The sequence below is a fragment of the Streptomyces sp. NRRL B-1140 genome, from assembly GCF_001280065.1.
Taxonomy (GTDB): domain Bacteria; phylum Actinomycetota; class Actinomycetes; order Streptomycetales; family Streptomycetaceae; genus Streptomyces.
Genome location: NZ_LGEA01000036.1, coordinates 229108 through 286450, shown reverse-complemented (window position 1 = coordinate 286450; position 57343 = coordinate 229108). Strand labels below are relative to the sequence as shown.

Genomic DNA, 57343 nt, shown 5'->3' with positions numbered 1-57343 from the left:
TCGACGACGAAGCCGCCGCCGACCGAGTAGTACGTCTTCGTCAGCAGCTCCGCGCCCGAGGCGTCATGCGCCCACAGGGTCATGCCGTTGGCGTGGTAGGGCAGGGCCTTGCGGCGGTGCAGGACCATGTCGTCGTCGAAGGAGAACGCGATCTCGTGCTCGCCGAGCAGGTTCAGCCGGCCGCCCGACCTGATCGCCTCCACCCGCTCGTCGGCGCTCTCCACGTCGACCGTGCGCGGCGAGTCGCCCTCCAGGCCGAGCAGCACCGCCTTGGGCGTGCCGTGGCCGTGGCCGGTCGCGCCGAGCGAGCCGTACAGCTCCGCGCGGACTGAGGCGACGGACCCGAGGAGCTCCTCGTTGCGCAGCCGCCGGACGAACAGGCCGGCCGCCCGCATCGGGCCGACGGTGTGGGAGCTGGACGGGCCGATGCCGATCGAGAACAGGTCGAAGACCGAGATGGCCACGGGGGAACTCCTGACTACGGGGGTGGTGCAGAGGGGGTGGGTGCCGCGCCCGCTTGTGGCGGGCGGCGGCACCCGAAAGGTTTCTTCTTTACTTGTCCAGACCCGGGTACAGCGGGTGCTTGTCGGCCAGGGCCTTCACCCGGGCCTTGAGGGCCTCCGCGTCGTAGGACGGCTTCAGCGCCTCGGCGATGACGTCCGCGACCTCGGCGAAGTCCTCGGTCTGGAACCCGCGGGTGGCCAGGGCCGGCGTGCCGATCCGCAGACCGGACGTCACCATCGGCGGACGCGGGTCGTTCGGGATGGCGTTCCGGTTGACGGTGATGCCCACCTCGTGGAGGCGGTCCTCGGCCTGCTGACCGTCCAGCTCCGAGTGGCGCAGGTCGACCAGGACGAGGTGCACGTCCGTGCCGCCGGACAGGACGTCCACGCCCACGGCCCGGACGTCGTCCTTCACCAGACGCTCGGCCAGGATGCGGGCACCGTCCAGCGTACGGCGCTGGCGCTCCTTGAAGTCCTCCGAGGCGGCGACCTTGAAGGCGACCGCCTTGGCGGCGATCACATGCTCCAGCGGGCCGCCCTGCTGACCGGGGAAGACGGCGGAGTTGATCTTCTTGGCCAGCTCGGCCGTGGAGAGGATCACACCGCCGCGCGGGCCGCCGAGGGTCTTGTGGGTCGTGGTGGTGACCACGTGCGCGTGCGGCACCGGGTTGGGATGCAGCCCCGCCGCGACGAGCCCGGCGAAGTGCGCCATGTCGACCATCAGGTACGCGCCGACCTCGTCCGCGATCCGGCGGAACTCCGCGAAGTCCAGCTGCCGCGGGTAGGCCGACCAGCCGGCGACGATCAGCTTCGGCCGGGACTCCTTGGCCAGCCGCTCCACCTCGGCCATGTCGACCCGGCCGTCGTCGCCCACGTGGTAGGCGACGACGTCGTAGAGCTTGCCGGAGAAGTTGATCTTCATGCCGTGGGTCAGGTGCCCGCCGTGCGCGAGGTTCAGACCCATGATGGTGTCGCCGGGCTTGAGCAGCGCGAACATCGCGGCCGCGTTGGCCTGGGCGCCCGAGTGCGGCTGGACGTTGGCGTGCTCGGCGCCGAACAGCTCCTTGATGCGGTCGATCGCGATCTGCTCGACCACGTCGACGTGCTCGCAGCCGCCGTAGTAGCGGCGGCCCGGGTAGCCCTCGGCGTACTTGTTGGTGAGGACCGAGCCCTGCGCCTCCATGACCGCGACCGGGGCGAAGTTCTCCGAGGCGATCATCTCGAGCGTGGACTGCTGGCGGTGCAGCTCGGCGTCGACCGCCGCGGCGACGGCCGGGTCGAGCTCGTGCAGGGGTGTGTTCAGGACGGACATACGACTCCCTCAGCCCGCGGAGAAGGCGGTGTACTCGTCGGCGGAGAGCAGGTCGCCCGGCTCGTCCGTGACCCGCACCTTGAACAGCCAGCCGCCCTCGAAGGGGGCCGAGTTCACCAGCGACGGGTCGTTCACCACGTCCTCGTTGACCTCGGTGACCTCACCGGAGACGGGGGAGTACAGGTCGGACACCGACTTGGTCGACTCCAGCTCGCCGCAGGTCTCGCCGGCGGACACGGAGTCACCGACCTCGGGAAGCTGGACGAACACGACATCGCCGAGCGCGTTGGCCGCGTGCTCCGTGATGCCGACCGTCGACACGCCGCCCTCGGCGGCCGACAGCCACTCGTGCTCCTTGCTGTAGCGCAGCTCGTTGGGGTTGCTCATGGCCTGGATTCTCCTGTACGCGCGGAGGTGCTGTGGAAGGGGGACTGCTGGTGAGCTGGGACGACGGGCACGAGGTCGCTGCCGCGGCCCTTCGGCCAGTGTTACTTCTGGCGCTTGTAGAACGGCAGCGCCACGACCTCGTACGGCTCGTGACTGCCCCGGATGTCCACACCGACACCGGCCGTGCCCGGCGTGGAGTACATGGCGTCGACGTAGGCCATCGCGATCGGCTTGCCCAGCGTGGGGGAGGGTGCCCCGGAAGTGACCTCGCCGATCACCTTGCCGCCGGCGACGACGGCGTACCCGGCGCGGGGGACCCGGCGGCCTTCGGCGATCAGGCCGACCAGGACGCGCGGCGGCTCGTGCTGCGCGTTCTCCGCGGCCTCGCGCAGGGCCTCGCGCCCCACGAAGTCGCCCTCCTTCTCGAACTTCACCACCCGGCCGAGCCCGGCGTCGAAGGGGGTGAGGGAGGTGGTCAGCTCGTGCCCGTACAGCGGCATGCCCGCCTCCAGGCGCAGCGTGTCGCGGCAGGAAAGACCGCACGGGACCAGGCCGACGCCCTCGCCGGCCCTGGTCAGCGCCTGCCACAGCTCGACGGCGTGCCCGGGCTTCACGAACAGCTCGAAGCCGTCCTCGCCGGTGTAACCGGTCCGGGCGATCAGGGCCGGGACACCCGCGACCGTGCCGGGCAGCCCGGCGTAGTACTTCAGTCCGTCGAGGTCGGCGTCGGTCAGGGACTTCAGGATCCCGGACGACTCCGGCCCCTGGACGGCGATCAGGGCGTAGGCGTCCCGGTCGTCGCGCACCTCGGCGTCGAAACCGGCGGCGCGCTCGGTCAGCGCGTCCAGCACCACCTGGGCGTTGGAGGCGTTGGCGACGACCATGTACTCGGTCTCGCCCAGGCGGTAGACGATCAGGTCGTCGAGGATGCCGCCGTCGGCCCGGCAGATCATGGTGTAGCGGGCCCGGCCCGGCTTCACACCGCCGATGTTGCCCACCAGGGCGAAGTCCAGCAGGGCGGCGGCCTGCGGGCCGGTGACGGTGATCTCGCCCATGTGGGAAAGGTCGAAGAGCCCGGCCTTCGTGCGCACGGCGGTGTGCTCGTCGCGCTCGGAGCCGTAGCGCAGAGGCATGTCCCAGCCGGCGAAGTCGGTCATCGTCGCGCCGAGCGAACGATGCAGGGCATCGAGCGCGGTGTGACGGAGTTCTCCTGTACTGCTCACGGTCGGTCGTCTCCCAAGGCAATGACGGGCGAGGTCGTTCCTCCCCATCTGTCATCGGAACCTGAGAGGTTCGCCATGACCACGGGGGCCCTGACTTGCACCTTGGGTGGGGCCACGCCTCCGGTCGCACAGAGGGACGGCCCGCTTTTCAGATGTGCCTCGCCCGCGCGGTAACGGGGCCTGAGAGATTCAAGGGAGGGACTTGCTCCTTCGGCGCCCCAGCGACCACTGCTGCTGAGGACTCTCCCGCGCGGATTCAAACGGCCGGTATGCAGTTGGCGGGCACATCATTGCACGCATCCTTCCGGCGCGGCAGGGGGACCTTTTCCATGGAGTGCACGAGTGACGTCGCGCCGGACGCAGCGACCTGTAGCAGCCCTGTTGCAGGACGGGCACGTAAATGAGAGGCCTGCGGCATTACCTTCTCTTTACACTCGGCGGGGATGGACCTCGTACCTGGCCCCAGGGGAGGACGATCACGGTGAACAGGACCACCGCGTACGCGACGACGGGCATCGCGCTGCCCGAGCAGCCGGCCGCACCGGCCCGGGCGGTCCGCGCTCCGGCACCGGCGCCGGTCGTCCGCGATCTGCGCGACCGGGCCGGCCGGAGCCCGCACGCGCTGTTGTTCGGCCCCCGCGACCTCGTCGTGGTCACGGGTCTGCCGGGCAGCGGCAAGTCCACCCTGATGCGCCGCGCGGTGCCGGGCCGGCGCATCGACTCCCAGGACACCCGCGACCGCTGGGCCCGCCGCATGCCGCGCGCCCTGCCGTACGCGCTCTACCGCCCGCTCGTCCGCCTCGCCCACTACGCCGGGCTGCGGCGCGCCCTGCGCACGGGTGAGGGCGTCGTCGTGCACGACTGCGGCACCCAGGCCTGGGTCCGCCGCTGGCTCGCCCGCGAAGCGCGCCGCCGCGGCGGCGCCCTGCACCTCCTCCTGCTCGACGTCACGCCCGAACAGGCCCTGGCCGGCCAGCGCGACCGCGGCCGCGGCGTCTCGCGCTACGCGTTCCTGCGCCACCGCGCGGCGAGCACCCGCCTGCTGCGCGCGGTGGAGCGCGGCGACCTCCCCGCCGGCTGCGCCTCGGCCGTCCTGGCCGACCGGGACGCGGCGAACAGCCTCCGCAGAATCGGCTTCACGGGCTGAGCCCGCGCGACCGTCCACGAGGGCGGCCTTCCTCCTGCCGCGCGGCGTCCGTCAGCCGTTAGCCTTTTGAGCCTCAGTAGTGGTTCCAGGCAGGCGGTAGGCAGATGGACATCCCGGCGGACTTCTCCGCGGACTTCCCGGCGCAGACGCAGACCCACCCGCACGGCGGCTGGCCCGGCAACGAGCTGGAGGAGGTGCTCTCGGCCTCCCTCGGCGCGGGACCGGCGGCCGGCGGGCGGATCGTCGAGGTGCTCGGCCGGAGTTTCGTGTGGATCCCGCTGCCCAACGGCGGCGGCCCGCACAGCGGCCCCCTCGACCTGCCCGGCATCGAGATCGACGGCCAGGCGTTCGTACCGGTGTTCAGCTCCGAGGAGCAGTTCCGCCAGGTCGCCGGTTCGCACCTGTCGTACACCATCGCGCCCGCGGTGGAGTTCGCCCGCGGCCTGCCCCCGCACGCGGGGATAGCGATCAACCCGGGCGGAGTGGTGGGCATCCCGCTCCCGCCGCCCGCCGTGGCCGAGCTGTGCCGGGCCGGCCGGACCCCGCTGGACGGCCCCGCGAGCGGCGGCCGGGTCCGCCTGTTCGAGCCGGACTGGCAGGACGACCCGGTGGACTTCCTCGCCGCCGCCTCGGCGGAGTTCGAGGCGACCGGCGTCGTGGTCACCGCCCGCCGCTGCCTCGCGGCGATCGAGACCGCCGACCCGGTGATGTTCGTCGGCGTCGAACTCTCCCAGTGGGAAGGCGACCTGCGCGCCCTCCCCTTGGACGCCCTCACCCGCGCCGTCACCACGGCCCCGGCCCCCTGGCCGGTCAACCTGGTGCTGCTGGACGTGACGGACGACCCGGTGGGCACCTGGATGCGGGACCGGGTCCGGCCGTTCTATCAGCGGTAGGGCTGCGCCTCAGGGGCGCGGGGAACTGCGCGACAAGCCAAAAACGGACCCGCACCCGCCAAACGTGGGCAACCCTCCACCCGGTGGGCGGGCTTAAGCTAGGGCACCGTCGAGGCGTTGTACGAAGGGGCGGTAAAGGTGAGCGCGAGCGGCACGGCCGCGGCCGGACAGGTCGAGCACATGCTGCGCCAGGTCACGCCTGGGCGTTACGACGCCTACGAGGCACTCCTGCGCGCGCTCGCGACCCCGCACACCGGCCAGATCTGGATGCTCCTGTGGCACGGCCAGGCAGGCTCCCCCGACGCCCAGTACGGGAACATGGACGTCGACGGCCACGGCTACGCCCCCTGCGTGACCTCCGCCCAGGAGCTCTCCGCCAGCGGCTGGAACCGCTCGTACGAGGTGATCGACGGACTCGACGTGGCCCGCGCCCTCTACCCCGACCACTACGGCCTCTGGCTCAACCCGCACGCCCCCGGCGGCGGCGTCGGCATTCCGTGGCTCGACCTGCGCCGGATCGCCACGGGCCTGGACCGCCAGCCCGCCGGGCCCCTGCGTCTGTCCGAACCCGCCATCGAGGTCCCGCAGTTCTACGCCCTGCTCGCGCAGAACGCCCACCGCACCCCGGCCGTCCGCTCGCTGCGCCGGGCCTGGGTGCAGCCCGCCCTCGGGGCGCCGTACCTCGCCATCGGACTGGACGTGTACGACACCTCGCCCCCGGCCGTGGACTCGGTGCGCGCGATGATGCAGCAGTCCCTCGGCGCCGTACCGGACGGGCTGCCCGTGTCGACCGTCGCGATGTCCGACGAGCACGACCCGGTGGCGATGTGGCTGCGCGAGAACGCGCGCCCGTTCTACGACCGCGAGGCCCACGCCACCGCCCCCGTCCAGGCACCGGCCTCCGGGTACGGCTACCCTCCGGTCCAGGGCCGGTACTGAGCGGCCTGAAGCACCCCCCCGGGAGCCCCTTCCCGCCACCCCTCGAACGCGACAGCCGTTCAGCTCTCCGCGCGTAGATGAGGTCGGAAAGTTCACTGGTGTCCTAAAATGCCCCTGTCCTGGGGTGTCCGACCCCTGTTACCCCGTGTCCGGATAACGGAACCTCGCAGACAGCATCACGTTTACGCATCCTTTCATCGCCAAGTCTGGCAACAGATCGCCAAAGCGTTGAAGACTCCCGGCAAGACACGGACCGGGTCGGTCTCGTGTACGAGACAAACAAAACCGCTACCGCGGCACCAGGGGCTCGGCGATCGCCGGCCCGAGAGGGGTCAATCGCACCGTGACCGCACCGATCGAGACCACCGGGGCGGAAGCCGGAGCACAGCCCGAGGCCGTGCTCTCCGGGGTCAAGAAGAGCCAGATCGAAGGGCGCTCGCTCACTCAGATCGCCTGGATGCGCTTCAAGCGGGACAAGGTGGCGATGGCGGGAGGCGTCGTCGTCATCCTGCTCACGCTGCTGGCGGTGTTCTCCAAGCCGATCCTGTGGATCTTCAACCTCGATCCCAACAAGTTCAACCAGGACCTCATCGACCCCGCACTGCTCGCTCCCAAGGGCGGCTGGGGAGGAATGAGCTGGGACCACCCGCTCGGCGTGGACCCCCAGTACGGCCGGGACATGCTCGCCCGCATCATCGACGGCTCCTGGGTCTCCCTCCTGGTCGCGGGCGGCGCCACGCTGCTGTCCGTGTGCATCGGCACCGTGCTCGGTGTCGTCGCCGGGTACTACGGCGGCTGGATCGACAGCGTGATCAGCAGGCTCATGGACACGTTCCTGGCCTTCCCTCTGCTGCTGTTCGCCATCTCGATCTCCGCCTCCGTGCAGGACGGGTTCTTCGGTCTCGAAGGCCTGCCGCTGCGCATCTGCGTGCTGATCTTCGTGATCGGCTTCTTCAGCTGGCCGTACATCGGCCGCATCGTGCGCGCCCAGACGATGACCCTGCGCAAGCGGGAGTTCATCGAGGCCTCCACGAGCCTCGGGGCGCGCGGCCCGTACATCCTGTTCCGGGAGCTCCTCCCGAACCTCGTCGCACCGATCCTCGTCTACGCGACGCTGATCATCCCGACGAACATCCTGTTCGAGGCCGCGCTGAGCTTCCTCGGCGTCGGTATCGCGCCGCCGCAGGCTTCCTGGGGCGGCATGCTCAGCAACGCTGTGGATCTCTACACGGCTGATCCGCAGTACATGTTCGTGCCCGGACTGGCGATCTTCATCACCGTCCTGGCCTTCAACCTGCTGGGTGACGGGCTGCGTGACGCCCTCGACCCTCGCAGCAAGTGATCCATCGAATGAGGGGGCTTCCTCAGGTGAAGACGAGAAGGGTGACCGCCGGCGTTGCGTCGGTCCTGGCACTGTCGCTGGGTGCTGCCGCGTGCGGCGGAGGCGACGACAACGACGGGGGAGGCAACGGCAAGAAGGACGCCGCGCTGAACTCGATCGTCAACGCGTCGGACAAGAAGGGAGGGACGGTCACGTACGAGCACTCGGACGTGCCGGACTCCCTCGACCCCGGCAACACGTACTACGGCTGGGTCCAGAACTTCTCCCGCCTCTACGGCCGGACGCTCACCACGTTCAAGCCGGCGGCGGGCAAGGCGGGCCTGGAGGTCGTGCCGGACCTCGCCGAGGGGCTCGGCAAGTCCAGCCCGGACGCCAAGACCTGGACGTACAAGCTGCGTGCCGGTGTGAAGTTCCAGGACGGCACCCCGGTGACGTCCAAGGACGTGAAGTACGCCATCGAGCGCTCCAACTTCGCGCCCGAGGCGCTGTCCAACGGCCCGACGTACTTCAAGTCGTACCTGGAGGGCGGCGACAAGTACAAGGGCCCCTACAAGGACAAGTCCGCCGAGGGCATCAAGTCCATCGAGACGCCGGACGACCGGACGATCGTCTTCAAGCTGAAGCAGCCGTTCGCCGACTTCGACTACCTGGCGACGTTCTCGCAGACGGCCCCCGTGCCGCAGGCGAAGGACACCGGTGCGAAGTACGTGCAGGCCATCCAGTCCACCGGCCCGTACCAGTTCCAGTCCTACGAGGAGGGCCGCGGCGCCACCCTCGTGCGCAACAAGCAGTGGGACGCCAAGACGGACCCGGTCCGCAAGGCCCTGCCGGACAAGATCACGATCAAGTTCAAGGTCAACCCGGTGACGGTCGACAACGACCTGCTCTCCGACAAGATCACGGCTGACGCGGCCGGCACCGGTGTGCAGCCGCAGACCCAGCCGAAGGTGCTGCGCGGCAAGTACGCCAACCAGACGGACGGCTCCTACGCGGGCGCCACGCAGTACATCGCGCTCAACGTGAACGTGAAGCCGTTCGACAACGCCGACTGCCGCAAGGCCGTGCAGTGGGGCCTCGACAAGCAGTCGGTGCTCGACGCCATGGGCGGTTCGCCCAAGGGCGACGTGGCGACCACGCTGCTGCCGCCGTCGGTGAACGGCTACACCAAGTTCGACACCTACGCGACCGAAGGTCACAAGGGTGACGTGGCCAAGGCCAAGGAGGCCCTGAAGGCGTGCGGCAAGCCGAACGGCTTCAACACGATCCTGACGGCCCGCTCCGACCGTCCCGCCGAGGTCGCCGCGGCGACCGCCGTCCAGGCGTCGCTGAAGAAGATCGGCATCAACGTCGAGATCAAGCAGTTCCCCTCCGGCAAGTACTTCTCGAACTTCGCCGGTGTCCCGAGCTACGTCCACGACAACAAGCTCGGCATGCTCTCGATGGCGTGGGGTGCCGACTGGCCGACCGGCTACGGCTTCCTCGACCAGATCATCAACGGTGCCGCCATCAAGCCCTCGGGCGGCAACAACCTGATGGAGCTGGACGACCCGAAGATCAACAAGGCCCTGACGGACGCGATCGCCAACACCGACGACGCGGCCCGCACCAAGGCCTGGGGTGACATCGACAAGATGGTGCTCGACAACGCCTCGGTCGTCCCGCTGATCTACCGCAAGAACCTGCTGCTCCGGCCGACGTCCGCGCAGAACGTCACGGTCACGCAGGCCTACCTGGGCATGTACGACTACCTGCTGATGAGCTCCGCGAAGTAATTCAGCAGGCCGGATCCTTTCGAAAGGCAGGTGAAGGCACCGGGTGGCCGCGGCGGACGACCCCGCCGCGGCCACCCGGGGCCGTACCGCTGTGGCTGCGTACATCCTCCGACGCGTCATGGGCGCAGTGCTGTTGCTGCTGGTGGTCAGCGCAGTCACCTTCGCCATCTTCTTCCTGGTCCCCCGCCTCGGGGGGCAGACGGCCGACCAGTTGGCCACCCAGTACGTCGGCAAGGACGCGAACCCCGCGTCCGTCGCCGCGATCAAGCAGAACCTGGGTCTGGACCAGCCGCTCTACGTCCAGTACTGGGACTTCCTCAAGGGCCTCGTGGTGGGCGCCGACTACAAGTTCGGTCCCGACGCGACGCACTGCAGCGCACCCTGCTTCGGGTACTCCTTCAAGAGCCACATCGAGGTGTGGCCGCAGTTGGAGCAGCGGATCCCCGTCTCCTTCTCGCTGGCCGTCGGTGCGGCCGTGATCTGGCTGGTCACGGGCGTGACGACCGGTGTCATCTCGGCGCTGCGCAAGGGCAAGCCGATCGACCGCTTCTCCATGTTCATCGCGCTCGCCGGCGTCTCGCTGCCGATCTTCTTCACCGGCCAGATCCTGCTCGCGCTCTTCGTCTACGAGATCCCCGTCTGGGACAGCATCGACTACGTCCCCTTCACCGACAACCCGGCCGAATGGGCCTGGCACCTGATGCTCCCCTGGATCAGCCTCGCCTTCCTCTTCTCCGCGCTCTACGCCCGGCTCACCCGGGCGGGCATGCTGGAGACGATGAGCGAGGACTACATCAGGACGGCCAGGGCCAAGGGTCTGAAGGAGACCACGGTCGTGGCGAAGCACGGCCTGCGCTCCGCACTCACCCCGATCGTCACCATCTTCGGCATGGACTTCGGCACCCTGGTCGGCACCGCGGTGCTCACCGAGACCGTGTTCTCCCTCCAGGGCATCGGCGCCTACTCGGTGCAGGCCATCAAGGACAACGACCTGCCCATCGTGATGGGCGTGACCCTGGTCGCCGCGTTCTTCATCGTCTTCTGCAATCTGATCGTCGACCTGGTGTACGCCGCCATCGACCCCCGGGTGAGGTACTCGTGAGCAAGCTCGACAAAGCCGCGCTCGGCGAACCGGACACCACCGCCGCGTCCGTCCCGGACGACGTGTTCCTGTCCGTCCGCGATCTGCGCATCCACTTCGACACCGACGACGGCCTGGTCAAGTCCGTCGACGGCGTCAGCTTCGACGTGCGCAAGGGCAAGACCCTGGGCATCGTGGGCGAGTCCGGCTCCGGCAAGTCGGTCACCTCGCTCGGCGTGATGGGCCTGCACCGCTCGGCGCGCGCCAAGGTCTCCGGCGAGGTCTGGCTGGATGGCCAGGAGCTCATCGCGGCCGACCCCGACGACGTACGGCGGCTGCGCGGCCGGAAGATGGCCATGATCTTCCAGGACCCGCTGTCGGCGATGCACCCCTACTACTCGGTGGGGCAGCAGATCGTCGAGGCGTACCGGGTCCACCACGACGTCAGCAAGAAGGTCGCCAAGCAGCGGGCGATCGAGATGCTCGACCGGGTCGGCATCCCCGAGCCCGGCAAGCGCGTCGACGGATTCCCGCACGAGTTCTCCGGCGGTATGCGCCAGCGCGCCATGATCGCCATGTCGCTGGTGAACAACCCCGAGCTGCTCATCGCCGACGAGCCGACCACCGCCCTGGACGTCACCGTGCAGGCGCAGATCCTGGACCTGATCCGGGACCTGCAGAAGGAGTTCGGCTCCGCGGTCATCATGATCACCCACGACCTGGGCGTGGTCGCCGAGATGGCCGACGACCTGCTGGTCATGTACGGCGGCCGGTGCATCGAACGCGGCCCCGCCGAGGACGTGTTCTCCGCGCCCCGCCACCCCTACACCTGGGGCTTGCTCGGCTCGATGCCGCGTCTGGACCGCGAGGAGACCGACCGGCTCATCCCGATCAAGGGGGCGCCGCCCTCCCTCATCAACCTCCCGTCCGGCTGCGCCTTCCACCCGCGCTGCCCGTACGCGGACATCCCGAAGGACAACGTCACCCGCACGGTCCGCCCCGAGCTGACCGAGGTCGGCGGCTCGCACTGGGCCGCCTGCCACATGACGCAGGAGCAGCGGGAGCGTATCTGGACCGAAGAGATTGCGCCGAAGCTGTGAGCGACGACAAAACGGTGAGCACACCGGACACGAGCGGGAGCACCCTCACCAAGGGCACCACCGCCGACGGCGAGGTCCTGCTGAAGGTGACCGGCCTTCAGAAGCACTTCCCGATCCGCAAGGGCCTGCTCCAGCGGCAGACCGGTGCGGTGCGTGCCGTCGACGGCATCGACTTCGAGGTGCGCAAGGGCGAGACGCTGGGCGTCGTCGGCGAGTCGGGCTGCGGCAAGTCGACCATGGGCCGGCTGATCACCCGGCTGCTCGAACCGACCGGCGGCTCGGTCCAGTTCGAGGGCAAGGACATCACGCACCTGAAGACCGGCGAGCTGCGCCCCATGCGCCGCGACGTGCAGATGATCTTCCAGGACCCGTACTCCTCGCTGAACCCCCGCCACACGATCGGCACGATCGTCAGCGCCCCCTTCCGGCTCCAGGGCGTCCAGCCCGAGGGCGGGGTCAAGAAGGAGGTCCAGCGGCTGCTGTCGGTGGTCGGCCTCAACCCCGAGCACTACAACCGCTATCCGCACGAGTTCTCCGGCGGTCAGCGCCAGCGCATCGGCATCGCCCGCGCGCTCGCGCTCAACCCCAAGCTGGTCGTGGCGGACGAGCCGGTCTCCGCGCTGGACGTGTCGATCCAGGCGCAGGTGGTGAACCTGCTGGACGACCTCCAGGAGGAGCTGGGCCTGACGTATGTGATCATCGCGCACGACCTGTCGGTGGTCCGGCACGTCTCGGACCGGATCGCGGTGATGTACCTCGGCAAGATCGTCGAGCTGGCCGAACGCGACCAGCTGTACAAGTCGCCGATGCACCCGTACTCCAAGGCGCTGCTGTCGGCCGTGCCGATCCCGGACCCCAAGCGCCGGGGCGTCAAGAGCGAGCGCATCCTGCTCAAGGGCGACGTGCCCTCGCCCATCGCCCCGCCGAGCGGTTGCCGCTTCCACACCCGGTGCTGGAAGGCGACGCAGATCTGCAAGACGACCGAGCCGCCGCTCAAGGAGCTGCGGGCCGGACAGCAGGTCGCCTGTCACCACCCGGAGAACTTCGAGGACCAGCAGCCGCAGGACACCCAACTGCTGTCGTCGGCCGCCGAGGTGGCCGCCGACAACGGCGTGGACAAGACCGCCGGCAACGGCACCGCACCCGCCGAGAAGTGAGCCCGGCCGAGCCCCCGCCCTCGCACATCAGGGCGGGGGCTCACTCGTAGGGGAAAATGCCCGTGTGCTCCAGCAACTCTTCAGCCCCTCCGTCCAGCACACGCTCGACCTGATCGGCATCTTCGTCTTCGCGATCTCCGGTGCCCTGCTGGCCGTGCGCAAGAACTTCGACGTGTTCGGCATGGCCGTCCTCGCGGAGGTCACCGCGTTGGGCGGCGGGCTGTTCCGCGACCTGGTCATCGGGGCCGTACCGCCGGCCGCCTTCACGGACCTGGGGTACTTCCTCACCCCGCTGCTCGCCACCCTCCTCGTGTTCTTCCTGCACCCCCAGGTGGAGCGCATCCAGATCGCGGTGAACGTCTTCGACGCGGCCGGTCTCGGCCTGTTCTGCGTCGCCGGCACGATCAAGGCCTACGAGTACGGGCTCGGCCTGACCGCGTCCGCCGGCCTGGGGCTGACCACCGCCGTGGGTGGCGGCGTGCTGCGGGACGTCCTCGCCAACGAGGTCCCCTCCCTGCTGCGCTGGGACCGGGACCTGTACGCGGTCCCGGCGATCGTCGGCTCCGCCCTGGCCGCCCTGTGCATCCGCTATGACGCCCTGAACCCGCTCACCAGCGGTGTCGCGGTGATCACCGCCTTCGTACTGCGCCTGCTCGCGATGCGGTACCACTGGCGAGCTCCGCGGGCGTGGCACCGGCGGTCGACGGTGAGCGAGGAGGAACAGCCCGTCCTGCCGTGACCCGGCCGATGCCCATCTGCTGGGTCAGCCAGCGGAACGCCGGGACCACCTGCGGCCGCCACAGCGCCATGTTGTGGCCGCCCGCGCTCTTCGGGATGTACACGACGTGCACGGTCGTCGGGGCCTTCGCGGCCCGCTGCAGGGCCACGGCGTCCTCGTAGCCGTCGTGCGGCTGGCCGGAGAGGTACAGCGCGATCCGCGGCGGGACGGCCGACCTGCGCAGCATCAGGAGCGGGTTGTTGGCGGAGCGCAGGGCCGGGCTCTGCGCGGTGAGCGAGTCGCGCTCGCCGCTCGGGTCGTTGTAGCCGGACATGCTGACGGTGGCCCGGTAGCGGTCGGGATGGGCGACGGCGAGCCTGGTCGCGCAGTGCGCCCCGGCCGAGTAGCCGGCCACGGCCCAGCCCTGCGGCGCGGACTCGGCGCGGAAGTTGTCCATGACCATCTTCGGTACGTCGACGCTCAGCCAGGTGTCCGCGTCGACCGTGCCCGGGACGTTGGCGCAGCCGGTGTCCACCGCGGCCAGCAGGTTGGTACGGGGCGCGACCAGGATGAACGGGGCCACCCGGCCGTCGCGCATCAGCGGCTGAAGCTGCTCGTGCGCGTCCAGCGAGCCGAACCACGCCTTCGCCGAGCCGGGGTAGCCGGGCAGCAGCTCCACGACCGGGAACCGGTGGTGCCGGTAGGCCGGTTCGCCGTACTGCGGCGGCAGCCAGACGTAGACCTCGGCGTTCACCCCCGACACCCGGCCCGCGAGCTGGGTCACCCGCACCCCGCCGGCCGCGCCCATCCCGGGTCCGGTGGCGAGCTCGAAGGTCTGGCGCACCTTGGGCAGCCGCGTGAGCGCGATGCCGCCGGTGCCGTCGGCGCCCAGATCGGCCGCCTGCTCCACGTGGTCGCCGGTGCCGAGCAGGTCGGCCCAGTTGTCGTACAGGTTGTCGGCGTTGTTGACCAGGGTGAAGACCAGGGCCACGGCCGTCCCCTGCGCGAACAGCAGCATCAGCGCCCGGGCCGCGAGACGCAGGGCCCGGTGCCCGCGGACGCGCGACCAGAGGACCAGTGGCAGCACCAGGGCGGCGACGGACAGGACGACCAGCGTGCAGAGGAACGGAGTTCCGGTGAGGCTCATGCCCCTACAGAGGAGGGAAGGCGTACGGGGGTTTACGGATGAGTCCGACACTTACCGAGAAATTGCCCGTGTCTCACCAAGGCGGGACCCAGGCCGGCAGGGGAGCCTGTGACCCGAGCCCCTGGCACAAAGCTACCGCTTAGTAATGAGTTCTTGTACTGTTTCGGTCATGCCAGAAGCAGCCACCGCCCCGGCCGCCCGGGCCACGATCGGCGACAGCGAGTTCGACCGCGACACCGCGCTCACCCGCCGCGCGCCGGGCGTCTACGACATCGACCTCTCCGCCGGCTGGACGATCATCAGCGCCGTCAACGGCGGCTACCTGCTGGCCGTCCTGGGCCGCGCCCTGGCGGACGCCCTGCCGCACGCCGACCCCTTCACGATCTCGGCGCACTACCTGACCGCGTCCCAGCCCGGCCCCGCGGTCGTCCGCACGGACGTCGTCCGCACCGGCCGCACCCTGTCGACCGGCCAGGCCTCCCTCTTCCAGTACGACGACGAGGGCCGCGAGATCGAACGCATCCGGGTCCTCGCCTCCTACGGCGACCTGGACACCCTGCCCGACGACGTGCGCACCACGGCCCGGCCGCCCGCGATCCCGCCGATGGAACACTGCTTCGGCCCGGAGGACGGGCCCGCCCCCGTCGACGGCAGCTCGGCCATCACCGAGCGCCTGATGCTCAAGCTCGACCCGTCCACCCTCGGCTGGGCCCTCGGGCAGCCCTCCGGCAAGGGTGAGATGCGAGCCTGGTTCGGGCTGAAGGACGGGCGTGATCACGACCCGCTCTCGCTGCTGCTCGCGGTCGACGCCCTGCCGCCCACCGCCTTCGAGCTCGGCCTGAAGGGCTGGGTGCCGACCGTCGAGCTGACCGTGCACGTCCGGTGCCGCCCGGCGCCGGGCCCGCTGCGGGTGTCGATCACCACCCGCAACCTCGCCGGCGGCTTCCTCGAGGAGGACGCCGAGGTGTGGGACAGCGCCGACCGGCTGGTCGCGCAGTCCCGGCAGCTGGCGCGGGTCCGGCTGGGCTGAACTCGGCCTCGCCGGCAGGCGGGCGCCGGGGGGAGAGCGGTTGAGGTGCCACTGCTGCAGGAGGACGAGCCCGGCTCACCCGGGCACGGCGGGGGCGGCGCGTCCGGAGGACGGGCGCGGCGCCCCCGTCCGTCGTACGGGTGTCAATCCAGCCAGTGGTGGCGGCCGAGGCCGATCAGCCGCATCTGGCGGGTCGCCAGCTGCGTCACGTGCCGGGTCCGGGCCGGGCGCTCCTCCGCCGGCCCCTCCAGGGCCTCCAGGAACAGCGACGCCGTGCTCAGCATCTGGTCGACGTAGAGATGCGCGAGCATCAGCAGGTCGTCCTCGCTCCAGCCCTCCGAGACCGGATCCTTGGCCAGTTCGTCCTTGACCTCCTGGGCGAAGCGGGCCAGTTGGCCCCTTATCGCCTCCCGAACCGGCTGAACTCCGCCATGTCGTTCACGAGCGATGAAACGGACATGGGCGGGGTACCCGTCGACGTGACGGGCGATCAGGTCGATGGTGCGCACGATGCGTTCCTCGTGGTCGCCCGTCGTGGACACCGTCGTCCGGATCATCGGGTGCAGGCTGCCCAGCGCCTCCTCGACCAGGGCCACGCCCAGATCCGCCGTGGAGCGGAAGTGGCGGTAGAAGGCGGTCGGGGCGACACCGACGGCGCGGGTGACCTCGCGCAGTCCCAGGCTGCTGAGGCTCTGCTCCTCCAGCAGCCCGAGGGCCGCGTCGAGGAGTGCCTGCCGGGTCTTCTGCTTCTGGGCCTGCCGGATGCCGAGGGTGTGACTCATACCATGCAGTTAACAACTGTTCTCTGGAATTGGAAAGTCATGGGAGGCGTTAGACTGGGAAGTCAGTGAACAACTGTAACCACAAACGTTCACCGAAACCCTGGGGGTTGTTTCCCGTGCTGTTCATCGTCGCCGCACTCCTGCTGCTGGGAGTCGTCCTGGGCACCGTGGCCCACGCTCCGCTCACCTTCTCCGTGGCCGTCGGCGCCGTCATCGCCGTCTGGCTCGGCATCTTCGCGCTCCGCGAGCGCGGCCGCCGGCGCCACACGCAGGCCCACTGACACCGCCCATCAGCCCTTCGATCCGACTTCGGGAGTCGTTCACCATGCAGCTCACCGCTCCGGCCTCGCGCCGCACCGGTATCCGCGACACCGACGGCATGGCCGTCGCGTCCTTCATCCTCGGCCTGCTCGGCCTCCTCGTGCTCAACCTCTTCCTCGGCCCGATCGCCATCGTGCTGGCGAGTGTCGCCCTGTGGCGCGGCACCGAGCGCCGCGGCCGCGCGCTGCTGGGTCTGGGCCTGGGCGTCGCCGACCTGCTGGTCCTCGCCGCGTTCATGGAGTTCGACAGCACCATCTCGTGGAGCTTCTGAGCCGCCGTCGGACGACCGTCCGCCGGTACGCCGCGGCCGGGCCCGAGGACGACGGGCCGTCGCCGCGCCGGAAAGCGGTTCACGATCGGCCGGGCTTGCTCTGAGGCCGGTCGGAGGGGAGCCGTAGAATCGGGCTCACCATGGCTTACCTCGACCACGCCGCGACCACCCCGATGCTCCCGGAGGCGGTTGAGGCGTTCACCGCCCAGCTGGGTGCCACCGGCAACGCGTCCTCCCTCCACGCATCCGGCAGGCAGGCCCGCCGCACCGTCGAGGAGGCCCGCGAGACCCTCGCCGAAGCCCTCGGCGCCCGCCCCAGCGAGGTCGTCTTCACCTCGGGCGGCACGGAGGCCGACAACCTCGCCGTCAAGGGCCTCTACTGGTCACGCCGCGACGCCGACCCCGCCCGCACCCGCGTCCTCGCCAGCCCCGTCGAGCACCACGCGGTCCTCGACGCCGTGCACTGGCTCGGCGAACACGAAGGCGCCACCGTCGAGTACCTCCCGGTCGACGCCCACGGCCGCGTCCACCCCGGCGCCCTGCGCGAGGCGATCGTCCGCAACCCCGACGACGTGGCCCTCGCCACCGTCATGTGGGCGAACAACGAGATCGGGACGATCCTGCCCGTCCGTGAACTCGCCGACGTGGCAGCAGAGTTCGGGATCCCGCTGCACGCGGACGCCGTCCAGGCCTTCGGTCAGATCCCGGTCGACTTCGCCGCCTCGGGTCTCGCCGCCATGACCGTCTCGGGCCACAAGATCGGCGGACCCTACGGCATCGGCGCGCTGATCCTCGGCCGCGAGCACACCCCCGTACCCGTCCTGCACGGCGGCGGTCAGGAGCGGCACGTGCGCTCCGGCACCCTCGACGTGCCCGCCGTCGCCTCCTTCGCCGTCGCCGGCCGGCTCGCCGCCGAGCAGCGCGAGTGGTTCGCCCGCGAGATCGGCGCCCTGCGCGACAGCCTCGTCACCGCGGTCCGCTCGGCCGTGCCGGACGCGATCCTCGGCGGCGACCCGGACCCCGCCGGGCGCCTCCCCGCCAACGCGCACTTCACCTTCCCCGGCTGCGAGGGCGACTCCCTGCTGCTCCTGCTCGACGCGCAGGGCATCGAGTGCTCCACCGGCTCCGCCTGCACCGCCGGCGTGGCCCAGCCCAGCCACGTCCTCCTCGCCACCGGCACCGACCCCGACCTGGCCCGCGGCACCCTGCGCTTCTCCCTCGGCCACACCTCCACCGAGGCCGATGTCGAGGCCCTGGCGAAGGCCATCGGCCCGGCGGTGGAACGGGCCAGGGCGGCGGGGCTGACCTAGGGCCTGTCGTTCGGGTCATCTCGGCGCCGCGGGGCACAGGAGCAGCCGGCGCCGACGAGCCCTGAGCTCAGGCCGGGGTCGTACGCGCCCGGCGTATCAGGCGCATGTACTTCTCCCAGTCCCAGTGCCGCCCCGGGTCCGTGTGGTCCGTGCCCGGGACCTCCACGTGGCCGATGATGTGCTCGCGGTCGACGGGTATGTCGTAGCGGGCGCAGATCCGCGCCGTGAGCCGGGCCGACGCCTCGTACATCTCGTCCGTGAAGTCCTGCGGGCGGTCCACGAAACCCTCGTGCTCGATGCCGACACTGCGTTCGTTGTAGTCGCGGTTGCCCGCGTGGTACGCCACGTCCAGCTCACGGATCATCTGCGCCACATGCCCGTCCTGCCCGACGATGTAGTGCGCGGCCGCCCTGTGCCCCGGGTCCTGGAAGGCCTTCACGGCACTGTCGAAGCTGCCTTGGGTGACATGGACGACCACCATGTCGATGCCGTAGTCGTCGGGCCGGTCCGCGCGGCGCCAGTTCGCCTCCGACGCCGCCACCCAGCGCGCGCCCGCGTAGTCGACCTCGCCCTCCTTGCGCGGCTTCTCCACGCCCGGAGTCCGCCACCACAGACGCGCCAGCTCGTCCCGGGCGAGCACGGCGGAGCCCGCCGCGGCCACCGTGCCGCCGATCAGCAGCGCGCGGCGGCCGACCTTCCGGTCGCCGTCCCTCGAAGCCTTCCGCTGTCCCATGTGATCGACAACGGATACCCGGCGGCCCCGGTTCCCGCGCCCCGTACCCTGGAAGGGTTATGACTGAGACCCCGCAGCGCCCCCGTCCCCTCCGCGTCCTGGCCGCCATGTCCGGCGGAGTCGACTCCGCCGTCGCCGCCGCCCGCGCGGCCGAAGCGGGCCACGACGTGACCGGCGTCCACCTCGCGCTCTCCGCCAATCCCCAATCCTTCCGGACCGGCGCGCGGGGCTGCTGCACCATCGAGGACTCCCGCGACGCCCGCCGCGCCGCCGACGTCATCGGCATCCCGTTCTACGTGTGGGACCTCGCCGACCGCTTCCGCGAGGACGTCGTCGAGGACTTCGTCGCCGAGTACGAGGCCGGCCGCACCCCCAACCCCTGCCTGCGCTGCAACGAGAAGATCAAGTTCGCCGCGCTCCTCGACAAGGCGCTCGCGCTCGGCTTCGACGCGGTCTGCACGGGCCACTACGCCCAGGTGATCGTGCGCGAGGACGGCACCCGCGAGCTGCACCGCGCCTCCGACATGGCCAAGGACCAGTCCTACGTCCTCGGCGTGCTGGACGACCGGCAGCTCGCCCACGCGATGTTCCCGCTCGGCGACACCGTCACCACCAAGGACGAGATCCGCGCCGAGGCCGAGCGCAGGGGCCTGGCCGTGGCCAAGAAGCCCGACTCGCACGACATCTGCTTCATCGCCGACGGCGACACCCAGGGCTTCCTCGCGAACCGGCTCGGCCGCTCCGAGGGCGACATCGTCGACGAGTCCGGCACCAAGGTCGGCACCCACGAGGGCGCGTACGGCTTCACCATCGGCCAGCGCAAGGGCCTGCGCATCGGCACCCCGGCCCCCGACGGCAAGCCGCGCTACGTCCTCGACATCTCGCCGGTCGACAACACGGTGACCGTCGGTCCGGCGTCCGCCCTGGACGTCAGCGCCCTCACCGCGATCAAGCCCCGCTGGTGCGGCGCCGCCCCCGCCGGCCCCGGCACCTACACGGCTCAGCTGCGTGCCCACGGCGGCGAGACCGAGGTGAGCGCCGAAGTCGTCGACGGCTCCTTGGAGGTCACCTTCACCGAGCCCGTCCGCGGTGTCGCCCCCGGCCAGGCGATCGTGCTGTACGACGGCACGCGTGTGGTGGGCTCGGCGACGATCGCCTCGACGACCCGGGCGACGGCGGGCGTGGCCTGATCCGGAGCGCGGGGCGTGCGCCCCTCACACCCGCGTGCCTGCGTGAGGCGCGTGTGACCCGTGCCCCTTTTCGTGGCAGGGGCGAGCCCCGTGCCCCCGTGACGCACTGCCGACGGGCCAGTGCCCCGCTCCCGTGACGAGCGGGGGCCCCGCGCCGCCCGGCTCAGTCCCGGCTGAAGAACTCGGTGAGCACCGGCGCCAGGACGTTCGGCTCGACCATGTGCGTCTGCCCCTGGAGCGCGCGGTAGCTGCCCTCGGGGACCGATTCCGCGATCGCCCGGGCCGCCTCGCGCAGCCACTCGGGGCTCGCGTCGCCCGCCACCGCCAGGACGGGGACGCCGACCGAGCCCAGCCGGGAGCGGGGGACGGTGCCGTCGCCCATCACGGCGTCGTCGTAGGCGAGGCTCGGGGCCATCGCCTCCATCCCGGCCCACATGGGGGACTGGCGGGCGCCCTGGATCATGCTCTCGGCGAGACCTGTCAGCCGCAGGAACAGTTCGACCGCTTCCCCGCGCCGTCCCTCGCCGAGCGCCTCCGTCAGCCGCCGGGTGTATTCGGCACGCTCCCTGGCGCCCTCCTCCGACATCGCGAACGGTGTCTCGTAGACGGCCACGCGCCGCACCGGCAGCCCGCTCGCGGCCGCCTGGAGCGCCAGCGCCCCGCCCGAGGAGATGCCGTAGAGCAGCGCCTCGCCGCCCACGGCCTCGATCACGGCGGCCAGGTCCTCGACCTCACGCTCCACGGCGTAGGGCGCGGTGTCACCGCTGGCGCCGCGGCCCCGCCGGTCGTACACCACGGCCTGGAAACGCTCCGACAGTGACACGGCCAGCGGCGCCAGAGTGCCGCCCGTCGACATCGCGCCGCTCACCAGGACGACCGCGGGGCCGCGTCCGGTGCTCTCGTAGGCGATGCGGGTGCCGTCGCGCGAAAGGATCTTCTTGTCCATGCTCATGCAGACTGCCGCACGGCGCGGACTTCATCGGTGAAGCGGGCGGCGCGTCAGCCGATCAGAGCACTTCCACTTCGTAGAAGCACAGGTGGTCCTTGATCTCGGCGACGTCCGGTTTGGGGTCGGGATACGCCCAGACGAGGTCCGCCGCGTCCGGCAGTGACCAGTAGGACGCGGTGCCCTTGAACGGGCAGTAGGTCTGTGTACCGGACGGTGTCAGCAGGTCGAGGCGCACGTCCTCGGCCGGGATGTAGTACCGCTCGGGACAGCCCGTCTCGCGCAGCACCAGCGACCTCTCGCTCTCGGCCAGCACCTGCCCGCCGTGCACCACGCGCACGCGCCCGTCACTCCGCTCGACGGTGATGCGATGTCCTCGGGTCACGATCGCCCTCCTCGGGTAGCCGACTCCACCGGTACAGCGCACGCTGAAGCGGAGTTCTTCCCTCGCCGCAGGAGGCCCCCATGCGTGCCACGGAACCGGCCGGAAACCGCTCCCGCCTGCTCCACCAGGTCCGGTACGCCGTGCGCCACCCCGAGCGCGTGCCCGCCCACGCCCGGCGCGCGGTGCGGGACGCCTGGCTGCGGCTGCGCCACCCCGACCACATCGCGTACTACCGGGCCGTCATGGCCTCGGACGCGGCCCGCAGCACCGAGGCGGCGGTGGGACACAACCCCTCGCGCGAACAGTGGGCGCGGATCGGCCGCATGCAGTTCGACTACCTGGTGGGCCACGGCCTGCGGCCGCACCACCGGATGCTGGAGATCGGCTGCGGCAACCTGCGCGCCGGGCGGCTGTTCATCGACCACCTCGACACCGGGCACTACTACGGCATCGACATCTCGCCGCACATCCTGCTCGCCGCCCAGGAGACCCTCGTGGCGGAGAAGCTCCAGCCCAAACTTCCCTACCTGGCGCTCGCCGGCGACCTCACCTTCGCCTTCCTGCCCGACGCCCACTTCGACGTCGTGCACGCGCACAGCGTCTTCTCGCACTCGCCGCTGCACGTCATCGAGGAGTGCTTCGCCCACGTCGGGCGGATCCTCGCACCCGGCGGCTTCTTCGACTTCACCTTCGACCGCACCGAGGGCGAGGAACACCAGGTCCTGCACGAGGACTTCTACTACCGCACCCGCACGCTCACCGACCTCGCCGCGCAGCACGGCCTGGACGCCCGGTTCATGGACGACTGGGAGCGCCTGCCGCACCGGCAGTCGAAAATGCGGGTCACCGCGACGGGGGACCGGGCCCGTACGGTGGGCTCATGAACATCTGTGTCTTCCTGTCCGCCGCCGACCTCGACGAGCGCTACACCCGCCCCGCGCGGGAGTTCGCCGAACTGCTGGGCAAGGGCGGCCACACGCTCGTCTGGGGCGGCTCCGACGTCGGCCTCATGAAGGTGGTCGCCGACGGGGTGCAGGAGGCGGGCGGCCGGCTGGCCGGCGTCTCCGTGCGGTTCCTCGCGGCCAAGGCCCGCCCGGGCGTCGACGAGATGGTCGTCGCCAAGGACCTCGCCGAGCGCAAGAAGCTGCTGCTGGAGAAGGCCGACGCCGTGGTGATCATGGTCGGCGGCACGGGCACGCTCGACGAGGCGACCGAGATCCTGGAGCTGAAGAAGCACGGGCACACCGACAAGCCGGTGGTCCTGCTCAACACCGCGGGCTTCTACGACGGCCTGAAGGAGCAGTTCCGCCGCATGGACACCGAGGGTTTCCTGCCCCGGCCGCTCACCGACCTGGTGTTCTTCGCCGAGGAGCCGGTGGGGGCGCTGGCGTACCTGGAGGAGAGCCAGGGCATCGAATGAGCCGCCCCGGGGTGCGCGCATCGCGGGCGAGCCCGGGCGTCGAGTGAGTCGTCCGCCCGCCGATGGGCGCTCGGCGGGGGCTTGGGTATCGGGTGAGCCGTCCGTGACGGGTGCATGGCGGGGCCCGGTTGTCGAGTGAGCCGGCCCCTGATGCGCGCACGGCGGGGGAGCCGGGGCACCGGGTGACGCGGTGCCGATGCGAGCATGGCGGCATGGCTACTCATGTGATCACCGGAGCCGGCTCCGGCATCGGCGCGGCCGTGGCCCGCCGCCTGCACGCGCGCGGGGACGAGCTCGTGCTGCACGCGCGCGACGCGGGCCGCGCCAAGGAGCTGGCGGCCGAGTTCCCCGGGGCCAGGACCCTGGTCGGAGACCTCGACGACCCGGACCGGCTCTCCTGGGCCTTCTCCCACCAGTCGCTGCCGGACCGCGTGGACTCGCTGCTGCACATCGCCGGCGTCGTCGACCTCGGCCCGGTCGGCGAGCTCACCCCCAAGACCTGGCGTCACCAGCTCAACGTCAACCTGATCGCCCCCGCCGAGCTGACCCGCCACTTCCTGCCCCAACTGCGCGCCGCCCGCGGCCATGTGCTCTTCGTCAACTCCGGCGCCGGCCTCAACGCCCACGCCGACTGGTCCGCGTACGCCGCCTCCAAGCACGGCCTGAAGGCCCTCGCCGACTCCCTGCGCCACGAGGAGCACGGCAACGGCGTCCGCGTCACCTCGGTCTACCCCGGCCGCACCGCCAGCCCCATGCAGGCCAAGGTCCACCAGCAGGAGGGCAAGGAGTACGACGCCTCGCGGTGGATCGACCCGGAGTCGGTCGCCACGACGATCGTCATGGCCCTGGACCTGCCGCGCGACGCGGAGGTCAACGACCTGACGGTGCGCCCGGGAGGCTGACCCCGGCGCAGGCGCTGCGTAGGCTTCTCCGGTGAGTGAAAACAGCCAGTTCAGGTTCGGCGCCGCCACCGGTGTGGGCTCCATGCCGGGCGGCGACGCCCGTGAGGCCGCCAAGACCGTCACCGGCACCTTCGAGGACTTCCCCTACCTGCCCGAACTGCCCGCCCGGGGACCCGGCGCGGACATGATCGGACGGACCGCCGGCCTGCTCGTCGAGCTGTACGCGCGCGTGGAGCCCAGCGGATGGCGGATCGGGGACCGGCCGGGGCGCGACACCAAGCGGGCCCGCTCCTGGCTCGGCGAGGACCTCGACGCGCTGGAGGAGTTCACGCAGGAGTACGAGGGGCCGCTGAAGGTCCAGGCCGTCGGTCCCTGGACCCTGGCGGCCAACCTGGAGCTGCGGGGCGGGGAGGCCGCCCTGTCCGACCCCGGGGCCTGCCGCGACCTCGCCGCCTCCCTCGCCGAGGGGCTGCGACTGCATCTCGACGAGGTGCGGCGGCGGATCCCGGGCGCGCAGCTCGTCCTCCAGCTCGACGAGCCGTCCCTCACCGCCGTGCTGCGCGGCCAGGTGAAGACGGCCAGCGGCTACCGCACCCACCGGGCCGTCGACCGGCAGCTCGTCGAGCAGACGCTGCGCGACCTCGTCGGGGTAAACGCGGCGGGGCCGGTCGTGGTCCACTCCTGCGCCCCGGACGTGCCGTTCGCCCTGCTGCGCCGGGCCGGAGCGGCCGCCGTCTCCTTCGACTTCTCACTGCTCACCGAGCGTGACGACGACGCGATCGGAGAGGCCGTGGAGGCCGGGACCCGGCTCTTCACCGGTGTCGTCCCGGGCACCGAGGGCCCATTGTCAGACCCTGCCGGTAGCGTCATGGGTGTCAGGACGCTGTGGCGCAGGCTGGGGCTGTCTCCGGGGCTTCTCGCGGAGGCGGTCACGGTCACCCCGGCGTGCGGACTGGCGGGGGCCTCCCCGGGGTACGCGCGCACGGCTCTCGCGCACTGCGCCCGGGCTGCGAGATCCCTCGCGGACAACCCAGAGTAACGGGAGGACGACACGGTGGCCGGCGACAAGCAAGCGGAGACGACGACGGTGCCCGCCGAGGCACGGGAGAAGCACGCGCGCCTCGCGGAGCAGATCGAGGAGCACCGCTTCCGCTACTACGTGAAGGACGCTCCCGTCGTCAGCGACGCGGAGTTCGACCAGCTGCTGCGTTCCCTGGAGGCGCTGGAGGAGGAGCACCCGGAGCTGCGCACCCCGGACTCGCCGACCCAGAAGGTCTCGGGGTCCTACGAGACGGAGTTCACGGCGGTCGAGCACCGCCAGCGCATGCTCTCCCTCGACAACACGTTCAACGACGAGGAGATGGCCGCCTGGACGGAGCGCATCGCCAGGGAACTGGGCGAGCAGGAGTACCACTTCCTGTGCGAGCTGAAGGTCGACGGCCTCGCCGTGAACCTCACCTACGAGCACGGCCGTCTCACCCGCGCGGCCACCCGCGGTGACGGCCGCACCGGCGAGGACATCACGCCGAACGTGCGGACGATCGCCGAGATCCCCGACCGTCTCAAGGGCGACGACGTCCCCGACCTCGTGGAGATCCGCGGCGAGGTCTACTTCCCGATGGAGAAGTTCCAGGAGCTCAACGCCCGCCTCGTCGAGGCCGGTGACAAGCCCTTCGCCAACCCGCGCAACGCGGCGGCCGGTTCCCTGCGCCAGAAGGATCCGCGCGTCACCGCCACCCGGCCCCTGCACATGGTGGTCCACGGCATCGGCGCCCTGGAGGGTTTCACCGGCCTGACCCGCCTCTCCCAGGCCTACGACCTGCTCAAGAGCTGGGGCCTGCCCACCTCCCGGCACAACAAGGTGGTCGACGGCCTGGCGGGGATCCGGGAGTTCATCGCCTACTTCGGCGAGAACCGCCACTCCGTGGAACACGAGATCGACGGCGTGGTCGTCAAGCTCGACCAGATCCCCCTCCAGGGCCGCCTCGGCTCCACCTCGCGCGCCCCGCGTTGGGCCATCGCGTACAAGTACGCGCCGGAGGAGGTCAACACCAAGCTCGTCAACATCCGCGTGGGCGTGGGCCGCACCGGCCGCGTCACCCCGTACGCCCAGGTCGAACCGGTCACGGTCGCCGGCTCCGAGGTCGAGTTCGCCACGCTGCACAACCAGGACGTGGTCAAGGCCAAGGGCGTCCTCATCGGGGACACGGTCGTGCTGCGCAAGGCCGGTGACGTCATCCCCGAGATCCTCGGCCCCGTCGCCGACCTGCGCGACGGCAGCGAGCGCGAGTTCGTGATGCCGAGCGAGTGCCCCGAGTGCGGCACGGCGCTGCGGCCCATGAAGGAGGGCGACGTCGACCTGCGCTGCCCCAACGCGCGTACCTGCCCGGCCCAGTTGCGCGAGCGCCTGTTCTACCTCGCCGGCCGCAAGGCCCTGGACATCGAGCACTTCGGCTACGTCGCCGCGGCCGCCCTGACCGCCCCGCTGGAGCCCGAGACGCCGCCGCTGGTCGACGAGGGCGACCTCTTCGACCTCACCATCGAGCAGCTGCTGCCCATCAAGGCGTACGTCCTCGACCCGGACAGCGGCCTGCCCAAGCGCGACCCGAAGACCGGCGAGGAGAAGATCGCCACGATCTTCGCGAACCAGCAGGGCGAGCCCCGCAAGAACGCCGTCGCCATGCTGGAGAACATCGCTGCGGCCAAGGAGCGCCCCCTGGCCCGCGTCATCACCAGCCTGTCGATTCGTCACGTCGGGCCCGTCGCCGCCGAGGCACTGGCCCGCGAGTTCCGCTCGATCGAGCGCATCGACCAGGCCACTGAGGAGGAGCTGGCGGTCACCGAGGGCGTCGGCCCGACCATCGCCGCCTCCCTCAAGCAGTGGTTCGCCGAGGACTGGCACCGCGACATCATCCGCAAGTGGAAGGCCGCCGGCGTCCGTATGGAGGCGGAGAGCACCGGCGAGGACGAGGGGCCGCGCCCGCTCGAAGGTCTCACCGTCGTCGTCACCGGCACGCTCGAGCACTTCACGAGGGACGGCGCCAAGGAGGCGCTGCAGAGCCGCGGAGCGAAGGTGACCGGCTCGGTTTCGAAGAAGACGTCGTTCGTCGTGGTCGGTGACAGCCCCGGATCGAAGTACGACAAGGCGATGCAGCTGAAGGTCCCGGTCCTGAACGAGGACGGGTTCGGCGTCCTGCTGGAGCAGGGACCGGACGCGGCGGCCGAAGTCGCCCTTTCGGCCGAGGAGTAGCGGTTGAAGGCCACCCGTTCGGCGCATACCAGATGCATACGGGTGGCCGGGGCGCATTCGGGCAACCGTCGGCGACCGCTGCCCGTGGAAGCCTTCTGCGGCCTAGTGTTGAGATGTGCGCCTGCCGTGCCCAGCTGCGGTCGGGGCATCTTCGTGCTCGCACGGAGCGCGGGGAGGAGTTTTCCGACGCGGGCCGCCCAAGGGTTGTCGGGCACCGGGCCGCGAGGCGTGGGGCACCGCCGGCTGTGAGAGGGACGGGAATGGAACCGACCGAGAGCGCCGCGCAGGGTTCACGGCCGCACCTGCGCCGCATGGCGGTCGCATGGCGTGCGGTCCGTGAGGCCGTGTCGTCGGCGGGGCGTCCGGGTGCGGAGGGGCGCGCCGTCGGACAGTACACCCCCGACGGGGGCGGCGGCGCGGGACGCGCCGCGGACGGCCCCGGGGCACAGCCGACCGTCGAACACACCCCCGGCTCCGCCGGCGCGGGTCCGGACGCGGACGGCGAGCGGCACCAGTCCTGGCCCGCGCTGCCCGCGGCCGTCGTCGCGGCGGCCGGGTTCGTCCTGGGCGCCGGCTTCTACCGGGCCTTCACCGGCGGCCACGCGCTCTTCCCGGCCGGCACGGCCGGCTGGTCGCTGGCCGTGCTCACCGGCATCATCGTCGGTCACCTCGTCATGCTGGGCCGCTCCCGCTGGTGGGGCGGCACCGGTTCGGGAGCCGCCCTCACCCTCGCCGTCCTGCTGCTCTACGGCTGGGTTCCGGCCGGCATGGTCAGTCTCACGGTCGTCGTGCTGGTCGGCACGGCCCGCCGCAACCGCTGGCGCCAGGGCGTGCTGCACGGCGCGGTCGACCTCCTCGGCATCGGCGCCGGCGCGCTCGTGCTGGGCGTCTTCGGCACCGTGCCGTCCGTCGAGTCCCCTGCGGAGCCCGCAGCCTGGACTCTCGCCACCGCACCCCAGGTCGTCCTGGTCGCCGTCGCCTACCTGACGGTCACCCGCGTGCTGCTCTGGTACCTGCACGCCCCGCGCCCCGGCCTGCCCACCGTCGCCCGCACCGCCCTGGTCAGGCAGGGCCTGGTCGCCGTCGCGCTGCTGGGTATCGCGCCGCTGCTCTGCGTGGTCGCTGTGGCCAAGCCCATCCTGCTGCCGTTGTTCTCCATCCCGCTGATCGCCCTGGACTCCACCCTGTGGATCGCCCGGGCCCGGGCGGAGGAGCAACTGCGTGACCCGCTGACGGGGCTGCCCAACCGCCAGTGGCTCCTGGAGCGCATCTGGACCGCGCTGGACGACGCGGAGCGGATCGACGCCCGAGCCGCCCTGATGCTGATCGACCTCGACCGCTTCCGGTCGGTCAACGACACACTCGGTCATCTCGCCGGTGACCGGCTGCTGTTGCAGATCGCCGACCGGCTGCGGGTGGCGCTGCCGCGCGGGGCGGAGGCCGCCCGGCTCGGCGGGGACGAGTTCGCCGTCTTACTCCCGGTCGCCGACTCCACGACCTCCGCGACCCGGGTCGCCCGCAGCCTCGTGGCCGCCCTCAGCTCTCCCCTCGACCTCGACGGCCTCACCCTGGTCCTGGAGGCCAGTGCCGGGGTCGCCGTCTTCCCCGACCACGCCCTGGACGCCGAAGGGCTGCTACGGCGGGCCGACGTGGCGATGTACCAGGCGAAGCGGGACCGCACCGGCGTCGAGGTCTACGAGTCCAAGCGCGACTCCAACACCCCCGACCGCCTCGGCCTGCTGGGCGATCTGCGCCGCGCCCTCGACGCGCACGAGGTGCATCTGCACTACCAGCCCAAGGTCCGCTTCGACGGGCAGGTCGCGGGCCTGGAGGCGCTGGTCCGCTGGGTGCACCCCGAGCGGGGCAAGGTGCCGCCGGACGAGTTCATAGCGATCGCCGAGTCCTCGGGGCTGATGCCCCACCTCACCGAGTACGTGCTGGAGACCGCGCTCGGCCAGGTCGCCCGCTGGCGGGACCAAGGCCTTTTCGTCCCCGTCGCGGTGAACGTCTCCCCGCGTGATGTGCACACCCCCGGCTTCGCCGGCTCCGTCGCCGCCCGGCTCGCCCGGCACGGCGTCCCGGCGGGAGCGCTCCAGCTGGAGATCACGGAGCATGTGCTCCTGGAGGACCCCCAGCGCGCCGCCGACACCCTCAACCAACTGACCGCGCACGGCGTGAAGATGTCGCTCGACGACTTCGGCACGGGCTACTCCTCGCTGGTGCACCTGCGCCGGCTGCCGGTGAGCGAGCTGAAGATCGACCGTTCGTTCGTGGCCCGGCTCGCGGTCGACGCCGAGGACGCGGAGATCGTGCGCTGCACGGTCGACCTCGCCCACTCCCTCGGCCTGCTCGTCGTCGCCGAGGGCGTCGAGGACGACGAGACCTGGGAACGCCTGCGCGATCTCGGCTGCGACGCGGTCCAGGGCTGGCTGGTCGCTGCAGCCATGCCCCCGGAGGAGACCACGGCGTGGCTGCGGGCGCGGGGCCCCCGCGGGTGGCAGCGGCCGCGCGCCGCGCTTCCCGCGGCGACGGCCGACGAGTAATTCCCGCTGGCGCGCTCGTCCGGGGGAAATCCACGGCGCGAGCGCTCAGTCCGTGCCCTGCGGCACGAAGTGGCCGATGAACAGCCCCAGCCGTCGCTCGTGCGCCTCCTCGGGCAGCCGGCCGCTGCGCATCAGAGTCACCAGCCCGTGCAGCCCTGCCCAGTACGTCTCCGTCAGTGCTCCCATGTCCTCGCCCTCTGCCGCGATCGGCTGGACGGCCTGCAGCAGCTCACCGAAGGCGTCCTGGAGGGCCGCGGGCGCCTCCGGCGTGGCGAAGGGCAGGTCCACGTCGAGGGTGAAGATCACGTCGTAGAGCGCGGGCCGCCGCCGGGCGAAAGCGGTGTACGCGCGGCCCACCGCGGCCAGCGCCTCGCGGGCACCCCCGGCCGCCGTGCGCGCCGCCCGCAGCTCCTCGGCCAGCTCCTCGCAGCCCTGTACCGCCACCGCCGCCATGATCGCGCCCTTGCCCTTGAAGTGGCTGTAGAGCACCGGCTGGCTGTACTCGATCTCCTCGGCTAGCCGGCGCGTGGTCACCGCGTCCCAGCCCTCCGCCTCCGCCAGCTCCCGCGCGGCCGTCACGATCAGCCGCTCGCGTTCCGCACGTTCGCGCTCCCGGCGCGTCTGGATCGTCATGGAAGAAATCCTAGCACCGCTAGCGTTCCTGTCGACGCTCTGCTAGCTTCGCTCCAGTTCCTAGCGCTGCTAGAAAACGATCGTCGGGGATCGCCTGCCGACGTCGCCGCCCGCCACCGCCTGCTGGAATTAGAGGAGAGTCATGACCATCACCGCCTACACCCTGGCTGTCGTGCTCAACGTGTTCTGCCTGTTCCTGGGCTACCGCTTCCTGTTCCAGCCCGCCGCCGCAGCCGCCGGCTACGGCGTCCCGGCCGACCCCCGCGGCGACGCCGGCGCCTACCTGACGATCAAGGGTGTGCGGGACGGCACCTTCGGGCTGGTCGGTCTGGCACTGCTCGCCTTCGCGGGGGCCCGGGCCGAGGCCTGGTTCATGCTCGCCGTGGCACTCGTACCGCTCGGAGACACCTTGATCGTGCTACGCAACGGCGGCACGAGGGCGGTGGCCTTCGGTGTCCACTTCGCCACCGCGGTCATCGTCCTGATCAGCGCCGGACTGCTCTTCGCGGTCTGAGCGCACCCGCCGAGTGATCCGGAGGTACCGAGATGTCGTTGTCCGTTCCGCGGTTCGGCGAGTCCGTGATCGTCCGCGAGGCCGAGGCGGAAGTCGTCGGCCGCGCGCCCACCACCGTGCGGCTGCTCGCGGACAGCAGCGCGACCGGCGGCGCCCTGTCCACCCAGCGCGTCACCCTCACCTCGGGCGCCGACGGCGCGAAGCCGCACTGGCACGACAACTCGGCCGAGATGTTCTTCCTGCTCGACGGGGCCGCCGAGATCCTCTCCGGTGACGACATCGTCACCGCGGGCCCCGGCGACCTCGTCATCGTCCCACCCGGAAAACCGCACGCCTTCGCGGCGGTCCCCGGGGCCGACGCCGACCTGCTCATCGTCCTCACACCCGGCGTCGAGCGCTTCGAGTACTTCCGGCACCTGCGGCGCGTCGCCCTCGGCGAGGTCGCACCCGAGAGTCTCCTCGAGGTGCAGGAGCTGTACGACAACCACTTCCTGAAGAGCGAGGCCTGGGAAAACCGCCGCCGTCACTGACGGACGGGCCAAACCGTTTCACGGGCACGGCCCCACGACCCATAGGATTGGGCCACACCACATTCACTCACCCCAGAGGATCGCTGCATGCCTGGCATCACGCGCGAGGAGGTCGCCCACCTCGCACGGCTGGCGCGTCTGGAGCTGAAGCCCGAAGAGCTCGAGCACTTCGCAGGACAGCTGGACGACATCATCGGCGCGGTCGCACGCGTCAGCGAGGTCGCCGACCAAGACGTACCGCCGACCTCGCACCCGCTCCCGCTGACGAACGTCATGCGCGTGGACGAGGTCCGTCCGTCGCTCACCCCCGAGCAGGCGCTCTCCGGCGCCCCGGCCCAGGAGCAGCAGCGTTTCAAGGTGCCGCAGATCCTGGGGGAGGACTAACAGCCATGACGGACATCACCAAGCTCACGGCCGCCGAGACCGCCGCGAAGATCGCCTCCGGCGAGCTCACGGCGGTGCAGGTCACCGAGGCCCACCTCGCCCGCATCGAGGCCGTCGACGAGAAGGTGCACGCCTTCCTGCACGTCGACCGCGAGGGCGCCCTCGCCCAGGCCCGCGCCGTCGACGCCAAGCGCGAGCGCGGCGAGAAGCTCGGCCCGCTGGCCGGCGTCCCCCTCGCGCTGAAGGACATCTTCACCACCGAGGGCATCCCGACGACCGTCGGCTCGAAGATCCTCGAGGGCTGGATCCCGCCGTACGACGCGACCGTCACCCAGCGTCTGAAGGCCGCCGACGTCGTCATCCTCGGCAAGACCAACATGGACGAGTTCGCCATGGGGTCCTCCACCGAGAACAGCGCCTACGGCCCGACCGGCAACCCCTGGGACCTGACGAAGATCCCCGGCGGCTCCGGCGGCGGTTCCTCCGCCGCGCTCGCCGCGCACATGGCGCCCCTGGCCATCGGCACCGACACCGGCGGCTCCATTCGCCAGCCCGCCGCCGTCACCGGCACGGTCGGCGTGAAGCCGACGTACGGCGCGGTCTCCCGGTACGGCATGGTCGCCTTCTCCTCCTCCCTCGACCAGGGCGGCCCCTGCGCCCGCACGGTCCTGGACGCGGCCCTGCTGCACGAGGTCATCGCCGGGCACGACCCGCTCGACTCCACCTCCATCGACGAGCCCGTCCCGGCGGTCGTCGAGGCCGCCCGCAACGGCAGCGTCGAGGGCATGCGCGTCGGCGTCGTCAAGCAGTTCCGCGGCGAGGGCTACCAGGCCGGCGTCATCCAGCGCTTCGACGAGTCCGTCGAGCTGCTGAAGGAGCTGGGCGCCGAGATCGTCGAGCTGGACTGCCCGTCCTTCGACCTGGCACTGTCGGCGTACTACCTGATCGCGCCCTCGGAGTGCTCCTCCAACCTCGCCCGCTTCGACGGCCTGCGCTACGGCCTGCGCGTCGGCGACGACGGCACGCACTCCGCGGAGGAGGTCACCTCGCTCACCCGCGAGGCCGGCTTCGGCCCCGAGGTCAAGCGTCGCATCATGCTCGGCACGTACGCCCTGTCGAGCGGCTACTACGACGCCTACTACGGCAGCGCCCAGAAGGTCCGCACGCTCATCAAGCGGGACTTCGACACGGCGTTCGAGCAGGTCGACGTGATCGTCTCCCCGACGACCCCGACCACCGCCTTCGCGATCGGCGAGCGCGCCGACGACCCGATGGCGATGTACCTCGCCGACCTGTGCACCATCCCGACCAACCTGGCGGGCAACGCGGCCATGTCGCTGCCGTGCGGCCTCGCCCCGGAGGACAACCTCCCGGTCGGCCTGCAGATCATCGCCCCCGTCATGAAGGACGACCGCCTGTACAAGGTGGGTGCAGCCGTCGAGGCCGCCTTCGTGGAAAAGTGGGGCCACCCGCTGATCGAGGAGGCTCCGTCGCTGTGAGCGCACTGTCCAAGGCCAAGGGCTTCAAGAAGTCCAAGTCCGGTCTGTACGTGTCGATGGCCACGTCGGCGTTCGGCGCCGTCGGTGTCTACAAGCAGATCAAGAAGGCCCGCGGGGACAACGACACGCTGCGGCTGCTCGACGCCGTCGTGACCGGAGCTGCCGTCGTCACCAACCTGGCCATTCTCTACCGCGAGCTGAAGCGGCTGGGCGACGACGACGTCCTGCTGGGCTGAGAGGGAAGTACTCACCGTGACCACCACGACCGACCTGGTGTCGTACGAGGAAGCACTCGCGTCGTACGACCCCGTCATGGGCCTCGAGGTCCATGTCGAACTCGGCACCAAGACCAAAATGTTCTGCGGCTGCTCGACCGCCCTCGGCCAGGACGCCAACACGCAGACCTGCCCGGTCTGCCTCGGCCTGCCCGGAGCGCTCCCGGTCGTCAACGCGACCGGTGTCGAGTCCGCGATCAAGATCGGCCTCGCGCTGAACTGCGAGATCGCCGAGTGGTGCCGCTTCGCCCGGAAGAACTACTTCTATCCGGACATGCCGAAGAACTTCCAGACCTCCCAGTACGACGAGCCGATCGCCTTCAACGGCTACCTCGACGTACAGCTGGAGGACGGCGAGACCTTCCGCGTGGAGATCGAGCGCGCCCACATGGAGGAGGACACCGGCAAGTCGACGCACGTCGGCGGCGCCACCGGCCGCATCCACGGCGCCTCGCACTCGCTGCTGGACTACAACCGCGCCGGCATCCCCCTCATCGAGATCGTCACCAAGCCGATCGAGGGCGCCGGCGAGCGTGCCCCCGAGGTCGCCCGGGCCTACGTCCGTGAGCTGCGCGAGGTCATCAAGGCGCTCGGCGTCTCCGAGGCCCGCATGGAGATGGGCCAGATGCGCTGCGACGTGAACCTGTCGCTGCGCCCGAACGGCACCGAGAAGTTCGGCACCCGCTCGGAGACGAAGAACGTCAACTCGCTCAGGTCCGTGGAGCGCGCGGCCCGCTTCGAGATCCAGCGGCACGCGGCCGTGCTGTCCTCGGGCGGCACGATCATCCAGGAGACCCGCCACTTCCACGAGGACACCGGGTCGACGACCTCGGGCCGCGTGAAGGAGGAGGCCGAGGACTACCGGTACTTCCCGGAGCCCGACCTCGTCCCGGTGGCCCCGTCCCGCGAGTGGGTCGAGGAGATCCGGGCCGGGCTGCCGGAGCTGCCGCTGGTCCGCCGCAACCGGCTCCGCGAGGAGTGGGGCGTCAGCGGCACCGACATGCAGGCGATCCTCAACGCCGGTGCGCTGGAGCCCATCGTCGCCACGATCGAGGCCGGGGCCGACGCCGCCTCCGCCCGCAAGTGGTGGATGGGCGAGCTGGCCCGCAGCGCCAATGACACGGGCAAGGCGCTCGACGAGCTGGCGATCACGCCGCAGCAGGTGGCCCGGGTCACCGAGCTCGTCGCGAAGGGCGACCTGAACGACAAGCTGGCCCGCCAGGTCATCGAGGGCGTCCTCGCGGGCGAGGGCACCCCGGACGAGGTCGTCGACAAGCGCGGTCTGAAGGTCGTCTCCGACGAGGGCGCGCTGACGGCGGCCGTCGACGAGGCGATCGCCGGCAACCCGGGCGTCGCCGACAAGATCCGCGGTGGCAAGGTGGCCGCGGCCGGAGCGCTGGTCGGCGCGGTCATGAAGGCCACGCGCGGCCAGGCCGACGCGGCTCGCGTCAAGGAGCTGATCCTTCAGAAGCTGGGCGTCAGCGAGGGCTGAGCACCGTACGTGTGAACCCCGAGGGGGATGCATCGAACCGATGCATCCCCCTCAGGCGTCTACAGGCGGCGGCCGACGACCCGGGTGAAGCCCAGGACGTGCTCCACGTCGGCGTGCATCAGCTCGACCGACCAGCGGGCCATGTCGGCCATGAACTCGCTCGCGCTCTCCTCGGCGCACACCTCGCTCCACAGCAGCCAGTCGCGCCAGCCGTCGTCGAGCCAGTCGGCCGTCTCGACCTCGACGGCCCCGCTGCGGGCCCACAGCCGCCGCCACCAGGCGGGGGAGTGGAAGGCCCAGAAGCCGGGATCCTTCTCCCAGTACTTCTTCAGGTGCGCCGGCGGCTCGTCGCCCTCCGGCTCCTCCCGCAGCGCCGGCATCACGACTCCGATCCGCCCGCCCGGCTTGAGCAGCCGGGTCAGAGTGGGCAGGTACAGGTCGTTGGTGCCGAAGTACTGATACGCGTCGACGCTCACGATCGCGTCGAAGGTGCCCTCGCCGAACGGCAGGTCGTGCGCCTCGGCGAACACGGGCAGGACGCGGTCGGCGACGCCCGCCTCGGCGATGCGCCCGGCGTTGTCGTCGGGCTTGATCCACAGGTCGGCGGCGACGACCTGGGCGTCGTACTCCCTGGCGAGGAAGACCGACGTCATGGCACGGCCGCAGCCCAGGTCGAGCACGCGGGAGCCGGGGCTCAGGGTGTCGAGCCCCAGGGCCGGGGCCAGCCACTCCAGCAGCCACAGCGCGTGCGGGCCCATCTGGTTGTCGATGGTCCAGCGGGCGTCGTAGCCGTTGCTGCGGGGGTAGCCGGGGTGGCTCACACGGTCAGCGAGGGGGTCGTTCGAGGTCCGGGAAGTGATGTCCGACATCGGTGGACGGGCTCCTTGAGTCCTTGAGGAAGAAAGGGGATGCGGAGGAGCTCGGTCGGACCGTCAAACAACGCACCTGCTTCGGCCGGGCGGCGGGAGGCCGCGGGCATTCCTCGGACGAGCGGACGCTAACAGCAGGCTCCCGGCCCCGCATCCGGTTTTCCCCGGGGGCGCGCTACCGTCACGGCCATGAGTGGACGCCCTGATTCCGACACCGGTCCCGAGGCAGCGGACTCGGAGGCGGCCGCCGGGCAGGACACGGCCGGTGACCCGGCGCAGGACGAGGAGGCCGCGCGCCGGGCCCGCTGGACGGCGGCCGCCACCGGTGCCGCGCTGACCCTCGCGGGACTCGCCGCGGCCGTGCTGCGCCTCACCCGCCCGGCGCCGGCGCTCGTCCCGGCCGCCTACGCGAGCGGGGCCGCCGTGTGCGCCGCCGCCGCTGTGCTGGGCTCCCGCGGCCGCACCCGGCGGGCGCTGTGGCTGCTGATCGCGGGCGTGATGGTGATGGCGCTGGGGGACCAGTTCGACTGACACCGGCCGCTGTGAATAAGCCCACGAAACCGACAAATGATCTCGTTCGTTTGTAAGAGTGGCAGCGCATTGCTCATGCGTTCTTTGCTGGCTGTTCAGTTCATGGACGACTGTTCCCGGTCAAAGATCCACACAAGGCAACTCCGGGAGCACGTTCCGTGGCAGCCCTCGCACGCTGGTGTGTCCAGCGCCGTCTGCTCAGCGTCCTGCTGTGGCTCCTCGCCTTCGCGGGGGTCGCCGCGGGCGCCGCCGTCGCCGGCACCACGTACTCGAACGACTACCAGGTCCCCGGTACCGAATCGGGCCGCGCCACGGAGCTGCTGCACGAGGGCTTCCCGCGGCTCGGCGGCGACAGCGACACCGTCGTCTGGCACACCACGTCCGGCAGCGTCCGCGCCGCCGACGTCGAGCAGACGATGACCCGCACCCTGGACCGGATCGGGAACCTCCCCGGCGTGGCCTCGGTCACCAGCCCCTACGACGGGCCGGGCACCGGCCGCATCAGCGAGGACGGCCGCACGGCCTACGCCTCGGTCACCTTCGACGACCAGGCCGAGGACATAGCCAAGGGTGAGGCGCAGGCCGTCGTCGACACCGCGAAGAGCGCCGAGACCGACGGGCTCCAGGTGGAGCTGGGCGGCAGCGCCGTCGCGCTCACCGAGTCCTCCGGCGGGCACGTCGCCGAGATCGTCGGCGTGGTCGTCGCCGCGGTGGTGCTGTTCCTCGCCTTCGGCTCGCTCGCCGCGTCCCTGCTGCCCATCGCCACCGCCCTGGTCGGTGTCGGCACCGCCTACGCCGGGATCGTGCTGCTCGGGCACGCCATGACCGTCGCCGACTTCGCCCCCATGCTGGGCATGCTCGTCGGGCTCGGCGTCGGCATCGACTACGCACTGTTCATCGTCACCCGGCACCGGCGCGGGCTGAAGCGCGGGCTGTCCGTGACCGAGGCCGCCACGAACGCCGTCGCGACCACAGGACGGGCGGTCGTCTTCGCGGGTGCCACCGTTTGCATCGCGCTGCTCGGCATGCTGATCCTGCGGCTGAGCTTCCTCAACGGCGTCGCCATAGCGGCCAGCCTCACCGTGATCCTCACCGTCGCCGCCTCCGTGACCCTGCTGCCCGCCCTGCTGTCGTTCATCGGCATGCGCGCGCTCAGCCGCCGCGAGCGCCGCCGCCTCGCCGAGCACGGCCCGGAACCCGAGCTGCCCACCGGCTTCGCGGCCCGCTGGTCGGCCTTCGTGGAGCGCCACCCCAAGGTGCTCGGCGCGGTCGCCCTGGTCGTCATGGCCGTCCTCGCGCTGCCCACCCTCTCCCTGCACCTGGGCACCTCCGACCAGGGCAACGACCCGAAGACGGCCACCACCCGCCAGGCCTACGACCTGCTCGCCGACGGGTTCGGCCCCGGCGTGAACGGCCCGCTCACCCTCGTCACCAAGGTCGACGGCGCCGACGACAAACTCGCCCTGGACAACCTCGACGGGACCCTCCGCGCCACGGAGGGCGTCGCCTCGGTGACCCCGGTGACGTTCGACTCCGGCAGCCACACCGCCTACCTGACCGTCGTACCGGAGTCCTCCCCGCAGTCGAAGCAGACCAGCGACCTCGTCGACCGGCTGCGCGAGGAGGTGCTGCCGCGCGCCGAGGCGGGCACCGCGCTCGATGTGCAGGTGGGCGGCATGACGGCCGGCTACGACGACTTCGCCGACGTCATCGTCTCCAAGCTGCCCGTCTTCGTCGGGGTCGTCATCGGCCTGGGCTGCCTGCTGCTCCTGCTCGCCTTCCGGTCGATCGGCATCCCGCTGAAGGCCGCCGCGATGAACGTCGCCGCCGTGGCCTCCGCCTTCGGGGTGGTGGTCGCGATCTTCCAGTGGGGCTGGGGCAGCGAACTGCTCGGCCTCGGCAGCGCCGGGCCCATCGAACCCTTCCTGCCCGTGATCATGGTGTCGGTGCTCTTCGGTCTCTCCATGGACTACCAGGTCTTCCTGGTCAGCCGGATGTACGAGGAGTGGCTGGAGACCGGTGACAACCGGCGGGCGGTGCGCGTCGGCCTCGCCGAGACCAGCCGGGTGATCAACTCGGCGGCCGTCATCATGATCTCCGTCTTCCTCGCCTTCGTGCTCAGCGGCGACCGGGTGATCGCCATGTTCGGCATCGCCCTGGCCGCCGCCGTCGCCCTGGACGCCTTCGTCCTGCGCACGCTCCTCGTCCCGGCCCTGATGCACCTGCTCGGCGGGGCCAACTGGTGGCTGCCCCGCTGGCTGGACAGGCGCATGCCCCGCATCAGCATCGAACCGCCAGAGAGCCGCGCCGCCCATGAGAGGCTGGCCGCCGCGACGGACGCCGAGGTGGCGGACGTCCTGGCGGAGGAGGAGCGGCAGCGGGATGTACGCGATATCCCTGGGTGACGACGCCGAGCTGAGGCCCCTGGAACCCTGGCACGCCGGGGAGTTCCTGGCGCACCTGGAGCGGGGGCGGGAGTTCATCGGGCAGTACATCCCGTTCGGGACGACCGAGACGGACCTGACCTCGGCCCGCGCGAAGCTCCAGCGCTACGCCGACATGCGCGCGGCCGACACCGGCTCCCTGCACGGCCTGTGGCTGGAGGGGACCCTGGTGGGCGGGGTGCTGTTCCTGAACTTCGACGCGGCGACCGGCAACTGCGAGGTGGGCTGCTGGCTGGAGCCCGCCGCCACGGGCCGGGGTCTGGTCACCCGCGCGATGCGGGTCCTCATCGACTGGGCCGTCGAGCAGCGCGGCATCCACCGCGTCGAATGGGTCGCCGCCTCCCTCAATCAGCCCAGCCTGAACGTGGCGCGCCGACTCGGAATGACCCGCGACGGTGTGCGACGCGAGGCGCACCCCTATGGTGGCGTACGGCACGATCTCGAAGTCTGGTCGGTGCTGGCGCCCGAGTGGCGCGCCGCACGCGCGCGTGCGGCTCACGATCATTAAGAGACTTCTCAGACAGCGACCCTACGGTGCGAGACATGGCAACGAACGCAGTGGACGAGACCGAGGCCACGAAGGCCACGACCGATGAGAAGGCGGTGGACACCACCGAGTCCGACGAGGTGCCCCAGACCGAGGTCCCGGCCGCGGCCGATGACGCGCCCGCCAAGGAGGAGAACCCCTCCGGCGTGGGCCAGGGCGCTGCCGCCGTGGTCTCCGCCGCGCTGGGCGTCGTCTCGCTCACCGGGAGCTGGATCGGCACCGTCGCCTCCGCGCGCCAGAACCTCGTCGGCCAGCTGGAGACCGCGCAGAACGCGGGCGTGGCCCAGCAGATTCAGGCGGTCTACGGCGACGCCTGGCAGACCACCGCCCTGTGGGGCGGCCTGTTCGCGCTGATCGCGCTGGTCGTCGGCGTCGTCACGCTGGCCCGGCCCGCCTTCGGCACGCCGGGCCGGATCCAGGCGCCCTGGATCAAGTCCGTCGCCTGGGCGGGAGTGGCGCTCGGCGTCATCGGCCTGTTCCTGGCCGTCCTCAAGTACACCGGCATCCTGCTCGGGCTGCCGTCCGCGAGCTGAGCGCCCGAGAGCCGAGAGCCCGCAGGTCCTGAGGGGTCTTAGGCGGTTCCGTGAGCACCTTACGGAGCCCCTGAGGCCCCTCGGCCGCGTCTAAGGCACCGTGCGCCGCCGAAGATGCGGAACTCTCCCGATGTGGCGGCCCCGCCTGGGAGACGAGAGTGAGGTCATCGCGGAAAACCCTCCGTGACCGGCCTCTCCTCGAAGGACACACCGTGTACGAGTACGAACTCCAGCAGATGCGCACCTCCGACCTCATCCGCCGGGCCGACCACGCCCGTCTGGTCCGCGAGGCCGCCCGGGCCCGCCGCGCGGCCCGCCACGAAGAAGGCGCAGACTCCGCCGAGCACGAGAGCCATAGCCGCCGCTTCCGCCGGCTCCGGTCCGCCCGGACGGCGTGAACGCCGGGGCGGGACCGGTCGCCGCCTTGGCCGTCCGGGGAGCAGCGGCCGTCGTCCACACGGGAACGGCGGCCGCTGCTTTGGCCGTTCGACGGAAAACCGGTCCCACGCCGCCGGACCCGCATGCGATGCTCGGACCTGTGGAAACCCAGTCCGTCAGCCCCGTGTTCGTCGGCCGTGCCGAGGAACTGGGCACCCTGCACGAAGCCCTCGCACGCGCCTGCGAAGGCGAACCGCAGGCGCTGCTCATCGGCGGTGAGGCCGGGGTCGGCAAGACCCGCCTCGTCGAGGAGTTCGCCGCCGTGGCCCGCAGGCGCGGGGCGGTGGTCGCACTCGGCGGGTGTGTCGAGATCGGCGCCGACGGGCTGCCCTTCGCCCCCTTCTCCACCGCGCTGCGCGCCCTGCGCCGTGAACTTCCCGGCGAGCTGGCCGCCGCTTCGGCGGGCCAGGAGGAGGAGCTGGCCCGGCTGCTGCCCGAGGTGGGCGAGTCCCGGGCCGGGCGGCACGACGAGGACGGCACGGCCCGGCTCTTCGAGCTCACCGCACGCCTGCTGGAACGCGTCGCCGCCGAGCACACCGTCGTCCTCGCCCTGGAGGACCTGCACTGGGCCGACGCCTCCACCCGCCATCTGCTCTCCTACCTCGTCCGCACCCTGCGCACCGGCCGCCTCGTCGTCCTCGCCACCTACCGCTCCGACGACATCCACCGCCGCCATCCGCTCAGGCCCCTGCTCGCCGAACTCGACCGGCTCCGCACGATCCGCCGCCTCGAACTCGCCCGCTTCACCCGCGACGAGGTCGGCCTCCAGGTGGCCGGCATCCTCGCCCACGAACCCGAGCAGGACCAGGTCGACGCGATCTTCCAGCGCTCCGACGGCAACGCCTTCTTCGTCGAGGAACTCGCCGTCGCCGGCCACGAGGGCTGCCGGACCGGCCTGACCGACTCCCTGCGCGACCTGCTGCTCGTCCGCGTGGAAGGGCTGCCGGAGTCCGCCCAGCGCGTCGCCCGGATCGTCGCCGAGGGCGGCTCCACCGTCGAGTACCGGCTGCTGGCCGCCGTCGCCCGGCTCGCCGAGGACGACCTCATCGAGGCACTGCGGGCCGCCGTGAACGCGAGCATCCTCGCCCCCGCACCCGGCGGCGACGGCTACCGCTTCCGCCACTCCCTGGTCCGCGAGGCCGTCAGCGACGACCTGCTCCCCGGCGAACGCTCCCGCCTCAACCGCCGCTACGCCGAAGCCCTGGAGACCGACCCGTCCCTCGTGCCCGCCGACCAGCGGGCGACCCGCCTGGCCAGCTACTGGTATCACGCCCACGACGCCGCCAAGGCCCTGCCCGCCGTACTCGAAGCCTCCGTCGAGGCCCGCCGCCGCCATGCCTACTCCGAGCAACTCCGGCTCCTGGAGCGGGCGATGGAACTGTGGGACTCCGCCCCCGAGGCCGTACGCGCCACCCTGCGCCCGGTCGACTACACCGAGGTCTACCCTCCTTGCGGCTGCGACCCGGCCACCACCGCGCTGCGGCACCTGGACCTGCTGGCCGAGGCGGCCGTCGCGGGACGGCTCTGCGGGGAACGCGAACGCGCGCTGAAGATCACAAAGCGGGCCCTGCGCCTCCTGGAGGACGAGGACGACCCCCTGCGCACCGCCTGGTTCTGGATCCAGCGCTCCCGGCTGGTCCAGCGGCTCGCCCGGGGCGACGGCTGGCAGGAGATCGCCACCGCGCAGGAACTGGTCCGCGGCCTGCCGCCGTCCGAGGTGCACGCCGAGGTACTGGCCACGGCCGCCCACTGGTCGATGCTCCGTGAACCCGGCCCGGAGACCCTGACGGCCGCCGAGCGGGCCGTCGAGTACGCGCGCATGGTGGGCGCCGACGAGATCGAGTCCAACGCCCGCCTCACCCTCGGCGGGCTCATGGTCGAGGCCGGGCAGATCGACGCCGGCCTGACCCACATGTACGAGGTCAGGGACGAGGTGGTGGCCCGCGGTCTCGCGGCCGTCGTGGGCCGCAGCCATGTGAACCTGCCCTCCAGCCTGGAGGGCATCGGCCGTTCCGAGGAAGCCGTGACCATCCTGCGCGAGGGCCTGCGGCTCACCTCCAGGATGGGGCTGACGGAGTCCGAGGGCTGGGTCAGGGGCAACCTCGCCGAGTCGCTCATCTCCCTGGGCCGCTGGGACGAGGCGGCCGAGGCGGCCGTCAGCGCCCAACGGCTGGGGCAGACGGCAGGTCCGTACGGGTCGGGCGCCAACAGCCAGGCGTTTCTCGCCCTCGCCCGCGGCCGGGTGTCCGAGGCCGCCCGCCACCTCGCCGAGGCTCGCGCCTCCTACGGCCCGCACGATCCCATGCCGCAGCACGACCTGCCGATCTCCTGCCTCACCGTCGCCGTGGCCGCCGCCGAGGGCCGCCTGGCCGACGCCCGCGTCGAACTGGCCCGCACGCTCACCTCCGGCTTTCCGCTCGGCACCCAGCGCTACGCCTGGCCGCTGCTGCTGGAGGCCGCCACCGCCGAGGCCGACGCCCGGGCCCTGCCCGCCGCCCACGACGGCCGCCGGCAGGTCCTGCGCGACATTCTCTTGGCCGTCAAGCGCCTCACCACCCACGCCCCCGTCTGGCTCGCCCACGAGCGGTGGGTCCGCGCCGAACTCCTGCGCGCCGAGGGCCGGAGCACCCCGGACACCTGGTCGGACGTGGTCACCTCCTTCGAACCCCTGGGCCGGCCCTACGACCTCGCCCGCGTCCGGTACCGCCTGGCCGAGTCCCTCCTGACGGGCGGCGGCGAGGACGAGCGCGGCCGTGCCACGGAACTGCTGCGGCTCGCCCACAGCGTCGCCCGCCACCTCGGCGCCCGGCCGCTCGAGGACGCCGCCACCGCACTCGCCCAGCGCGCCCGCCTCCCGCTCACGCCCGCCACGGAACCCGCCCCCGCGCCGGCCGACCCCGCCGACGCGCTCGGTCTCACCACCCGGGAGCGGGACGTCCTGCGCCTGGTCGCCGCGGGGCACACCAACCGCCGCATAGCGGAGGAGCTGTTCATCTCGCCCAAGACCGCGAGCGTGCACGTCTCGAACATCCTGGGCAAGCTCGGCGTCTCCGGACGGGGCGAGGCGGCGGCGGTGGCCCACCGGCTGGGGTTGTTCCCGGCCGAGATGGCCGTGCCCGGTCCCACGGGCTGAGGCATACGCTGTAAGGGACGTCGCGGACTCCGCGGCCTCAGGGAGGTTCAGTTGTTCAACTTCTTCGAGGAACTGTTCTCACCCGGGCGCAAGCACACCCGCGACGAGCAGAACCGCCTCGAGCTGACCCGTCAGGACGTCGGGGACGGCGACCCCGGACGCGGGCCGATAGATCTCGCGTCGGGGAAGGTCGTCGTACGCCCGCCACGGGAAGACGAGGACGGCGAGACGGGCGCGGGGGAGTAGCCCGGCGCGGTTCCCCGTCGCACGCCCGCCGCAGGAGCACGAGGACGACGGGGGCGGCGACGAGGAGCACCCCCGGTTCCGGCGGCTACGTCACCCGCAGTTCCAGGATCCGGTCGTCGCCGCCCTTCGGGCTGCCCCGGCCGTCCGTGTTGCTGGTGACCAGCCAGAGCCTGTCGCCGCCCGCCGCCACGACCGTGCGCAGCCGCCCGTACTCGCCCTCCAGGAACGCCTGCGGCTTCGCCGAGGCCGCCGTGCCGTTCAGCGGGATGCGCCACAGCCGCTTGCCGCGCAGGCCCGCCATCCAGATCGACCCCTCGGCGTGGGCGATGCCGCTGGGGGACGCCTCGGCCGTGGTCCATTGGCCGACCGGGTTGCGGAACCGCTTGTCGCCGGACCGGCCCTCCGCTTCCGGCCAGCCGTAATTGCCGCCCGGCTCGATGGCGTTCAGCTCGTCCCAGGTGTCCTGCCCGAACTCCGAGGCGAACAGCCGCTGCTTGCCGTCCCAGGCCAGACCCTGCACATTGCGGTGGCCGTAGGAGTACACCGGCGAGTCCGGGAACGGGTTGCCCGGAGCCGGCTCGCCCTCCGGGGTCAGACGCAGGATCTTGCCGCCCACGGAGTCCTTGTCCTGGGACAGTCCCGTGTCGCCGCTCTCGCCGGTGCCCACGTACAGCATTTTGTCCGGGCCGAACGCGATGCGCCCGCCGTTGTGGATGAAGCCCTTGGGAATGCCCTTGAACACCGTGTCGGGAGCGCCGAGCTGCTCGCCGGCGGGCTTCCGCCCGTCGTAGATCATGCGGACGATGCGGTTGTCGGACGCCGAGGTGAAGTACGCGTAGACCATGCGGTCCGAGGCGTAGTCGGGCGACAGGGCGATCCCGAGCAGGCCGCCCTCGCCGGCCGCCGAGACCCCCGGCACCTCGCCCAGTTCGGTCTTCTTGCCGGTCTTCTCGTCGACCCGGACGATCGTGCCGTCGTCCCGGGAGGCGACCAGCAGCCCGCCGCCCGGCAGCGGAGCGAGACCCCAGGGGGAGTCCAGGCCCTCGGCGACGGTGCGCACCACCTCGACCGAGCCCTGCGCCGGCGGTGTCTCCTCGGCGGCCTGCCGCGGGGGTGCGGACGACCCCGGTGCGGTACGGCTCGGGGAGGCGCTGTCGTCCTGGCCGGACGGGCCTGTCTCGCCGGAGGAGCAACCGGCCGTCAGCAGGAGCACGGCGGCGGCCAGCACGGCCGGGACGGCTCGACGTCGCACGATCAGGGTCCCTTCGACGGGGCAGGTCCTTCTCCCTGTCATACACCGCTCGCGGCTCCAGAGTTCCCGATAGCGGAACGCCGTAGTCAGAACACGGGGTTTGCCCGAAACGTACCCGGCGCGGACCCGTCCTTCAGTCCCACGACCCCTGGGCCGGCGGCAGCGCGGCCAGCTCCCGGAGATCGTCCGGCGTCAGGCGCACCCGCGCCGCCGCCGTGTTCTCCGTGACCCAGCGCTCCTGCTTCGTGCCGGGGACCGGGACCACGTGCGGCCCCTGTGCCAGCACCCACGCCAGGGCGATCTGGGCGGGCGTGACACCCGTGCCGTGCCGGCGGGCCACGCGGCGCAGCCCCGCGACGAACGGCTGGTTCGCGGCCATCATCTCGGCCGTGAAACGCGGGTGCCGGGCGCGTGGATCGTCCGCCTCGAAGCCCGCGCCGGGGCGCAGCCTGCCGGTCAGGAAGCCGTTGCCCAGCGGCATCGCGGCGAGGAAACCGACGCCCCGCGTCCGGCACCACGGCAGCAGGGCCTCCAGCGCCTCCGGCGACCACACCGACAGCTCCGCCTCCACCGCGCTCACCGGGAAGACCTGCTGCACCCGCTCCAGCTGCCGAATCGTTCCGTCGTGCAACCGGGCCCCGGCCCGGCGGCCGGCCCGCGCGCCCACCGCACACAGGCCCAGCGCCCGTACCTTCCCGGCCTGGACGAGCTCCGCCATCGCCCCCCAGGTCTCCTCGACCGGCACCTCGGGGTCGGCCCGGTGCAGCTGGTAGAGGTCGATGACGTCCGTCTGCAGCCGCCGCAGCGACGCGTCGCAGGCCCGCTTCACGTAGCCGGGGCGGCCGTTGGCGACGATGTGCTGATCGCCCACGAGCAGTCCGACCTTCGTCGACACGAACGCGTCGGACCGCCGCTCCTTCAACGCCCGCCCCACCAGCAGTTCGTTGGTGAACGGGCCGTACATGTCGGCCGTGTCCAGCAGGGACGCACCCAGGTCGAGCGCCCGGTGCACCGCCCTGAGCGACTCGTCGCCGCGCCGCCGCGACGCACTGTAGGCCCAGCTCATCGGCATGCACCCGAGTCCGACGGCCCCCACCGCGAGCGCCGCCGCGCCGATCGTCCTGCGCTCCACCTGGTCGTGACCCTCCCTGTTCGAGCCACCCCAACCTAACCTCTGCCGTCACACGCTCCTGACATAGCCTCCAGAGCATGACTGCTGACGTGTGGCTGCCCATCCCGCCGGACGAGATCGACGGACTCCCCGAGGGCCCGGCCTACCGTTTCTGGAACGGCGAGGAGGACTTCCCCGCGGACCCGGCCGACTGCGCCTTCTACGTCGTCCCCTACATGAAGCCCAGTGCGCTGTGCGTGCGCCCCCTGAGCCGGATGAGCAACGTCCGGGTCGTGCAGACCCTCTCCGCCGGGATCGACCACGTGGAGCCGGGACTCGGGCACCTGCCCGCGGGTGTGCGGCTGTGCAACGCGCGGGGCGTGCACGAGGCCAGCACCGGCGAGCTCACCCTCGCGCTGATCCTGGCCTCGCTGCGCGGGATCCCCGACTTCGTCCGCGCGCAGGAGAGGGGGGAGTGGCTCGGCGGGTTCCGGCCGGCTCTCGCCGACAAGAACGTCCTCATCGTGGGGTACGGCTCCATCGGCGAGGCCATCGAGGACCGGCTCGTTCCGTTCGAGGTGGCGCGTGTGGCGCGCGTCGCGCGCTCCGAGCGCACCACGGCGCGCGGTCCGGTGCATCCGCTCACCGACCTGCCCGCGCTGCTGCCGGAAGCGGACGTCGTGATCCTGTCCACCCCGCTCACCGAAGCCACCCGGGGCCTGGCCGGGGCGGACTTCCTGTCCCGGATGAAGGACGGCGCACTCCTCGTCAACGTCGCCCGCGGCCCCGTCGTCGACACCAAGGCGCTGCTCGCCGAGCTGGAGACCGGCCGCATCACCGCCGCTCTCGACGTCACCGACCCGGAGCCGCTGGCGCGCGAACACCCCCTGTGGCGTGCGCCGGGGGTACTCATCAGCCCCCATGTCGGCGGACCCACCTCCGCGTTCCTTCCGCGCGCCAAGCGGCTCCTGGTGGACCAGTTGCACCGCTATGTGAACCGGGAGCCGCTCCGCAACGTGATCCTCACGACGGGTGCATCAACCGGCTGAGAGACCTTCGAGTACCGTCCGCAATCCCCCGGGTGCGGTGGGTACTCATATATCTGTTGATCGTCACGGAGCGTAGAGAACCTATGTCCCTGAGTGACGAGACTGGTGTATCGTCCCGACAGGGGCTGCGCCGGGCACTGTTCGGCGCCGGGGGACGGACACTTCGGACTGTGAGGGGGGCGACAGGCGATGCACGGCCTATGGACGAGCGATCCGACGGGGCGGGGCTGCCGGCGGCGACCCTGGCGGGCGGCCGCGAGCAGTCGCGGCCGGCACGCCGATCACGCCGGCCACCACACCCACCACAGCGAACAGGGCACCTGCGCGGACCACGGTCATCGTCACCGCAGGTCCGGCGGGAGCGGAACGCACACCCAGGCGGTCCGGCGGGGCAAGCGGGAGCCGGGAGCCGCGCTCACCGGGAGGACCCGGTGAGCGCGCCCCCCACCTCCACGCTGGACGGAGCGCTGCGGGCGCAGCCTCCCTCCACGAGCGCGCTGCTGCCCCGCACACCGGTCGCCGGCCGCCGGCCTGGCCTGGCCCTCCAACTGGCCCTCGCCCTGGCCTGCGCGGGATACGCCGCAGGTGCGGCGTTCGGCTGGGGTTCGTACCAAGTGGCCCTGTTCATGGGTGACTTCGGGCTGAGCGCCGCGGCCGGCATCGCCGCCGTGTCGTGCTTCCTCTACGCCCGCAGCCGCCGCCCCCGCTTTCGACCCGCCTGGCTGCTGTTCGGCCTCTCCTCGGTCATGGCGTCCCTGGGCAACCTGGTCTGGGGGTGGTACGAGGTGGTGCTGGGACTGCCCGTGCCCAGTCCGAGCTACGCCGACCTGTTCTTCCTCTGCTTCGCGCCGCCCGCGATCGTCGGACTGCTCGTGCTCGCCAAACGGCCGGTGACCAAGGCGGGCTGGGTCTGCCTCGGGCTGGACGCCTGGCTCATCGGCGGCTCGCTGCTGACACTGGCCTGGAGCCTCGCCCTCGCCCAGGCCGCGAAATCGGAAGGGCCCGGCGTGGCGCACATCGCGCTGTCGCTGGCGTACCCGCTGCTCGACATCGCCCTGGTGAGCATGGTCCTCGCCCTGCACTTCAGGCGGTCCGCGGTGAACCGCTCCGCGGTGAACACCGCCATCGGCGCCCTCGCCCTGACCGTGATGTGCGACGCCCTGTTCACCTCACCGCTCATGCACCACGACTACCGCTCGGGACAGCTGCTCGACGCGGGCTGGTTCGCCGGCTCACTGCTCCTGGCGTACGCCCCGTGGGCCGGGTCCCGCGGGGAGAGCGAGCGGCACGGCCCCGCCGGGCACACCCGCGTGGTGCACGAGCACGTGCCGGGGCAGCGCGGCGGCGCCCACCACCAGGCACCCCTGCCCGGCACCGAGCACAGCCGGTACGCCGCCGCCCGGCCCATCGCCGGCTCCCTCGCCGCACTCACGCCCTATCTCGCGGCCGCCGTGTGCACCCTGGGGATCCTCTACAACGTCCTCAACGGCCGCAGCGTCGACCGGGTGGTCCTGCTGACCGGCGGCACCGTGGTGCTCGCGCTCGTCGTGCGCCAGGGCATCATGCTGCTCGACAACATCACCCTCACCCAGGAGCTGGCGCAGAAGGAGAACCACTTCCGCTCCCTGGTGCAGGGCTCCAGCGACGTCATCATGATCGCCGCCCCCAGCGGTGTCCTGCGCTACGTCTCCCCGGCAGCCGCCGGGGTGTACGGCCGCTCGGCGGAGGAGCTGGTGGGTACGGAACTGGCCAACCTCATCCACCCCGAGGACCTGGGCTGCGTCGTGCACGAGGTGCGCCGGTTCCTCGCCGCCCACCCGGTCGAGGAACCCACCACACGCATCGAGTGCCGCTTCCGCTCGGGCGACGACGGGTGGCTGAACGTCGAGTCGACCGTCAACCGCCATCAGGGCGGCCTCATCTTCAACAGCCGTGACGTGACCGAGAGGGTACGTCTGCAGGCCCAGTTGCAGCACAACGCCGAGCACGACCCGCTCACGGACCTGCCCAACCGTGCCCTGTTCACCAAGCGTGTGCAGCACGCCCTCTCGGGCCGCCGCGCCTCCGACCGGGGCGTGGCCCTGCGGAACACGGCCGTGCTCTTCATCGACCTCGACGGCTTCAAGGCCGTCAACGACACGATCGGGCACCAGGCCGGGGACGAGCTGCTGGTCCAGGCCGCCCGCAGGCTCCAGGACTCCGTCCGGCACGGCGACACCGCCTCCCGGCTCGGCGGAGACGAGTTCGCGGCCCTGATCGCCGGGGACAACACCCGCGACCGGGACGCACGCGAGCGGCACATACTGGAGCTCGCCGACCGCCTCAGGGTGACGCTGTCTCAGCCCTACCTCATCGACGGCAACGATGTCCGGGTCAACGCCTCCATCGGTGTCGCCTTCGCGGAACCCGGCCTCGGCGCCGGGGAACTGCTGCGCAACGCCGACCTGGCCATGTACCGAGCCAAGGCCGCCGGCAAGGGCCGCGTCGAGCTGTACAAGCCGCAGATGCAGCAGGACGTCGTGCGCAAGGCCGAGCTCGCCACCCGGCTGCGGGCCGCACTGCACGACGGGGAGTTCGCCCTGCTGCACCAGCCGGTGGTGTGCCTGGAGGACGGCCGGATCTCGTCGGTGTCCGCACAGGCGCGCTGGCGCTCCTCCCAAGGAGTGCTCTTCACCCCGGCGGAGTTCCTTCGCGTGGCCGAGGACGGCGGCAGGACCGCCGAGCTGGGCCGGTGGATGATCGAGGAGGCCGTCGGGCAGGCCGCCGAGCGGCACGCGACCGGGCTGTCCGCGCCGGTCGTCGTGCGGATGAGCGCCCGTCGGCTGCTGGACCGGTCGATGCCGCTCGGCTCGATCGAGGCGCTGCTCACGCGGCACGGGCTGCCGCCGGGGTCGCTGATCATCGAGCTGTCGGACGCCGACCCGAGGGTCTCGCTGGACGAGCTGGAGCGGCGTCTGGGCGCCCTGCGGCGGGTCGGCGTACGGATCGCGCTCGACGGCTTCGGCAGCGGTTACGCGGCGATCACGGCCCTTCGGCGGCTCCCCGTCGACGTGCTGAAGCTCGACCGCGGTCTGGTCGAGGGCGTCGTCGAGTCCGCGCGCCTGTACAAGATCACGGCCGGACTGCTGCGCATCGCGGGCGACCTCGGGCTGAAGTCCGTGGCGGAGGGGGTGGATCTGCCCGAACAGGTCGTCGCCCTGCGCGCGATGGGCTGCACGCACGGGCAGGGCATGGCCTTCTCCGGGCCGCTCGACGAGTACCGGCTGCGCCGGGCGCTCGCCGCCGGTCACTACCCGGTGCCGAAAGGACCGTCCGAACCGGCGTTCGCGGGTGGCGCCGCGCGGGTGTACACCTCGGGGGTGTCCGCCGTCATCGGCGGCACGGCTCTGCGCTCACATAATGAGACTCCCGTCCCACCTACTTGACAGTGGGTGCGTGCCGGGGAGAGGGTCAGTGCCATGCGCACCCGAATTCTCGTACTTGGAAAGCGCGTCGGCTGACGCTGAGCCTCGACCGCTCAGCGACCCCACCCGGCGCGCTCCCCTCGCTTGCCTTTTGGCACGAGGGGTTTTTTGTTGCACGGGCGCCTTTCGTGCAACAGACGAAGACCGTACAAACCTCGCCAAAACCCTCAGCATCTGAGAAGAGAATGCCGATGACCGAGCAGGCCACCGGGGCCCACCACCCGCAGCCCCGGCCCCGATCCGGAGGACACTCCGCCCCCGAGCAGGTGACGGGCGCGCAGTCCCTCATCCGCTCTCTCGAGGAGGTCGGCGCCGACACGGTATTCGGCATTCCCGGCGGTGCGATCCTCCCGGCCTACGACCCGCTGATGGACTCGACCCGGGTGCGCCACGTCCTGGTCCGCCACGAGCAGGGCGCCGGTCACGCCGCCACCGGCTACGCGCAGGCCACCGGCAAGGTCGGTGTCTGCATGGCCACCTCCGGCCCCGGTGCCACCAACCTGGTCACCCCGATCGCCGACGCGCACATGGACTCCGTGCCGCTGGTCGCGATCACCGGCCAGGTGGCGTCGAAGGCGATCGGCACGGACGCCTTCCAGGAGGCGGACATCGTCGGCATCACCATGCCGATCACCAAGCACAACTTCCTCGTCACCAAGGCCGAGGACATCCCGCGGATCATCGCCCAGGCGTTCCACATCGCCTCCACCGGCCGCCCCGGCCCGGTCCTGGTCGACATCGCCAAGGACGCCCTCCAGGCGAAGACGACCTTCTCCTGGCCCCCCGCCATGGACCTGCCCGGCTACCGCCCGGTGACCAAGCCGCACGCCAAGCAGATCCGCGAGGCCGCCAAGCTGATCACCCAGGCCCGCCGGCCCGTGCTGTACGTCGGCGGCGGTGTGCTCAAGGCCAGGGCCACCGCCGAGCTGAAGGTCCTCGCCGAGCTCACCGGTGCTCCTGTCACCACCACGCTGATGGCGCTCGGGGCGTTCCCCGACAAGCACCCGCAGCACCTGGGCATGCCCGGCATGCACGGCTCGGTCGCCGCCGTCACCGGACTGCAGAAGGCCGACCTGATCGTCGCCCTCGGCGCCCGCTTCGACGACCGCGTCACCGGCAAGCTGGACAGCTTCGCCCCGTTCGCCAAGATCGTCCACGCGGACATCGACCCGGCCGAGATCGGCAAGAACCGCGCCGCCGACGTGCCGATCGTGGGCGACGCCCGCGAGGTCATCGCCGACCTGATCCAGGCCGTGCAGAAGGAGCACGCCGAGGGCCACCAGGGCGACTACAGCATGTGGTGGAACGACCTCAACCGCTGGCGCGACACCTACCCGCTCGGCTACGACCAGCCCGCCGACGGCTCGCTCTCCCCGCAGCAGGTCATCGAGCGCATCGGACAGCTCGCCCCCGAGGGCACGATCTTCGCGGCGGGCGTCGGCCAGCACCAGATGTGGTCCGCCCACTTCATCGAGTACGACAAGCCGGGCACCTGGCTGAACTCCGGCGGCGCCGGAACGATGGGCTACGCCGTCCCGGCCGCCATGGGAGCCAAGGCCGGAGCGCCCGAGCGGGCCGTGTGGGCCATCGACGGCGACGGCTGCTTCCAGATGACCAACCAGGAACTGACCACCTGCGCCCTGAACAACATCCCGATCAAGGTCGCCGTCATCAACAACGGCGCCCTCGGGATGGTCCGCCAGTGGCAGACCCTCTTCTACAACCAGCGCTACTCCAACACGGTCCTGCACTCCGGCCCGGACGACGTCAACCCCGAGGCCCGCGGCACCCGCGTCCCCGACTTCGTGAAGCTGTCGGAGGCCATGGGCTGCCACGCCATCCGCTGCGAGTCCCCGGACGACCTCGACAAGGTCATCGAAGAGGCGAACTCCATCAACGACCGCCCCGTCGTCGTCGACTTCATCGTCCACGAGGACGCCATGGTCTGGCCCATGGTCGCCGCCGGCACCTCCAACGACGAGATCATGGCCGCCCGGGACGTCCGCCCCGACTTCGGCGACAACGAAGACGACTGAGCGAGAGAGACCGAAGAGATCATGTCCAAGCACACGCTCTCCGTCCTGGTGGAGAACACCCCCGGCATCCTCGCCCGGATCGCCGCCCTGTTCTCCCGCCGCGGCTTCAACATCGACTCGCTCGCGGTGGGCGTCACCGAGCACCCCGACATCTCCCGCATCACCATCGTCGTCGGCGTGGAGGACCTGCCGCTGGAGCAGGTCACCAAGCAGCTCAACAAGCTCGTCAACGTGCTGAAGATCGTCGAACTGGAGCCGTCGCAGGCGGTCCAGCGCGAACTCGTCCTGGTGAAGGTGCGCGCCGACAACGAGACGCGCTCCCAGATCGTCGAGATCGTCCAGCTGTTCCGGGCCAAGACCGTCGACGTCTCCCCGGAGGCCGTCACCATCGAGGCGACCGGCTCCGGCGAGAAGCTGACCGCGATGCTCAAGATGCTGGAGCCGTACGGCATCAAGGAGCTCGTCCAGTCCGGCACGATCGCGATCGGCCGCGGTGCCCGTTCCATCACGGACCGGTCGCTGCGCGCTCTGGACCGTTCGGCCTGAGACCCGAAACGGGCGGTCGGCGCGCCGTCGGCCGCCCGTATTGCGAGACCCGCAGACTTCCCTTCCGCCCCCCGTCATACGGTGGGACGCAACACCTGCACTCCCGAGGAGAGAACCCAAAGTGGCCGAGCTGTTCTACGACGCCGACGCCGACCTGTCCATCATCCAGGGCCGCAAGGTCGCGGTCATCGGGTACGGCAGCCAGGGCCACGCCCACGCGCTGTCGCTCCGTGACTCGGGTGTCGACGTCCGCGTCGGTCTGCACGAGGGCTCCAAGTCCAAGGCCAAGGCCGAGGAGCAGGGCCTGCGCGTGGTGAGCCCGTCGGAGGCCGCCGCCGAGGCCGACGTCATCATGATCCTCGTCCCGGACCCGATCCAGGCCCAGGTCTACGAGGAGCACATCGCCCCGAACCTGAACGACGGCGACGCCCTGTTCTTCGGCCACGGCCTGAACATCCGCTACGGCTTCATCAAGCCCCCGGCCGGCGTGGACGTCTGCATGGTCGCCCCGAAGGGCCCGGGCCACCTGGTGCGCCGCCAGTACGAGGAGGGCCGCGGCGTTCCCTGCATCGCCGCCGTCGAGCAGGACGCCACGGGCAACGCCTTCGCGCTGGCCCTGTCCTACGCCAAGGGCATCGGCGGCACCCGCGCCGGCGTCATCAAGACGACCTTCACCGAGGAGACCGAGACCGACCTGTTCGGTGAGCAGGCCGTCCTCTGCGGTGGCACCGCCGCGCTGGTCAAGGCGGGCTTCGAGACGCTGACCGAGGCCGGCTACCAGCCGGAGATCGCCTACTTCGAGTGCCTGCACGAGCTGAAGCTGATCGTGGACCTCATGTACGAGGGCGGCCTGGAGAAGATGCGCTGGTCGATCTCCGAGACCGCCGAGTGGGGCGACTACGTCACCGGCCCGCGCATCATCACGGACGCCACCAAGGCCGAGATGAAGAAGGTCCTCGCCGAGATCCAGGACGGCACCTTCGCGACGCAGTGGATGGACGAGTACCACGGCGGCCTGAAGAAGTACAACGAGTACAAGAAGCAGGACTCCGAGCACCTGCTGGAGACCACCGGCAAGGAGCTGCGCAAGCTCATGAGCTGGGTCGACGAAGAGGCGTGAGCCGCTGCCCGAGGGGCCGGAGCGAACCCGTTCCGGCCCCTTCGGCGAACCCCGGGTAACGTCGGTGGTACGGCGTTGTCCATCCCGTCCGGCCACGGACGGGTGATCCTTCCGCAGCGGCACCGGACGACGCCCCAGGCGCCACTAGACTGCTGCACACATACGCGTCAGGCCCACAGCGTCGTGCGTCTTCCGCGGCTAGCCCCCCTCCACCGCCTGCGGCCGTCGGGACGGCCGTCCGCAGCACTGGACTTGTGAGGACTCACGTGAGCTCGAAACCCGTCGTACTCATCGCTGAAGAGCTGTCGCCCGCCACCGTCGACGCCCTGGGCCCGGACTTCGAGATCCGGCACTGCAACGGCGCGGACCGGGCCGAGCTGCTCCCGGCCATCGCCGACGTGGACGCGATCCTGGTCCGCTCGGCCACCAAGGTCGACGCCGAGGCGATCGCCGCCGCGAACAAGCTGAAGGTCGTCGCACGAGCCGGCGTCGGCCTGGACAACGTGGACGTCTCCGCCGCCACCAAGGCCGGCGTGATGGTCGTCAACGCCCCCACCTCGAACATCGTGACCGCCGCCGAGCTGGCCTGCGGTCTCCTCGTCGCCACCGCCCGCCACATCCCGCAGGCCAACGCCGCGCTGAAGAACGGCGAGTGGAAGCGCAGCAAGTACACGGGCGTCGAGCTCGCCGAGAAGACCCTCGGTGTCGTGGGCCTGGGCCGTATCGGTGCGCTGGTCGCCCAGCGCATGTCCGGGTTCGGCATGAAGGTCGTCGCCTACGACCCCTACATCCAGCCCGCCCGCGCCGCCCAGATGGGCGTGAAGGTGCTGTCGCTGGACGAGCTGCTCGAGGTCTCCGACTTCATCACCGTGCACCTCCCCAAGACCCCCGAGACCGTAGGCCTCATCGGCGACGAGGCGCTGCGCAAGGTCAAGCCGAGCGTGCGCATCGTCAACGCCGCGCGCGGCGGGATCGTGGACGAGGAGGCCCTGTACTCCGCCCTCAAGGAGGGCCGGGTCGCCGGTGCCGGTCTCGACGTCTACGCGAAGGAGCCCTGCACGGACTCCCCGCTGTTCGAGTTCGACCAGGTCGTCTGCACCCCGCACCTCGGTGCCTCCACCGACGAGGCGCAGGAGAAGGCCGGTATCGCCGTCGCCCGCTCGGTGCGCCTCGCCCTCGCCGGTGAGCTCGTGCCGGACGCGGTGAACGTGCAGGGCGGTGTCATCGCCGAGGACGTCAAGCCGGGGCTGCCGCTCGCCGAGCGCCTGGGCCGGATCTTCACGGCGCTCGCCGGTGAGGTCGCGGTCCGCCTCGACGTCGAGGTCTACGGCGAGATCACCCAGCACGACGTGAAGGTGCTGGAGCTGTCCGCGCTCAAGGGTGTCTTCGAGGACGTCGTCGACGAGACCGTGTCCTACGTCAACGCCCCGCTGTTCGCGCAGGAGCGTGGCGTCGAGGTGCGCCTCACCACCAGCTCCGAGGCGACCGAGCACCGCAACGTCGTCACGGTGCGCGGCACCCTCGCCGACGGCGAGGAGGTGTCGGTGTCCGGCACGCTGGCCGGTCCCAAGCACCTGCAGAAGATCGTCGCGGTCGGGGACTACGACGTGGACCTCGCGCTCGCCGACCACATGCTGGTCCTGAAGTACGAGGACCGCCCCGGCATCGTCGGCACGGTCGGCCGCATCCTCGGCGAGGCGGGCCTCAACATCGCCGGCATGCAGGTGTCGCGTGCGGTGGCCGGCGGCGAGGCGCTGGCGGTCCTGACCGTGGACGACACGGTGACCGCCAACGTGCTGGCCGAAGTGGCCGCGGAGATCGGGGCGACCTCGGCCCGCTCGGTGAACCTGGCCTGACCTTCCCGGGGGCTCCGCCCCCCGGGCACCCGTTCGTCCTGAACGGGCTCGTCCTCAGACGCCGGACGGGCTGAGCTGATCAGCCCGTCCGGCGTCTTTGCGTACGCCCACCCGCCGCAGGGTCAGCACCGCCGCTGCCGCCGCACCGGCCAGCAGCACCGCGCCCGTGACGGCCGCCGCGTGCATACCGCTGGTGAAGGCCTCGCGCGCCGCCGTCGCCAGGGCGTCCCCCGCGCGCCCCGGGAGCCGGTCGGTCACGGCCAGGGCGCCGCCCAGGGTCTCGCGTGCCGCGGCGGGTGCCGAGGCCGGGACCTCGTGCCGGAAGACGGCCGTGCCGATGGAGCCGAGGAACGCCATGCTCAGCGCGCCGCCGAACTCCGTGCCCGTCTCCAGCAGGGACGACGCGGCGCCCGCCTTCTCCACGGGAGCGGCGCTCAGGGCCAGGTCCGCCACCTGCGACATGACGGCGACGATGCCGCAGGCCAGGACGGCGCACGCGGACAGCAGCAGCCACAGGGAGTCCGTACCGGCGAGGGCCAGCATCACGTAACCGCACGCGGCGACCGCGAAGCCCGCGCCGACGACGTGCGCGCGGGGAACGCCCCGCTGCACGAGCTGTGCGGCGACCGGCGCCGCGAGCCCGATGGGCACCGAGGGCAGCAGGCTCCACAGCGCCGCTTCGAGGGGCCCCTTGTCCAGGACCGACTGGATGTACTGGGTCGTGAAGTACGCCGAGCCCATCATGCCGAAGGCGGCGGCGAGGTTGAGGATCACGGCCGGGCTGAAGCCGCGGGCCCGGAACAGGTCCGGCGAGATCAGCGGGGAGGCCGCCGTGCGCTGGCGGTGGACGAACAGCGCGGCGAAGAGCAGACCGACGGTCACCGACATCGCGTACCGCACGTTCCAGCCCTCGGCCGCGAGTTCCTTCAGGCCGTAGATCACGGGGAGCACCGCCGCCATCGACAGCGGGACGCTCAGCAGGTCGAAGCGGCCGGGGTCCGGCGTGCGCGACTCGGGCAGCAGGACGGGACCGAGGA

Annotated in this window: 53 protein-coding genes and 1 riboswitch (2 of these 54 running past the window's edge); of the genes, 39 read left to right on the top strand and 14 right to left on the bottom strand. The window is 71.3% G+C overall.

The genetic code is table 11. The features are described from left to right. The 4 genes from ADK65_RS06605 to gcvT form a co-directional block, all read right to left on the bottom strand. Positions 1–464, bottom strand: partial view of an L-serine ammonia-lyase gene (locus tag ADK65_RS06605; protein ID WP_053668850.1) — the 5' portion only. The gene continues 904 nt to the left of window position 1, outside the view; 464 of the gene's 1368 nt are visible here — the first part of the coding sequence; its start codon is at positions 462–464; the stop codon falls past the left edge of the window. 88 nt (positions 465–552) lie between these two features. Then, a complete protein-coding gene (gene glyA / locus ADK65_RS06600; protein WP_053668849.1) occupies positions 553–1815 on the bottom strand; it encodes a serine hydroxymethyltransferase in 1263 nt (420 codons plus the stop codon). A gap of 9 nt (positions 1816–1824) precedes the next feature. Further along, entirely contained in the window at positions 1825–2202 is a 378-nt protein-coding gene (gene gcvH, locus ADK65_RS06595) for a glycine cleavage system protein GcvH (protein WP_053668848.1), read from the bottom strand. Positions 2203–2303: 101 nt separating this feature from the next. Then, complete coding sequence (gene gcvT / locus ADK65_RS06590) at positions 2304–3473, bottom strand: glycine cleavage system aminomethyltransferase GcvT (RefSeq protein WP_420708973.1); 1170 nt, start codon at positions 3471–3473, stop codon at positions 2304–2306. A gap of 110 nt (positions 3474–3583) precedes the next feature. After that, positions 3584–3684, bottom strand: a riboswitch (glycine riboswitch). 222 nt (positions 3685–3906) lie between these two features. Between gcvT and ADK65_RS06585 the strand changes: the two genes are divergently transcribed. From ADK65_RS06585 to ADK65_RS36800, 9 genes are all read left to right on the top strand, one after another. Further along, complete coding sequence (locus ADK65_RS06585) at positions 3907–4572, top strand: AAA family ATPase (RefSeq protein ID WP_053668846.1); 666 nt, start codon at positions 3907–3909, stop codon at positions 4570–4572. A 104-nt stretch (positions 4573–4676) separates the two neighbouring features. After that, complete coding sequence (locus ADK65_RS06580) at positions 4677–5465, top strand: enhanced serine sensitivity protein SseB (RefSeq protein WP_053668845.1); 789 nt, start codon at positions 4677–4679, stop codon at positions 5463–5465. Between the two features lie 138 nt (positions 5466–5603). Continuing rightward, positions 5604–6404: an enhanced serine sensitivity protein SseB C-terminal domain-containing protein gene (locus ADK65_RS06575; RefSeq protein ID WP_053668844.1), complete on the top strand. Its 801-nt coding sequence runs from the start codon at positions 5604–5606 to the stop codon at positions 6402–6404. Positions 6405–6747: 343 nt separating this feature from the next. Beyond that, positions 6748–7746, top strand: coding sequence for an ABC transporter permease (locus tag ADK65_RS06570; protein WP_053668843.1), 999 nt, complete (start codon positions 6748–6750; stop codon positions 7744–7746). Positions 7747–7754: 8 nt separating this feature from the next. Then, the gene (locus tag ADK65_RS06565) at positions 7755–9518 is read left to right on the top strand and encodes an ABC transporter substrate-binding protein (protein ID WP_199825573.1); all 1764 of its coding nucleotides are present in this window, start codon (positions 7755–7757) and stop codon (positions 9516–9518) included. A 91-nt stretch (positions 9519–9609) separates the two neighbouring features. After that, the gene (locus ADK65_RS06560) at positions 9610–10620 is read left to right on the top strand and encodes an ABC transporter permease (RefSeq protein WP_053668895.1); all 1011 of its coding nucleotides are present in this window, start codon (positions 9610–9612) and stop codon (positions 10618–10620) included. Continuing rightward, positions 10617–11699 (top strand): ABC transporter ATP-binding protein, encoded by a 1083-nt coding sequence (locus ADK65_RS06555; RefSeq protein WP_053668841.1) that lies wholly within the window; start codon positions 10617–10619, stop codon positions 11697–11699. The genes ADK65_RS06560 and ADK65_RS06555 overlap by 4 nt, the downstream gene beginning before the upstream one ends. Positions 11700–11713: 14 nt before the next feature. Further along, a complete protein-coding gene (locus tag ADK65_RS06550; protein WP_234352804.1) occupies positions 11714–12856 on the top strand; it encodes an ABC transporter ATP-binding protein in 1143 nt (380 codons plus the stop codon). 64 nt (positions 12857–12920) lie between these two features. Further along, positions 12921–13595 (top strand): trimeric intracellular cation channel family protein, encoded by a 675-nt coding sequence (locus tag ADK65_RS36800; protein ID WP_078955836.1) that lies wholly within the window; start codon positions 12921–12923, stop codon positions 13593–13595. On the opposite strand, the gene ADK65_RS06540 is transcribed toward ADK65_RS36800, so the two are convergent. Further along, the gene (locus ADK65_RS06540; RefSeq protein ID WP_053668838.1) at positions 13486–14721 is read right to left on the bottom strand and encodes an alpha/beta hydrolase; all 1236 of its coding nucleotides are present in this window, start codon (positions 14719–14721) and stop codon (positions 13486–13488) included. The genes ADK65_RS36800 and ADK65_RS06540 overlap by 110 nt on opposite strands. Before the next feature lie 169 nt (positions 14722–14890). Here ADK65_RS06540 and ADK65_RS06535 point away from each other — a divergent pair, with 169 nt between their 5' ends. Then, a complete protein-coding gene (locus ADK65_RS06535; protein WP_053668837.1) occupies positions 14891–15751 on the top strand; it encodes a thioesterase family protein in 861 nt (286 codons plus the stop codon). A gap of 143 nt (positions 15752–15894) precedes the next feature. Here ADK65_RS06535 and ADK65_RS06530 read toward each other — a convergent pair whose 3' ends face one another. Continuing rightward, a complete protein-coding gene (locus ADK65_RS06530; RefSeq protein WP_053668836.1) occupies positions 15895–16533 on the bottom strand; it encodes a TetR family transcriptional regulator in 639 nt (212 codons plus the stop codon). A 116-nt stretch (positions 16534–16649) separates the two neighbouring features. Here ADK65_RS06530 and ADK65_RS37905 point away from each other — a divergent pair, with 116 nt between their 5' ends. The 3 genes from ADK65_RS37905 to ADK65_RS06520 all read left to right on the top strand — a co-directional run bounded on the left by ADK65_RS37905 (position 16650) and on the right by ADK65_RS06520 (position 18435). After that, a complete protein-coding gene (locus ADK65_RS37905) occupies positions 16650–16814 on the top strand; it encodes a hypothetical protein (RefSeq protein WP_031103608.1) in 165 nt (54 codons plus the stop codon). Between the two features lie 44 nt (positions 16815–16858). After that, entirely contained in the window at positions 16859–17125 is a 267-nt protein-coding gene (locus tag ADK65_RS06525) for a hypothetical protein (protein ID WP_031103607.1), read from the top strand. Between the two features lie 140 nt (positions 17126–17265). After that, a complete protein-coding gene (locus tag ADK65_RS06520) occupies positions 17266–18435 on the top strand; it encodes a cysteine desulfurase family protein (protein WP_053668835.1) in 1170 nt (389 codons plus the stop codon). A gap of 67 nt (positions 18436–18502) precedes the next feature. Here the strand turns inward: ADK65_RS06520 and ADK65_RS06515 are convergent, their stop codons facing one another. Next, on the bottom strand, positions 18503–19168 hold the full coding sequence (locus tag ADK65_RS06515; protein ID WP_053668834.1) for an N-acetylmuramoyl-L-alanine amidase: 666 nt from the start codon (positions 19166–19168) through the stop codon (positions 18503–18505). A 59-nt stretch (positions 19169–19227) separates the two neighbouring features. On the opposite strand from ADK65_RS06515, the gene mnmA reads away from it, so the two are divergent. Next, positions 19228–20358 (top strand): tRNA 2-thiouridine(34) synthase MnmA, encoded by a 1131-nt coding sequence (gene mnmA / locus ADK65_RS06510; protein ID WP_053668833.1) that lies wholly within the window; start codon positions 19228–19230, stop codon positions 20356–20358. Between the two features lie 163 nt (positions 20359–20521). Here the strand turns inward: mnmA and ADK65_RS06505 are convergent, their stop codons facing one another. Together ADK65_RS06505 and ADK65_RS06500 are read right to left on the bottom strand one after the other, a co-directional pair. Continuing rightward, positions 20522–21304: an alpha/beta fold hydrolase gene (locus ADK65_RS06505; protein WP_053668894.1), complete on the bottom strand. Its 783-nt coding sequence runs from the start codon at positions 21302–21304 to the stop codon at positions 20522–20524. A 61-nt stretch (positions 21305–21365) separates the two neighbouring features. Continuing rightward, positions 21366–21689 (bottom strand): DUF427 domain-containing protein, encoded by a 324-nt coding sequence (locus tag ADK65_RS06500; protein WP_053668832.1) that lies wholly within the window; start codon positions 21687–21689, stop codon positions 21366–21368. A gap of 80 nt (positions 21690–21769) precedes the next feature. Between ADK65_RS06500 and ADK65_RS06495 the strand changes: the two genes are divergently transcribed. The 6 genes from ADK65_RS06495 (at position 21770) to ADK65_RS06470 (ending at position 29804) form a co-directional block, all read left to right on the top strand. Beyond that, entirely contained in the window at positions 21770–22573 is an 804-nt protein-coding gene (locus ADK65_RS06495) for a class I SAM-dependent methyltransferase (protein WP_053668831.1), read from the top strand. Next, entirely contained in the window at positions 22570–23109 is a 540-nt protein-coding gene (locus ADK65_RS06490; protein WP_053668830.1) for a TIGR00730 family Rossman fold protein, read from the top strand. The genes ADK65_RS06495 and ADK65_RS06490 overlap by 4 nt, the downstream gene beginning before the upstream one ends. Before the next feature lie 212 nt (positions 23110–23321). Continuing rightward, complete coding sequence (locus tag ADK65_RS06485) at positions 23322–24011, top strand: SDR family oxidoreductase (RefSeq protein WP_078955835.1); 690 nt, start codon at positions 23322–23324, stop codon at positions 24009–24011. A gap of 31 nt (positions 24012–24042) precedes the next feature. Beyond that, positions 24043–25050: a methionine synthase gene (locus ADK65_RS06480; protein WP_053668828.1), complete on the top strand. Its 1008-nt coding sequence runs from the start codon at positions 24043–24045 to the stop codon at positions 25048–25050. A 15-nt stretch (positions 25051–25065) separates the two neighbouring features. Then, positions 25066–27261 (top strand): NAD-dependent DNA ligase LigA, encoded by a 2196-nt coding sequence (gene ligA, locus ADK65_RS06475; RefSeq protein WP_053668827.1) that lies wholly within the window; start codon positions 25066–25068, stop codon positions 27259–27261. A gap of 260 nt (positions 27262–27521) precedes the next feature. Beyond that, a complete protein-coding gene (locus ADK65_RS06470) occupies positions 27522–29804 on the top strand; it encodes a putative bifunctional diguanylate cyclase/phosphodiesterase (protein ID WP_053668826.1) in 2283 nt (760 codons plus the stop codon). 45 nt (positions 29805–29849) lie between these two features. Here the strand turns inward: ADK65_RS06470 and ADK65_RS06465 are convergent, their stop codons facing one another. Continuing rightward, entirely contained in the window at positions 29850–30437 is a 588-nt protein-coding gene (locus ADK65_RS06465) for a TetR/AcrR family transcriptional regulator (protein WP_053668825.1), read from the bottom strand. A gap of 142 nt (positions 30438–30579) precedes the next feature. On the opposite strand from ADK65_RS06465, the gene ADK65_RS06460 reads away from it, so the two are divergent. The 6 genes from ADK65_RS06460 (at position 30580) to gatB (ending at position 35131) form a co-directional block, all read left to right on the top strand. Continuing rightward, positions 30580–30951, top strand: coding sequence for a DUF4267 domain-containing protein (locus ADK65_RS06460; protein ID WP_053668824.1), 372 nt, complete (start codon positions 30580–30582; stop codon positions 30949–30951). A gap of 32 nt (positions 30952–30983) precedes the next feature. Continuing rightward, positions 30984–31481, top strand: a complete 498-nt coding sequence (locus tag ADK65_RS06455; RefSeq protein ID WP_053668823.1) for a cupin domain-containing protein — start codon at positions 30984–30986, stop codon at positions 31479–31481. A gap of 87 nt (positions 31482–31568) precedes the next feature. Then, complete coding sequence (gatC, locus tag ADK65_RS06450; RefSeq protein WP_031485327.1) at positions 31569–31865, top strand: Asp-tRNA(Asn)/Glu-tRNA(Gln) amidotransferase subunit GatC; 297 nt, start codon at positions 31569–31571, stop codon at positions 31863–31865. 5 nt (positions 31866–31870) lie between these two features. After that, entirely contained in the window at positions 31871–33364 is a 1494-nt protein-coding gene (gatA, locus tag ADK65_RS06445; RefSeq protein WP_053668822.1) for an Asp-tRNA(Asn)/Glu-tRNA(Gln) amidotransferase subunit GatA, read from the top strand. Continuing rightward, positions 33361–33600 (top strand): hypothetical protein, encoded by a 240-nt coding sequence (locus ADK65_RS06440; protein ID WP_019329755.1) that lies wholly within the window; start codon positions 33361–33363, stop codon positions 33598–33600. Before gatA ends, ADK65_RS06440 begins: the two co-directional genes overlap by 4 nt. 16 nt (positions 33601–33616) lie before the next feature. Next, positions 33617–35131 (top strand): Asp-tRNA(Asn)/Glu-tRNA(Gln) amidotransferase subunit GatB, encoded by a 1515-nt coding sequence (gene gatB, locus ADK65_RS06435; protein WP_053668821.1) that lies wholly within the window; start codon positions 33617–33619, stop codon positions 35129–35131. A 59-nt stretch (positions 35132–35190) separates the two neighbouring features. On the opposite strand, the gene ADK65_RS06430 is transcribed toward gatB, so the two are convergent. Then, complete coding sequence (locus ADK65_RS06430) at positions 35191–36000, bottom strand: SAM-dependent methyltransferase (protein ID WP_053668820.1); 810 nt, start codon at positions 35998–36000, stop codon at positions 35191–35193. 189 nt (positions 36001–36189) lie between these two features. Here ADK65_RS06430 and ADK65_RS06425 point away from each other — a divergent pair, with 189 nt between their 5' ends. The 7 genes from ADK65_RS06425 to ADK65_RS06395 all read left to right on the top strand — a co-directional run bounded on the left by ADK65_RS06425 (position 36190) and on the right by ADK65_RS06395 (position 43872). Next, a complete protein-coding gene (locus ADK65_RS06425) occupies positions 36190–36531 on the top strand; it encodes a hypothetical protein (protein WP_053668819.1) in 342 nt (113 codons plus the stop codon). A gap of 158 nt (positions 36532–36689) precedes the next feature. Further along, positions 36690–38936 (top strand): MMPL family transporter, encoded by a 2247-nt coding sequence (locus ADK65_RS06420; protein WP_053668818.1) that lies wholly within the window; start codon positions 36690–36692, stop codon positions 38934–38936. Next, positions 38914–39483, top strand: a complete 570-nt coding sequence (locus ADK65_RS06415; protein WP_053668817.1) for a GNAT family N-acetyltransferase — start codon at positions 38914–38916, stop codon at positions 39481–39483. The genes ADK65_RS06420 and ADK65_RS06415 overlap by 23 nt, the downstream gene beginning before the upstream one ends. Before the next feature lie 35 nt (positions 39484–39518). Beyond that, entirely contained in the window at positions 39519–40055 is a 537-nt protein-coding gene (locus ADK65_RS06410) for a hypothetical protein (RefSeq protein WP_107092222.1), read from the top strand. A 212-nt stretch (positions 40056–40267) separates the two neighbouring features. Next, a complete protein-coding gene (locus ADK65_RS36795) occupies positions 40268–40453 on the top strand; it encodes a hypothetical protein (protein ID WP_078955834.1) in 186 nt (61 codons plus the stop codon). A gap of 128 nt (positions 40454–40581) precedes the next feature. Then, entirely contained in the window at positions 40582–43626 is a 3045-nt protein-coding gene (locus ADK65_RS06400) for a helix-turn-helix transcriptional regulator (RefSeq protein ID WP_053668814.1), read from the top strand. A gap of 51 nt (positions 43627–43677) precedes the next feature. After that, entirely contained in the window at positions 43678–43872 is a 195-nt protein-coding gene (locus ADK65_RS06395; protein WP_053668813.1) for a DUF6191 domain-containing protein, read from the top strand. A gap of 85 nt (positions 43873–43957) precedes the next feature. Here the strand turns inward: ADK65_RS06395 and ADK65_RS06390 are convergent, their stop codons facing one another. Beyond that, entirely contained in the window at positions 43958–45166 is a 1209-nt protein-coding gene (locus ADK65_RS06390; protein ID WP_053668812.1) for a PQQ-dependent sugar dehydrogenase, read from the bottom strand. Between the two features lie 91 nt (positions 45167–45257). Continuing rightward, complete coding sequence (locus ADK65_RS06385) at positions 45258–46256, bottom strand: aldo/keto reductase (RefSeq protein ID WP_053668811.1); 999 nt, start codon at positions 46254–46256, stop codon at positions 45258–45260. 77 nt (positions 46257–46333) lie between these two features. On the opposite strand from ADK65_RS06385, the gene ADK65_RS06380 reads away from it, so the two are divergent. From ADK65_RS06380 to serA, 6 genes are all read left to right on the top strand, one after another. Then, entirely contained in the window at positions 46334–47284 is a 951-nt protein-coding gene (locus ADK65_RS06380; RefSeq protein ID WP_078955833.1) for a 2-hydroxyacid dehydrogenase, read from the top strand. Positions 47285–47715: 431 nt separating this feature from the next. Further along, positions 47716–50709: a putative bifunctional diguanylate cyclase/phosphodiesterase gene (locus tag ADK65_RS06375; RefSeq protein ID WP_053668809.1), complete on the top strand. Its 2994-nt coding sequence runs from the start codon at positions 47716–47718 to the stop codon at positions 50707–50709. A 230-nt stretch (positions 50710–50939) separates the two neighbouring features. Continuing rightward, positions 50940–52784, top strand: coding sequence for an acetolactate synthase large subunit (locus ADK65_RS06370; protein ID WP_199825572.1), 1845 nt, complete (start codon positions 50940–50942; stop codon positions 52782–52784). Positions 52785–52805: 21 nt separating this feature from the next. Beyond that, positions 52806–53330 carry an acetolactate synthase small subunit gene (gene ilvN / locus ADK65_RS06365; RefSeq protein WP_003993148.1) on the top strand — a complete coding sequence of 175 codons (525 nt, stop codon included), beginning with the start codon at positions 52806–52808 and terminating at the stop codon, positions 53328–53330. Between the two features lie 121 nt (positions 53331–53451). Continuing rightward, positions 53452–54450 carry a ketol-acid reductoisomerase gene (gene ilvC, locus ADK65_RS06360; RefSeq protein WP_053668807.1) on the top strand — a complete coding sequence of 333 codons (999 nt, stop codon included), beginning with the start codon at positions 53452–53454 and terminating at the stop codon, positions 54448–54450. Between the two features lie 266 nt (positions 54451–54716). Continuing rightward, positions 54717–56306 (top strand): phosphoglycerate dehydrogenase, encoded by a 1590-nt coding sequence (gene serA, locus ADK65_RS06355; protein WP_053668806.1) that lies wholly within the window; start codon positions 54717–54719, stop codon positions 56304–56306. A 54-nt stretch (positions 56307–56360) separates the two neighbouring features. On the opposite strand, the gene ADK65_RS06350 is transcribed toward serA, so the two are convergent. Next, positions 56361–57343 carry the 3' portion of an MFS transporter gene (locus ADK65_RS06350; protein WP_053668805.1) on the bottom strand. The gene runs 559 nt beyond the window's last position, so 983 of the gene's 1542 nt are visible here — the last part of the coding sequence; the start codon falls outside the window, past its right edge; the stop codon is at positions 56361–56363.

Excerpts from the sequence above, each read along its gene's own strand:
- glyA (WP_053668849.1), bottom strand. The coding sequence starts at position 1,815 with ATGTCCGTCCTGAACACACCCCTGCACGAGCTCGACCCGGCCGTCGCC.
- gcvH (WP_053668848.1), bottom strand. The coding sequence starts at position 2,202 with ATGAGCAACCCCAACGAGCTGCGCTACAGCAAGGAGCACGAGTGGCTG.
- gcvT (WP_420708973.1), bottom strand. The coding sequence starts at position 3,473 with ATGGGGAGGAACGACCTCGCCCGTCATTGCCTTGGGAGACGACCGACC.
- ADK65_RS06580 (WP_053668845.1), top strand. The coding sequence starts at position 4,677 with ATGGACATCCCGGCGGACTTCTCCGCGGACTTCCCGGCGCAGACGCAG.
- ADK65_RS06565 (WP_199825573.1), top strand. The coding sequence starts at position 7,755 with ATGAGGGGGCTTCCTCAGGTGAAGACGAGAAGGGTGACCGCCGGCGTT.
- ADK65_RS06540 (WP_053668838.1), bottom strand. The coding sequence starts at position 14,721 with ATGAGCCTCACCGGAACTCCGTTCCTCTGCACGCTGGTCGTCCTGTCC.
- ADK65_RS06535 (WP_053668837.1), top strand. The coding sequence starts at position 14,891 with ATGCCAGAAGCAGCCACCGCCCCGGCCGCCCGGGCCACGATCGGCGAC.
- ADK65_RS06530 (WP_053668836.1), bottom strand. The coding sequence starts at position 16,533 with ATGAGTCACACCCTCGGCATCCGGCAGGCCCAGAAGCAGAAGACCCGG.
- ADK65_RS06525 (WP_031103607.1), top strand. The coding sequence starts at position 16,859 with ATGCAGCTCACCGCTCCGGCCTCGCGCCGCACCGGTATCCGCGACACC.
- ADK65_RS06520 (WP_053668835.1), top strand. The coding sequence starts at position 17,266 with ATGGCTTACCTCGACCACGCCGCGACCACCCCGATGCTCCCGGAGGCG.
- ADK65_RS06515 (WP_053668834.1), bottom strand. The coding sequence starts at position 19,168 with ATGGGACAGCGGAAGGCTTCGAGGGACGGCGACCGGAAGGTCGGCCGC.
- mnmA (WP_053668833.1), top strand. The coding sequence starts at position 19,228 with ATGACTGAGACCCCGCAGCGCCCCCGTCCCCTCCGCGTCCTGGCCGCC.
- ADK65_RS06505 (WP_053668894.1), bottom strand. The coding sequence starts at position 21,304 with ATGGACAAGAAGATCCTTTCGCGCGACGGCACCCGCATCGCCTACGAG.
- ADK65_RS06495 (WP_053668831.1), top strand. The coding sequence starts at position 21,770 with ATGCGTGCCACGGAACCGGCCGGAAACCGCTCCCGCCTGCTCCACCAG.
- ADK65_RS06490 (WP_053668830.1), top strand. The coding sequence starts at position 22,570 with ATGAACATCTGTGTCTTCCTGTCCGCCGCCGACCTCGACGAGCGCTAC.
- ADK65_RS06485 (WP_078955835.1), top strand. The coding sequence starts at position 23,322 with ATGGCTACTCATGTGATCACCGGAGCCGGCTCCGGCATCGGCGCGGCC.
- ADK65_RS06470 (WP_053668826.1), top strand. The coding sequence starts at position 27,522 with ATGGAACCGACCGAGAGCGCCGCGCAGGGTTCACGGCCGCACCTGCGC.
- ADK65_RS06465 (WP_053668825.1), bottom strand. The coding sequence starts at position 30,437 with ATGACGATCCAGACGCGCCGGGAGCGCGAACGTGCGGAACGCGAGCGG.
- ADK65_RS06460 (WP_053668824.1), top strand. The coding sequence starts at position 30,580 with ATGACCATCACCGCCTACACCCTGGCTGTCGTGCTCAACGTGTTCTGC.
- ADK65_RS06455 (WP_053668823.1), top strand. The coding sequence starts at position 30,984 with ATGTCGTTGTCCGTTCCGCGGTTCGGCGAGTCCGTGATCGTCCGCGAG.
- gatC (WP_031485327.1), top strand. The coding sequence starts at position 31,569 with ATGCCTGGCATCACGCGCGAGGAGGTCGCCCACCTCGCACGGCTGGCG.
- gatA (WP_053668822.1), top strand. The coding sequence starts at position 31,871 with ATGACGGACATCACCAAGCTCACGGCCGCCGAGACCGCCGCGAAGATC.
- ADK65_RS06430 (WP_053668820.1), bottom strand. The coding sequence starts at position 36,000 with ATGTCGGACATCACTTCCCGGACCTCGAACGACCCCCTCGCTGACCGT.
- ADK65_RS06425 (WP_053668819.1), top strand. The coding sequence starts at position 36,190 with ATGAGTGGACGCCCTGATTCCGACACCGGTCCCGAGGCAGCGGACTCG.
- ADK65_RS06415 (WP_053668817.1), top strand. The coding sequence starts at position 38,914 with ATGTACGCGATATCCCTGGGTGACGACGCCGAGCTGAGGCCCCTGGAA.
- ADK65_RS06410 (WP_107092222.1), top strand. The coding sequence starts at position 39,519 with ATGGCAACGAACGCAGTGGACGAGACCGAGGCCACGAAGGCCACGACC.
- ADK65_RS06400 (WP_053668814.1), top strand. The coding sequence starts at position 40,582 with ATGCTCGGACCTGTGGAAACCCAGTCCGTCAGCCCCGTGTTCGTCGGC.
- ADK65_RS06390 (WP_053668812.1), bottom strand. The coding sequence starts at position 45,166 with ATGACAGGGAGAAGGACCTGCCCCGTCGAAGGGACCCTGATCGTGCGA.
- ADK65_RS06380 (WP_078955833.1), top strand. The coding sequence starts at position 46,334 with ATGACTGCTGACGTGTGGCTGCCCATCCCGCCGGACGAGATCGACGGA.
- ADK65_RS06370 (WP_199825572.1), top strand. The coding sequence starts at position 50,940 with ATGACCGAGCAGGCCACCGGGGCCCACCACCCGCAGCCCCGGCCCCGA.
- ilvN (WP_003993148.1), top strand. The coding sequence starts at position 52,806 with ATGTCCAAGCACACGCTCTCCGTCCTGGTGGAGAACACCCCCGGCATC.